Consider the following 57202-nt stretch of genomic DNA (forward strand, 5'->3'; position numbering starts at 1 on the left):
CAGCCGCCATGCAGGCAGCCTTGCGCGCCGCGCATGCGCAGGTCGATTGCGTCAGTGCGGACGGCTGGCCCGCCCTGCTGGCGCAGCGCCTCGGCGCGCACGGCGTGCGCCGCCTGCTGCTCGATAGCGGCAGCGCCGAAGGGCTGGCCTTGCGCGCCGCCTTGCCGGCGGGCGTCGAGGCGCTGTCTTTCGAGCGTCCGCTGGCGCAGTGGAAGGGCGAATTGTTCGACACCGTCGACGCGGGTTTCACGGTGGCCCGTTCCGGCATCGCCGCCACGGGCACCCTGGTCATCGCGCCCGACGCGGCCGCGCCGCGCACGGTGTCCTTGGCGCCGCCCCTGCATGTCTGCCTCGCATATGCGAGCACCCTGCACGTGGACTTGCACGCGGCGGCGCGCGCCGAACGCTGGGCGGACGGCATGCCGGCCAACCTGGTGCTGGTGTCGGGTCCCTCGAAAACCTCCGATATCCAGCAAACCCTCGCGTATGGCGCGCACGGCCCCCGCTGGCTGTGGGTGCTGCTCGTCGATGACTTGCCAGCCCAGGAAGGAGACCAGCCATGAAGGCCAAGCCCATGCAATTCGTCAAGCCGGCGGACTTCCACGCGCGCGCCCGCGCCGCGCTGGACGACCCGAAGCTGCGCCAGAGCTTTCGCGGCGCCATGGATTTTTTGCAGGACAAGCGCAGCGCCCAGTTCCCGGACGGCGATGAACTGGAACGCCTGCGCGACATCGGCGAAGCCGTGCGCCAGCATGCGCTGGCGCGCCTGCCCGATCTGCTGGTGCAGCTGGAAGACAAGCTGACGGCGGCCGGCGTGCAGGTGCACTGGGCCGAGGATGGCGAGCAGGCCAACGCCATCATCCACGCCATCGCGCAGCGCAATGGGGCCTCGCGCTTCATCAAGGGCAAGTCGATGGCCAGCGAGGAAATCGAGCTCAATCACTACCTGGAAGCACGGGGCATGAGCTGCCTGGAATCGGACATGGGCGAATACATCGTGCAGCTGGCCGGCGAAAAGCCGTCGCACATCGTCATGCCGGCCATACACAAGACCAAGGCCGACATCGCCGGCCTGTTTGCCGAGCATATTCCCGATGCGCCGTACACGGAAGACGTCGACAGTCTGATCCAGGCGGGCCGGCGCGCCCTGCGCCAGGCCTTCGTCGAGGCGGACATCGGCCTGTCGGGCGTGAACTTCGCGGCGGCCGACACGGGCACCCTGTGGCTGGTGGAAAACGAGGGCAATGGCCGGCTGACGACGTCCGTGCCGGACGTGCACATCGCCATCATGGGCATGGAAAAAGTGGTGGCCAAGCTCGAACATATCGTCCCGCTGGCCAGTTTGCTCACGCGGTCGGCGACGGGGCAGGCCATCACCACGTATTTCAACCTGATTTCCGGTCCGCGCCGCGCCGGTGAAAAGGACGGGCCGCGCGAAGTGCACCTGGTGCTGCTCGATAACGGCCGCAGCCAGGCCTATGCGGACGAACAGCTGCGCGCCACCCTGCAATGCATACGCTGCGGCGCCTGCATGAACCACTGCCCCGTCTACACGCGCGTCGGCGGCCACGCCTACGGCACCACGTATCCGGGGCCGATCGGCAAGATCATTTCGCCCCATCTTCTGGGCCTCGATGCGACGGCCGACCTGGCGACGGCGTCGAGCCTGTGCGGCGCCTGCGGCGAGGTGTGCCCCGTGCGCATCCCGATCCCGCAGCTGCTGGTGCGCCTGCGCACGGAAGCGAACCGCAATCCGGCGGAGCAGGTGGCCCATCCGCTGCGCGGCCAGGGGACCAAGTTCAGCCGCGGCGAAAGCCTGGTCTGGCGCTTCTGGAGCGGCGCCTTTGCGCGCCCAATCAGTTATCGCCTGTTCCGCTGGGCCGCCACGCGGCTGCGCGCGCTCACGCCGGGCAAGCAGCTGGGCTGGACGCAGCACCGCACGCCGTTGACGCCGGCGCCGCGCAGCCTGGCCGACCTGCTCGATGCACGGGGGCAGGCGGAATAGCCAGGCCCCGCCACTTCGCAAAAAACACGCTACACACAACTACATCAAAAGCCGTTTTTTCACTCAACCCGCATCCACCGGAGGAGACCCGACATGCACACCTGGACCCAACTTTACACACCGCTCGGCAGCTTGTGGCTGTCGTCGCTGGCGGCAGCCATACCCATCATTTTCTTCTTCATCGCCCTGGCGGCATTGCGCATCAAGGGCCACGTGGCGGCCGCCGTCACCCTGGCGCTGGCGCTGGCCGTGGCGATTTTCGCGTACGGCATGCCGGTGCCGCAGGCGCTGGCGGCGGCCGGCTATGGTTTTGCCTATGGTTTGTGGCCCATCGCATGGATCATCGTCACGGCCGTCTTCCTGTACAAGATCGTCGTCAAAACGGGGCAGATCGACATCATCCGCGCTTCCGTGCTGTCGGTCACGGACGACCAGCGCCTGCAGGTGCTGCTGATCGGCTTTGCCTTCGGCGCCTTCCTGGAAGGGGCGGCCGGCTTCGGCGCGCCCGTGGCCATCACCTCGGCCTTGCTGGTGGGCCTGGGCTTCAACCCGCTGTATGCGGCGGGCCTGTGCCTGATCGCCAATACGGCGCCCGTGGCGTTTGGCGCCATGGGCATCCCCATCATCGTGGCGGGGCAGGTGACGGGCATCGATCCGTTCCTGATCGGCGCCATGGCGGGCCGCCAGTTGCCGCTGCTGTCGCTGCTGGTGCCGTTCTGGCTGGTCTTCATGATGGATGGCGTGCGCGGCGTGCGCGAAGTGTGGCCGGCCGCGCTGGTGACGGGCTTCAGCTTTGCCGTCACCCAGTACTTCACTTCCAACCATATCGGTCCTGAACTGCCGGACATCACGTCGGCCCTCGTCAGCCTGGTGTCGCTGACCTTGTTCCTGAAAGTGTGGCAGCCGAAGAATGCGAAAGTGGCCCACGCCGTCGGCGGCGGCACGGCCGCATTGTCCGGCTTTGGCGGCGGCCATGCGGGCGTGCGCGGCGGCGGCAACCGCGCCGCTTCGCCGTACACGATGGCGCAGACCATGCGCGCCTGGGCGCCGTTCGGCCTGCTGACGGCCATCGTCACCGTGTGGAGCCTGCCCGGCTTCAAGGCCCTGTTTGCGGCCGGCGGCGCCTTGTCCGGCCTCGTCATCAAGATCCATGTGCCTTACCTGGACCAGCTGGTGATCAAGACAGTGCCCATCGTGGCGGCGCCGAAGGCGTACGAGGCCGTGTTCAAATTGGACCTGCTGTCGGCCGTGGGCACGGCGATTTTGCTGACCGCCGTGCTGGCCATGCTGATGCTGCGCATGCAGCCGCGCGATGGCTGGAAGGCGTTCGTGGAAACCCTGGTGGAATTGCGCCGTCCCGTGCTGTCGATCGGCCTGGTGCTGGCGTTTGCCTTCGTTGCCAATTACTCGGGCATGTCGTCCACCCTGGCCCTGCTGCTGGCCGGCAGCGGCGCCGCCTTCCCGTTCTTCTCGCCGTTCCTGGGCTGGCTGGGCGTCTTCCTGACGGGTTCCGACACGTCCTCGAACGCCTTGTTCTGCTCCTTGCAAAACACCACGGCGCACCAGATCGGCGTATCCGACACCCTGCTGGTGGCGGCCAACACGACGGGCGGCGTGACGGCGAAGATGATCTCGCCCCAGTCGATCGCCGTCGCCTGTGCGGCGACTGGCCTGGTGGGCAAGGAATCGGACCTGTTCCGCTTCACCCTGAAGCACAGCCTGTTGTTTGCCGTCATCATCGGCATCATCACGATGCTGCAGGCCTACGTGTTCACGGGCATGATCCCGCACTAAGCCCTTGCGTAGAAGTACGTAGTAAAACTAGATGAAATGATAGTGAAACGTGCAAAGGGTCATGAAAATGACCTGATGCACTGCAGCAAAATGATACTGCTCGGTGCAATGCCAGGGTGCGCCTGTTGCCGCATACCCATCCCGTGCTCAAGCGCGAGGCGAGCAGGATGGGGCTGGCGATGGTCTTGCTGGTGCTGCTACTGCTTGCTGGTACTGCTACCGCCTGCTCCCGCTTCAGGGCATTAACGGCTCAGGCCGCTCATCCAGCTTGGCTGCGGATTGGCGCGGGCCAGTTCGCGCATGCGGTATTCCAGGTCGTAGCGGTCGGTCGATTCGGCCAGATAGGCTTCTTCATAGGCGCGTTCGCGGCGGTCGCTGCTTTGGTTCAGCCAGGCGCCGACACGCTTGGCGGCGTGGACCAGGGTGGCGACGATGTTGTTGTTTTGCGTGGTGTGATAGCTAAATGCGGTAGACATGGAAGACTCCTTGTGTGGTGTGCCGCGTTGTGCTGCACTGCAATATAAGTATAGCGATTCCAAGTTATAAGGCTACTTTTGATTTCAAATGTCAGCTATTCAGTTTTGAAATAACAGGCTGGAAAGCTGCGCAATTCGGGGCTTTAAGGCATAATGCCGGCGCAGTATGGTAGTTTTACTACAATACTGTTTTGTCCTGGATGTTGTTTTCAGACGCAGTCCGCAGACGTGCCGCGCCCGCAAGACATCGTTCTGACGAGAAACGGTCGGCCGTGTGCCCGCCGCGCGCAAAATGTGCCATGCCTGCCCCGTATCGCTGATGGCAGTCATGGCCCACGCTGATATCTGCGTGCGTCCTGCGCGCCTGCTGCAGCCCGGGTGGAATCGCTTCCACGCCTGGCAAGATCAACTTGGAATTGAAAAATGGAGAAGGTATGGAATACGTAAAGCAAGGCCAGGGCGTACCGTCCGCACGGGCCGGCACGCAAAACAATACAGGCGCCCTGATCATTGTCACGGTACTGTTTTTCATGTGGGGGTTGCTGACCTCGCTCAATGATGTGCTGATTCCCCATCTGCGCTCGATCTATACCTTGACCTATGTCCAGGCGATGCTGGTGCAGTTCTGCTTCTTTGGCGCCTACGCCATCGTTTCGCTGCCGGCCGGCATGCTGATCAAGAAAATCGGCTACCAGCGCGGCGTCGTCGCGGGCCTGCTGATCGCCGCCGCCGGCTGCGCCATGTTCTACCCGGCGTCCACGGGCAGCTACGCGCTGTTCCTGCTGTCCTTTTTCATCCTGGCGGCCGGCATCACCGTGCTGCAAGTGGCGGCCAATCCGTATGTGACGGAACTGGGCGACCCGCAGACGGCGTCGAGCCGATTGACCCTGACGCAAGCGTTCAATGCGCTGGGCACCACCGTGGCGCCTGCGCTGGGCGGCATGCTGATCCTGTCGGGCACGGTCCTGACGGTGCAGCAGTTCGACCTGCTGCCGGCGGCCGAGCAACTGGCCTACCGCGCCAAGGAAGCGGCCGCCGTACAAGGGCCGTACCTGGTGCTGGCAGCGACCCTGGTGATTCTGGCCGTGCTGTTCGCGCTGGCAAAATTGCCGAAGATTTCGCATGCGGACGATGCGGCCGCCCTGGCGCAGGATGGCAACAAGGTCTCGATCTGGTCGCACCGCCACCTGGTGCTGGGCGCGCTGGCCATCTTCCTGTATGTGGGCGGTGAAGTGAGCATCGGCAGCTTCCTGATCAACTTCCTGGGCGAGAGCCATATCGCTGGCCTCAGCCATGCCGACGCCGCCTATTTCGTCAGCTATTACTGGGGCGGCGCCATGCTGGGCCGCTTTGTCGGCTTTGCCGTGATGCGCTACGTCAGCCCGGGCAAGACCCTGGCCTTCAACGCCGCCGTCGTCATCGCGCTGATCCTCGTCGCCGTGTTCTCCAGCGGCCACACGGCCATGTGGGCATTGATCGCCGTGGGCCTGTTCAACTCCATCATGTTCCCGACCATCTTCAGCATGGCGCTGAACAAGCTGGGTGCGCAAACGGGGCAAGGTTCCGGCATCCTGTGCATGGCCATCGTCGGCGGCGCCATCGTGCCGTTCATCCAGGGCTTCCTGGCCGACCACATCAACCTGCAACTTTCCTTCCTCGTGCCGGCCCTGTGCTACACCTTCATTCTGTACTTCGGCTGGAAGTACGCCAGCATGTACAAGGACGACGTCGCCAAATAAGCGCGGCGCCGTGCGGTAAATAAAAAGGGTGGCCGCGGCCACCCTTTTTTGGGTCAGTGGGTGAACTGCGTGCCCAGCACGTCCTGGCAGACCTCGAGCCAGGCGCGCGCCGCGTGCGACAGATAGCGCCCGCTCCAGATGTGCGCCACCTGCCACGCCACTTCCGGTTCGACGATGCGCACCGCGTCCAGCGGTTCGCCGGCCAGGCGCCGGATGAACGGCTCGGGCAGCAGGGCCACGCCCAGGCCCGCCGACGCCATCGCCACCAGCCAGTCCCACTGGCCGCTCTGCGCCGCGATCATCGGCGTGAAGCCCGCTTGCGCGAAACGCTGGCGCAGGCTGCGCGTCAGGGCGAAATCATCTTTCAGCAGCACCAGCGGCAAGTCGGCCAGCGCCTTGAACGGAAGTGTCGTGCGTTCTTTTTGGAACGTGCCCGGTTCGGCCAGGGCCCAGATCGGGTAGCTGGCCACTTGCACGGCCACGAGGTCGAGTTCCGGATCGGCCGGCAGCACCGTCATGCCGATTTCCAGCTCGCCGGCCGCCACCTTGCGCTCGATCTGCTGGCCCGTGTCTTCCTGCAGGGTCAGGCTGATGTTCGGGTGGCGCGCGCGGAAGGCCTTCAACACGGGTGTAAACAAGACATTGATCATGGGCGGGATGCCCACCGTCAGGCTGCCGCGCTGCAAGGCCTGGGTGTCGCGCACTTCCAGGGTCAGCTGGCGCATATTGGCCAGCATTTCCTGGCCGTGCTGGTAGACGATGCGGCCCGTGTCCGTCAGGGTCAGCTTGCGCCCGTCGCGCACCAGCAGCTGCGCGCCCACCTCGTCTTCCAGCTGGCGCACCATCTTGCTGATGGTGGACTGGGTCAGGTGCAGCGATTCGGCCGCCTGCGTAAAGCTCGACAGGCGCACGGTTTCCACGAAATAGCGCAGGGAACGGATATCCAAGAGGGTGCTCGGCGTTGGCGTGGCATGAAAATATCGACTGGGTTTGGCGAAATTAATTCATGCCATGCATGTAAGCAGGATTTTATACTGAAACCACTTATGGGGCTGGTGTATGACGGCCATCCAGTTTGAGAATATTAAGAAGATCAGGAGCATCACGATGTACGAGGACCGTATCCGCCACCCAGGCTTGCTCAGCAAAATCATGAGCGCCGATGAGGCAGCCAAATTATTCCACAACGGCATGCGTGTCGGCATGAGCGGCTTTACCCGTGCCGGCGACGCCAAGGCCCTGCCGCGCGCACTGGCCGAGCGCGCCCTGCAAGATCCCCTGAGTTTGACCCTGATCACGGGCGCCTCGCTGGGCAATGGCAGCGACGGCCTGATGGCCGAGGCGGGCGTGCTGGCGCGCCGCATGCCGTTCCAGGTCGACCCCGTCTTGCGCGGCAAGATCAACAATGGCGACGTCATGTTCATCGACCAGCATCTGTCGGAAACGGCCGAGCAGCTGCGTTCGGGCAACCTGGCCGCCGTCGACATCGCCGTCATCGAAGCGACGGCCATCACGGCCGCGGGCGCCATCATCCCGACCATGTCGGTGGGTAACTCCGCCGCGTTCGCCCAGCAGGCCACGCAAGTGATCATCGAAATCAATCTGTCCACGCCGCTGGCGCTGGAAGGCTTGCACGACATTTATATCCCGCAAACCCTGCCGGGACGCGAGCCGATCCCCCTCACGCGCGTCGACCAGCGCCTGGGCAGCACGGCCATTGCCATCGACCCGGCCCGCATCGCCGCCATCGTCATCACGGACAGCCCCGACAGCCCGTCGAACGCCTTGCCGCCCGACGCGGAAACGCAGGCGATTGCCGGCCATGTGATCGCCTTCCTGCAGGGCGAAGTGGCGGCCGGGCGCATGGGGCCGGAATTGCTGCCGCTGCAGGCTGGCATCGGCACCATCGCCAACGCCGTGCTGCATGGCCTGATCGGCTCGCCTTTCAGCAACATGAGCATGTATTCGGAAGTGCTGCAGGACAGCGCCATCGAGCTGCTCGATTCGGGCCAGCTGGCGTTCGCGTCGGCCTCGTCGATCACCCTGTCGGCCGCCGTGCACCAGAAGCTGATGGAGAATATCGACCATTACCGTTCGAAGATCGTGCTGCGCCCGCAAGAGATCAGCAACCATCCGGAAATCGTGCGCCGCCTGGGCATCATCGCGTTGAACACGGCGCTCGAGTTCGACATCTATGGCAACGTCAATTCCACGCACGTGTGCGGCACGCACATGATGAATGGCATCGGCGGCTCGGGCGACTTTGCGCGCAATGGGCAAGTGTCGATGTTCGTATCGAAATCGGCGGCCAAGGGCGGGCGCATTTCCAGCGTCGTGCCGATGGTCTCGCATGTGGACCATACGGAGCATGACGTCGACGTGCTGGTGACGGAGTGGGGCTATGCGGACTTGCGCGGCCTGGCGCCGCGCGAACGGGCGCCGCTGATCATCGAGCGCTGCACGCATCCCGACTACCGCGCGCAGCTGCGTGCCTATTACGACGCGGCATGCCAGCGCGGCGGCCACACGCCGCATATCCTGCAAGAGGCGCTGTCGTGGCACACGCGCTACCAGGAAACGCAGAGCATGCTGGCAGCACAGTAAGCGCGCGTTCGCGCAAAGAGAGGCAGGACGGGCAGGGCGGTGCATCTCCGCGCCTGCCTTTTTTATTGCTTAGTACATATGCAGCGCCTTGGCGCCCAGCCCCAGCAGGGCAAACGTGGTGGTGGCCTGTATACCCATGAACCACAGGAAATGGGTGTGCATGTGCTTGCGGATGTCGCCCAGTTCCGTGCGCAGGGCGTGGCAGTCGCCGCGCAGGTCGCCGCGAAACTGCGTCAGGTCGGCGCGCAGCAGCTGCGATTCGCCGCGCAGTTCCGTGCGTACATTGTCGAGGCCGTCGCCCAGGCGCTGTTCCAGGGTCTTGAACCATTGCCGGTCGTGTTCCCGGTCCGTTTCCAGTTTTGTCAGCCGCGCTTCCATACGGACAGCATTGTGCGCGCTTTGCTGTTTGTCAAGCCGGTCCGTGGCATAGGCTTCGTTCATCTCACGCTCCTTCGCGCCAGCCGTGCTGCACCAGCGCAGGCGGCCTCACTCCACTGTCCGCTTTTGGCGCCGGCGCGGTTTGCGCCGGATCAAACGTCAGGCAGCTGGGGCAAAGCGCAGGCGGATGCCTGCCGTGACGACAGCCAGCAGGTCGTCGATATGCGCATTCATTTCCGGGTGCGGCGTCCATGGGTCGTCCGCATCCATGACGATGCGCAGCGACACGAGGCCGTGCAGCGATTGCCAGAAGATCTGCGTCATCGTGTGCAGCGTCGGCTCGTCCTGGCGTACCTGGCCTGCCTGCGCCAGTTCCTTGAACAGGTGCAAGGCATACGCGTATGGATCTTGCTCGATATTGCCGTGCTCCACCAGGGCCGCGTCGATTTCCGCATGGGGACGCAGTTCCATGAAGATCAGCGAATATTCGTCGGGATGCTGGAAGCCGTACTCGATGTAGGCGCGGCCGACCAGGGCGATGCGTTCCCACGCATCGTCGCTGGTGGCGCAGGCAGTGCGCATGGCGCGCACCAGTTCCAGCAAGTCCTTGTCCATGGCCTGGGCGATCAGGGTGGCCTTGTCGCGGAACAGGGCGTACACGACCGTGGTGGAAAATCCGGCCGCTTCGGCCACCTTGCGGATGGAGACGGCGCGCGCGCCACCCTTCTTGATGAGATCCTTGACGACGTCGATGATGTGCTCGCGCCGCGCCTGAGCTTCGCGTAATTTTCTTTCCTGTATGTTAGTTAACTTCTTGTCCACGACTCTTTCCTGGCGACTCTATGAAAGCAAGAATTATAGGGCGGCGACGGGCCGCCAATGTGTCTGGCATTGTTACAATTCAGTTTTTTGTCCGGTCGATGCGACAGCTGGCCGATTTTTCGTGTTTTTGTCCGGGGCTTTTCCATCGATGCCCCGGATTGGTGCATAAATTGCCGGGCCAGGCTTTGCGAACGGGGCCAAAGGGCGGAAAATAGCGGGATAGCTTACACTGCGTTTTTTAGCGCAACGGCGGCGGCCCACGAGGCAGCGCCGGAACACTTACATTGGACGGGATCATTACATGACCATTAAAATCAGCCAGAACTTCGACTCGGGTGCCATCGACGTGGTGAGCGCCACCAGTGCCGGCGCCATCGACCTGAACTTGCGCAAGGACAGCCACGCCGACATCCACCAGTGGTTCCACTTCCGCCTGCAGGGCGCGCGCGGCCAGGCGTGCACGATGCGCTTCCTGAACGCGGGCCAGGCCACCTATCCGGCCGGCTATGAAGACTACCAGGCCGTGGCCAGCTACGACAGCGAAAACTGGTTCCGCGTGCCCACCTCGTTCGATGGCCAGGTCATGACGATTTCGCATACGCCGGAACTCGACAGCGTGTACTACGCCTATTTCGAGCCGTATTCGTGGGAACGCCACTTGCGCCTGCTCGGTGAAGTGGCCGAGCATCCGCTGGCGCGCGTGTCCGACCTGGGCAGCACGGTCGACGGCCGCGACATGAACATGGTCACCATCGGCAACCCGCAGGCGGAAAAGAAGATCTGGGTCATCGCGCGCCAGCATCCGGGCGAATCGATGGCCGAGTGGTTCGTCGAAGGCCTCATCGACTCGCTGCTGGACGACGCCAACCCGATCGCGCGCAAGTTGCTGCAGCGCGCCGTGTTCCACATCGTGCCGAACATGAATCCGGACGGCTCCATCCGCGGCAACCTGCGCACGAATGCGGCCGGCGCCAACCTGAACCGCGAATGGATGACGCCTACACTGGAAAACAGCCCGGAAGTGCTGTGCGTGAAAAACAAGATCCACGAAACGGGCGTCGACATGTTCTTCGACATCCACGGCGATGAAGCGCTGCCGTACAACTTTGTGGCCGGCAACGAAATGCTGGAAAACTTCACGCCAGAGCAAGCGGCGCACCAGAAGGCCTTCATCGAGCGCTACAAGCAGGCCAGCCCCGACTTTCAGGACAAGTTTGGCTACGCAGCCAGCAAGTACAAGTCCGACATGCTGACCCTGGCGTCGAAATACATCGGCCACCACTTCGGCTGCCTGGCGCTGACCCTGGAAATGCCGTTCAAGGAAAATGCGGACTTGCCGGATCCGGCCGTCGGCTGGAACGGCGCGCGCAGCGCGGCCCTGGGTGCGGCCATGCTGCAGCCTATCCTGCTGTCGCTGGACTGATCGGCGTTGTTCATGGGTATCGAGATCGAGCGTAAATTCCTGTTGCAAGGCGACGCCTGGCGCGGCCTGGGGCAGGCGGTGCTGCTGCGCCAGGGCTATCTGTCGTCGGCGCGCGAGCGCGTGGTGCGCGTGCGCATCGAAGGCGGGCAGGCGATGCTGACCATCAAGGGTGCGAACGTGGGCGCGACGCGGGGCGAGTGGGAGTATCCGATCCCGCTGGCCGACGCCACCGAACTGCTCGACGGCCTGTGCGAACAGCCGCTGATCGAAAAATACCGCCACCGCATCGAACACGCGGGCATGGTGTGGGAAGTCGACGAGTTCCTGGGCGCCAATGCCGGCCTGGTAGTGGCCGAGATCGAGCTGGCCTCGGAAGACCAGCCGTTCGGGAAGCCCGACTGGGTCGGCGCGGAAGTGTCGGGCGATGCGCGCTACTACAATGCGAATCTGATCCGCCACCCGTTTTCACAGTGGTGACGAGGCGTCAAAAAGCATGTTGAAATGAAAAAGGCGGAACTGGAGTTCCGCCTTTTTTGTCTTTGAACGTCTTGTCGTCAACGTATCGACACCTCTTCAAACCGTAGCGGGCAAGCCCGATATTGGGTTGAGTAACGCAGCGGTACTAGCAGCGTAGGTCGGATTAGCGCGCAGCGCGTAATCCGACGACAGCGTTACCGCGTCAATGGAAATGCTCGGTGCCTTGCGGCGTATCTTCCGGCATTTCCGCATGCGCCAGCTCGCCCACGGGGTCGGCAAACAGGGGGGCGCCGCAATCGTCGCAGTATTCACCGACAAAACGTTCCGCGTGGCGCTTGATCTGCGTCACGCCGGCGGCGTTCAGGTGCTCGATGATTTCACCGACGGGCGTCTTCTGCTTGTCCAGCGCGGCGATGCCCACCTGGATCAGGCCTTCGATCGGCGTGCCATCCTCGTCTTCCTGGCCGTACAAAGGCCAGACGATGCCGTAGATGACATCCGGCGCCTGGCGCAGGGTGAAGGCGATGCGGTACTCGTCCACCTGGCCGTCGGCCGCTTCCTCGCCGAAGCCGGCGATGACGGCGCGCAGTTCCGACGGCTCGATGGCCAGGGTGTGCGTCAGGTAGTGCACGGCGGCGCGCACGGAGACGGGGCGTATCAGCTTGTCCGCCTCGCGGCAGGCCACGTAGTACGCTTCCGGCAGCAGCAGTTCCAGGCCGCAGCCGGGCAGCAGGCGGGCAATCGTCGGCGTCGCCTGCGCGCGCCATTGTTCCAGGGCAGCGCTGCGCTCGGCGATGAAGTCGAGCTGGCTGGCCGGCGTCTGCCAGCGGAACAGGGGCGCGCCGGCGGGCGCCACCACGGCCACCAGCAGGTAGCGCGTGTCGGCCAGGAAGGGGGCCGTTTCCGCCTCCTTGCTTGAAGGCTTGACGGCCGTGCCCTTCAGTGCGGCCTGTGCCAGCTTCTGCGTCTTGGCGTAGGTTTCGACATGGCTGCGCGGCAACTGGTCGATCGAGTACAGGGTCGGCGCCATGGCCATCTTCGTGCCGTCGGCCAGCAGGTGGGCGGCAAAGTGCGCGGACAATACGCCGTGCGCGTCGCCGGCCATGGCGCCGGAGGCGATGGAAAAGCGCGTCCACGCGAGGATGGGGACGGCCACCAGCAGGGCGTCGTAGCGCACGTCGTCGTGCACCATGACGGTCGATTCGCTGACGGCTTCAACGCAGTCCATCAGCACGTCGTAGGCGTTCAAGTCTTCCTTGAACAGGCTGCCCAGGGTGTTGTCGATGGTGTCCTGGTGGCCGGTTTTGAGTAATTTCTGGAGCTGCGTATCCAGGCTGTGTTCCCAGGACCGCTCTTCGAGACGGCTGGCTGCCTGTACGATCGCCTGGGCAAAGGTGACCAGGCGCTGGCTGTCGGCAGTCAGTTTATGGGATGAATCTTTGGAAGGACGACGCATAGCGGGATAAGAGTCTCGGAAAGTGAAAAAAATGGATCAGTCAAACAATGATAAACCCTTATAACCGTATTGTAGAGGATTCGGCCGCACGCAATACGTAAGCTGTCCCTAGATCATGCCGATAGCCGAAATTTCAAGGAGAAGCAGGGTGCAGGGACGAAAAAAAGCGCCGGTCGGAACCGGCGCTTTTATCTTACCTCACGGCTGGGCTGATTACTCGGCCAGCAGTTGACGCAACACGAATGGCAGGATGCCGCCATGCTTGTAGTAATCGACTTCGATCGGCGTATCGATGCGCAGCAGCACTTTCACGTCGACGCTGGTGCCGTCGGCGCGGTGGATGACCAGGGTGGCCAGTTGCTGTGGCTTGATTTCGCCTTCGAGGCCTTTCAGGTCGAAGGTTTCATTGCCGGTGATGCCCAGCGTTTGCACGCTGTCGTCGCCGATGAATTGCAGCGGCAGCACGCCCATGCCCACCAGGTTCGAGCGGTGGATGCGTTCGAACGAACGGGTGATCACGGCTTTCACGCCCAGCAGCTGGGTGCCCTTGGCTGCCCAGTCGCGCGACGAGCCCGTACCGTACTCTTCGCCGCCGAAGACCATGGTTGGCGTGCCTTCAGCAACATATTTCATCGCTGCGTCGTAGATCGACATTTCTTCGCCGGAAGGCTGGTGAATCGTGATGCCGCCTTCGACTGCCGAACCGTCTGCCTTGGCAGGGATCATGCGGTTTTTGATACGCACGTTGGCGAACGTGCCGCGCATCATGATTTCATGGTTGCCGCGACGCGAGCCGTAGGAGTTGAAGTCCGCTTTCAGGACGCCGTTTTCTTTCAGCCATTTGCCTGCAGGACCGTTTTCCTGGATCGAGCCGGCTGGCGAGATGTGGTCGGTGGTGATGGAATCGCCGAACACGCCCAGGGCGCGCGCGCCTTCGATGCCGGTGGCGACCGCTGCTGGCGTCATCGAGAAGTTGTCGAAGAACGGAGGTTCCGCGATGTAGGTCGATTTCGGCCAGTTGTAGACTTGACCGGAGACGGTGGTGACTTTCTCCCACAGCTTGCCTGGCGCGCCCTTGACGTCCGCGTAGTTGTCCTTGAACACCTTGGCGTTCATGGCGAACTTCATCATGGCCGAGACTTCAGCCGAGGTCGGCCAGATGTCGCCCAGGTAGATGTCCTTGCCGCCCTTGCCCTTGCCGACTGGTTCCGTCATCAGGTCGCGCGTCATGTTGCCGGCGATGGCGTAAGCGACGACCAGCGGTGGCGAGGCCAGGAAGTTCGAGCGGATGTTCGGGTGAATGCGCGCTTCGAAGTTGCGGTTGCCCGACAGCACGGCCGATGCGACGATGTCGTTGGCGGCGATGGCGGCGTTCATTTCAGGCGTCAGGTCGCCCGCATTGCCGATACAGGTGGTGCAGCCGTAGGCGGTCACGCCGAAGCCCAGTTTTTCCAGGTACGGCAGCAGGCCGGCAGCCGTCAGGTACTCGGTGACGACGCGCGAGCCGGGAGCCAGCGAGGTCTTGATGTGCGGAGCGACTTTCAGGCCGGCTTCCACGGCTTTCTTGGCCAGCAGGCCGGCAGCCAGCATCACGCTCGGGTTCGAGGTGTTGGTGCACGAGGTGATCGCGGCGATCAGCACGTCGCCGTTCGACACTTTCACGCCGTTCGTCGTTTCGTACACGGCAGCCAGGTCGGCCGGGTTCTTGTTGAAGCCGTTTTCCGTCGTCGGCTTGGCGAACAGTTCGGCGAAGTTGGCTTTCACGTTGCCGATTTCGATACGGTCTTGCGGGCGTTTCGGGCCGGCCAGCGACGGAGCGACGGACGCCAGGTCCAGTTCCACCACGCGGGTGTAGTCGATGTCGCCGGCTTTTGGCACGCCGAACAGGTTTTGCGCCTTGAAGTAGCCTTCGAACGCGGCGATTTCAGCCTTGCTGCGGCCCGTGCCCTTGAAGTAGTCGATGGTGGCTTCGTCGACCGGGAAGAAGCCCATGGTCGCGCCGTATTCCGGTGCCATGTTGGCGATCGTCGCGCGGTCGGTCAGGGTCAGCGATTCCGTGCCTTCGCCGAAGAATTCGACGAACTTGCCGACGACTTTCTCTTTGCGCAGCAATTCGGTGATGGTCAGGACCAGATCGGTGGCGGTGCAGCCTTCGCGCAGCGCGCCCGACAGGTTCACGCCGATGACGTCAGGCGTCAGGAAGTAGACCGGCTGGCCCAGCATGCCCGCTTCCGCCTCGATGCCGCCCACGCCCCAGCCGACCACGCCGATGCCGTTGATCATGGTGGTGTGCGAGTCGGTGCCGACCAGGGTGTCAGGGTAGTACACGTCGCCGGCTTTCTTGCCTGCGTGGTGCACGCCGCGCGCCAGGTATTCCAGGTTGACCTGGTGGACGATGCCGAAGCCTGGCGGCACGACGCCGAAGGTGTCGAATGCCTGCATGCCCCATTTCATGAACTGGTAGCGCTCGTTGTTACGCGAGAATTCCAGTTTCATGTTCAGGTCCAGGGCTTTCTTTTCGCGGTAGTGATCGATGGTGACCGAGTGGTCGACCACCAGGTCGACCGGCACCAGCGGTTCGATTTTCTTCGCGTTGATGCCCATCTTGGCGGCCACGTTGCGCATCGCTGCCAGGTCGGCCAGCAGCGGTACGCCGGTGAAGTCCTGCAGCACGACGCGCGCCACCACGAACGGGATCTCGTCGGTGCGCTCGGCGGTCGGGCCCCAGCTCGCCAATTGCTTGACGTGTTCTTCGGTGACTTTTTTGCCGTCGCAGTTGCGCAATACCGATTCGAGCACGATGCGAATCGACACTGGCAGGCGGGAGACATTGATGCCCAGGCTTTTTTCCAGCGCAGGCAGGGAGTACAGCTTGCCCTTCTTGCTATCCGAAATATTAAAGTCCTTGAGCGTGTTCAGAGTGTTGCGGGACATGACCTCTCCTTGTTGGGTATCGTCTATTTATTGATTATTCAAATTACAAAACATGACTGAGCCCCCGAAGAGGCCCTTGCTGCTCACATCAGCCGCCGGTCGCCGGCAGCACGCCCAGCGATGGCGCGGCTTCCACCACTGCCGCAGGCTTGGCTTGCTCCGCATCCTTGCATTCGTTGGCCAGCTGGCGGCCTTGCTTGGAATCGAGCAGCATGCCTTTGGCCGGGATGCCGATCCAGACCAGGCCGTACAAGCGGTTCTCGAAGCGGTTGGCGCCGGTGGTGGTGCCCACGCGGCTCAGGCGGTGCAGGCGCTTCTTCCAGCGCAGGGCGATGTGTTTGTCGTCAGTCGCATTGGTGTAGATGGTAATTTTGTTACCAAGTTCACAATTGAAATCGGTGGAGGCGGAGCCTGCCGTATCCGGTTCATCGGACTCTTCCTTGTCGACCACCGACATGGCCAGCGGATGCGCTTCCTTGGCGGTCGCCTTGGCCTTGGTGGTCTTGGCTTTCGGCTTGGCCTTGGCCGTCTTGACCGCCTTGGCGTTTGCCGCTTCCTTGGTGTCCGTGGCGGCGAAGCTGGCTGGCGCCAGCGTGAGGGTCATGGCGCCCAGCGCGACGCTGCAGGCAATTGCTAATTTGGAGATGGACATCGTGTAATTCCTGTCAGTTTTCAGTGGTGCTGGTAGGCAGCGCGTTCAATAATGCAGCGGCCGCCTCGGGCAGGCCCAGGCCTGCCAGTTTGGCGCGTTGCAAAACGGTCCAATAATATCGGTAGCTGGCGCGGTCGTGCAAGCGGCCATTTTGCGCAATCGGTCCCCAGTTGGCGCGCAGCGCTTCATTGAGGATGTTGCTGGCCTCGTTGACTTCGGACAGGCGCGGCGTGAAGGCCTTGATGATGGGCTTGATCTGGTCCGGATGGATGCTCCACATGCGCGTGTAGCCGAACTCGGCCGTCGCGCGCTGGGCATCGTTTGCCACCACGGCCGAATCGCGCACGTCCGTCGTCACGTTATGCGACGGCACCTTGCCGTGCGCGTGGCAGGCGGCGGCCACTTCCAGCTTGGCGCGCACCACCAGCGGGTGCGTGAACTGGCCCGGCGTGCGCATGGCGGCGGCGGGAATGGCGCCGTAATGGGCCGAAACGAAATCCATGATGCCGAAGGACAGGCATTCGACCTGGGGCAGGGCGGCGATGGCGTAGGCGTCACGCAGCGCGCCATGCGTCTCGATCAGGATGTGCACGGGCAGGTTGTCGCGGCCGGCGCGGCGCGCGTGCAGGTTGATCAGGTCGATGGCCAGCATGGCGTCCTGCACGCCGCCCACCTTCGGCACGGCGATATAGGCCAGGCGGCTGGCGGCGCCGCAGATGATTTCCACGTCGCGCGCGAAAAACGCGCTGTCGACGTCGTGCACGCGCACGCCGATGCGGTTGAACTGGTTCTCCTCGCTGGCCAGCAGGCCGGCGATCATGTGGGCGTGGGTTTCTTCATTGCCGGCGCTGGCGCCGTCTTCGCAGTCGAACGTGATGTCGAACAGGGGGCCAAGCTCTTGTTGCAAAGCAATCGATTTACGCATCAGCTTTTCGGAGCCGGCGTAGTGGTCGCAAGCGGCGAGCAACAGCGGCTGGCGTTTGCCTTGGAATAAAACCTCGGAAGGGTGCATGCTTAAGGCATTTCTGCAGGTAAAAACTACTTGATAAACAGTCGGGCCGCACAGGCCGCGCCGCGCCATGCGCGGGACGGCCTGCGTAGCGGGCGGCACGTCCGTGCCGCGCCGCCGGGACTGGACTTAGGCCAGCAGGTGTTTCACGCCTTCGCGCTCTTCGGTCAGTTCCTTCAGGGTCAGGTTGATGCGCTCTTGCGAGAATGCATCGATTTCCAGACCTTGAACGATGGTGTACTCACCGTTGTCGGTGGTGACCGGGAAGCCGAACACGGTGCCTTCAGGAATGCCATACGAGCCATCCGAAGGAACGCCCATGGTGGTCCATTTGCCGGCGGTGCCCAGCATCCAGTCATGGATGTGGTCGATGGCGGCGTTCGCTGCCGACGCTGCCGACGACAGGCCGCGCGCTTCGATGATGGCCGCGCCGCGCTTGCCGACGGTCGGCAGGAAGGTGTTGGCGTTCCATTCCTGGTCGTTGATCAGGTCCTTGACAGCCTTGCCGTTCACGGTGGCGAAGCGGTAGTCGGCGTACATGGTTGGCGAGTGGTTGCCCCAGACGGTCAGCTTCTCGATGTCTTTCACGGCGGTGCCGGTCTTGGCAGCGACTTGCGACAGCGCGCGGTTGTGGTCCAGGCGCAGCATGGCGGTGAAGTTTTTCGCCGGCAGCGATGGTGCCGATTTCATGGCGATGTAGGCGTTGGTGTTGGCAGGGTTGCCGACCACCAGTACCTTGACATTGCGCGAAGCGACGGCGTCGAGCGCCTTGCCTTGTACCGTGAAGATCTGTGCGTTCGCTTCCAGCAGGTCCTTGCGTTCCATGCCTGGGCCGCGTGGACGCGCGCCCACCAGGACGGCCACGTCGACATCCTTGAATGCGGTCAGCGGATCGGAGTGGGCGGTCATTTCCGTCAGCAGCGGGAATGCGCAGTCGTCGATTTCCATCATCACGCCCTTGAGCGCCTTCTGGGCTTTTTCGTCCGGGATTTCAAGCAGTTGCAAGATGACAGGCTGGTCTTTGCCGAGCATGTCGCCATTGGCGATGCGGAACAACAGGGCGTAGCCGATCTGGCCGGCGGCGCCGGTCACTGCAACACGCATTGGGGTTTTAGCCATGATGAATCTCCAAAAATGGGAAAGAAAACGGGCTTGAAGCTGGGCTTACGCTTATCCGGAAAAACTATAATGATACCAAAACCGGCCCGCGCCACCGAATTGCTGGTGTACGCTGCCGTCACGCCTGTGCTGCACGAGACCAGAGTGGCTGGCCGACAACATAAAACGCTGGCTCACAAGTTTTATCGAGGGCAGTTTAGGCCTCCGATCTCTATCTGTCAATCATATCTTATGTCTTATATAAGACAGATAACTACGTGTGTTTTACTGGACGCGGGCAGTGATTTGTGTTGAAATGTCGGACTATGAATTCCGCCTCGTCCAATCTGACCAACAATGCCACTGCTGCAAGCGGGGCGGTCAGTCCGACCGCGGGCACCCCGGCCACGCCCGTCGCCGCAGCGGCCAATGCCCCTGCCGCCGTGGTGGCCGGCACCAATACCACTGCGGCGGCGCTGCCCGTCGCTAGCGCGTCGCCCACCTTCAGTCCCCTGTACCAGCAGATCAAGGCGCTCATTACGCAGAGCCTGCAATCGGGCGAATGGAAGCCGGGCGAGCTGATCCCCAGCGAAGTCGAGCTGGCCGGCCGTTTCAAGGTCAGCCAGGGCACGGTGCGCAAGGCCATCGATGAACTGGCCGCCGAGAATCTCGTCATGCGCCGCCAGGGCAAGGGCACCTTCGTTTCCACCCACCATGAGGCGCGCGCGCACTTCCGCTTCCTGCGCCTGGTGCCGGACGAAGGCGTGCCGCATTATCCGGAAAGCAAGTTTATCGAAGTCAAGCGCGTGCGCGCGCCGGCCGACGTGGCGCGCCTGATGGACCTGAAATCGGGCGACGCCGTCATCTTCATCAAGCGCGTGCAGTATTTCGACGGCGTGCCCACCATCGTCGAGGAGCTGTGGCTGCCCGGCCTGATCTTCAAGGGCCTCACGGCCGAGCGTCTGGTGGAATACAAGGGGCCCATGTATGGCCTGTTTGAAACGGAATTTGGCACGCGCATGATCCGCGCGTCCGAGCAGATCCGCGCCGTGTGCGCCGATGCGGGCGCCGCGCAGCTCCTGAATATCGACCTCGGCACGCCCTTGCTCAGTTCCGAGCGCGTGTCGTTTACCTACGGCGACAAGCCGGTCGAACTGCGCCGGGGCCTGTACCTGACCAGTCGTCATCATTATCAGAATGAACTCAGTTGAAGCGGCGGGGCGCCTGCGGGCGCCCGAACAAGCAGCAAAACTGAAGTGCATCGCTTGCAAGATGCCTGCCGCAAGGCGGGCAACGGAGACAACAGAAAGCGCAGCGACAGCATGGCCAGCCCCGGCGGGCCGTGCTTTGCCGGCGATTCTGTAATTAAATTACGTGAACTACGGAAAGTAGCGCGGTATTTTGTAGTAAAAAACCATTTTGGTTATATGTAACAATAGATATTGGTATGGGTTGCGAAAATCGGCGAAAATCGCGGCTTCAATATTTAGTTGAAATTCAAAGGGGAGGTTTTTGTTATGTCTGAAGCCGTAAGAGAAGTACCAAAAAAAGAACGGCCGCAATTCCGTAACATTCATGTTACCGAATTGTCGAACTACCGCATGGCTGTCGGCGCCATCGTCTCGATCCTGCATCGCATCAGCGGTTTCATCATTTTCGCCTTGCTGCCGTGCATCCTGTACATGCTGGAACTGAGCCTGCGTTCCGAGATGTCCTACGCCTACTTCCAGGGCATCGCCTCGCACTGGTTCGTCAAGCTGATCACCCTGGGTCTGGTCTGGGCCTTCCTGCACCACTTCTGCGCCGGTATCCGTCACCTGTTCATGGATGTGCACGTTGCCATCGAAAAAGATTCGGCACGCAAGACAGCGTCGTCCGTGCTGGTCGTGAGCCTGGTGTTGACGGCCCTGGTTGCTTTGAAACTGTTTGGAGTATTTTAAACATGGCAGACAATAATATCGGACCGAAACGCCTCGTCGTCGGTGCCCATTACGGCTTGCGCGACTGGCTGGCGCAACGCGTCACCGCCATCGTCATGGTGGCCTATGTGGCCATCCTGCTTATTTCTTTCTTGACTGGCAGCAACTTCAGCTATGAAGGCTGGGCCGGTCTGTTCGCACAGCAGTGGTTTAAATTGTTCAGCCTGGTGACCTTCGTCGCCCTGTTCTACCACGCATGGGTCGGCGTACGCGACATCTGGATGGACTACGTGAAAAGCGCTGGCCTCCGTCTGACCCTGCAAATTGCCACCATGCTGTGGTTGATCGCTTGTGCCGGCTGGACGGTACAGATACTCTGGAGTGTGTAATCGTGGCAGCATATAAATCTGCAATCCCTACCCGCCGCTTTGACGCGGTGATCGTTGGCGCCGGCGGTTCCGGCATGCGCGCGTCGTTGCAACTGGCTGAAGCCGGCTTGAACGTCGCCGTCCTCTCGAAAGTTTTCCCGACCCGCTCGCACACCGTTGCGGCGCAGGGCGGTATCGGCGCGTCGCTCGGCAACATGGCCGAAGACAACTGGTTCTGGCACATGTTCGACACCGTCAAGGGCGGCGACTATCTGGGCGACCAGGATGCCATCGAATTCATGTGCCGCGAAGCACCGAAAGTCGTGTACGAACTGGAACACTTCGGCATGCCATTCGACCGCAACCCTGACGGCACCATCTATCAGCGTCCATTCGGCGGCCACACGGCCCACTTCGGCGAAAAGCCGGTGCAGCGCGCCTGCGCGGCAGCCGACCGTACCGGTCACGCCCTGTTGCACACCCTGTACCAGCGCAACGTGCGCGCCCGTACGCACTTCTTCGTCGAATGGATGGCACTCGACCTGATCCGTGACGCCGACGGCGACGTGATCGGCGTTGTGGCGCTGGAAATGGAAACGGGCGAATGCATGATCCTGGAAGCAAAGACGACGGTCATGGCAACGGGCGGCGCAGGCCGTATCTTCGCCGCGTCGACGAATGCGTTCATCAATACCGGCGACGGCATGGGCATGGCGGCACGCGCCGGCCTGCCGCTGCAGGACATGGAATTCTGGCAGTTCCACCCGACCGGCGTGGCCGGCGCGGGCGTATTGATCACCGAAGGCGTGCGCGGCGAAGGCGGCATCCTGATCAATAGCGAAGGCGAACGCTTCATGGAGCGCTATGCGCCGACCCTGAAGGATCTGGCGCCGCGCGACTTCGTGTCGCGTTCGATGGACCAGGAAATCAAGGAAGGCCGCGGCTGCGGTCCGAACAAGGACCACGTGATGCTGGACCTGCGCCATATCGGCGCCGACACCATCGCCAAGCGCCTGCCGTCGATCCTGGAAATCGGCCACAAGTTCGCCAACGTCGACGCCACCAAGGAACCGATTCCTGTCGTGCCGACGATTCACTACCAGATGGGCGGTATCCCGACGAACATCCACGGCCAGGTCGTCACCCCGACCGGTCCGGACAATTCGGCGAAAGTCGTCAACGGCCTGTACGCGATCGGCGAATGCGCCTGCGTCTCGGTGCACGGCGCCAACCGCCTGGGCACGAACTCGCTGCTGGACCTGGTGGTCTTCGGCCGCGCGGCCGGCAACCACATCGTGGGCAGCGGCCTGAAAGCCAAGGAAAACAAGCCTTTGCCAGCCGATGCGGCCGATTTCGCCATGGCCCGCTTGCAGCGCCTGGAAAACTCGACCGGCACGGAAACCGTGCAGGGCGTGGCAAACGACATCCGCGCAACGATGCAGAAGTACTGTGGCGTGTTCCGTACCGACGAGATGCTGAACAAGGGCGTCGAAGAAATCATGAAGCTCGACGAGCGCCGCAAGCACGTCTCCTTCAAGGATAAATCGATGGTCTTCAACACGGCCCGCGTGGAAGCGCTGGAGCTGGACAACCTGATCGAAACGGCGAAAGCGACCATCGTTTCGGCAGCAGCCCGCAAGGAATCGCGCGGCGCCCACGCCCAGGACGACCATCCGCAACGTGACGACGACAACTGGATGAAGCACACTCTGTGGTATTCGGAAGGCAACCGACTGGAATACAAGCCAGTCGTGACCAAGCCGCTGACGGTTGATACCTTCAAACCGAAACCACGTACTTTCTAAGGCTATACCATGGCACGCACTCTCAAATTCAAAATCTACCGCTACGATCCTGACCAGGATGCCAAGCCGTACATGCAAGACCTGACGGTCGAACTGAAAGACACCGACAAGATGCTGCTCGACGCGCTGCAGCGCATCAAGGCGGACGTCGATGACTCGCTGGCCCTGCGCCGCTCGTGCCGCGAAGGCGTGTGCGGTTCGGACGCGATGAACATCAACGGCAAGAACGGCCTGGCATGCACGACCAACCTGAACGAGCTGTCGGAGCCTATCGTGCTGCGTCCGTTGCCAGGTTTGCCGGTCATCCGCGACCTGATCGTCGACATGACGCAATTCTTCAAGCAGTACGATTCGATCAAGCCTTTCCTGATCAACGATTCGATCCCGCCTGAAAAAGAGCGCCTGCAGTCGCCGGAACAGCGCGAAGAACTCGATGGCCTGTACGAGTGCATCCTGTGCGCATGCTGCTCCACGTCGTGCCCGTCGTTCTGGTGGAATCCGGACAAGTTCGTCGGCCCGGCCGGCCTGCTGCAAGCCTACCGCTTCATCGCCGATTCGCGCGACGAAGCCACGGGCGCGCGTCTGGACAACCTGGAAGACCCGTACCGCCTGTTCCGCTGCCATTCGATCATGAACTGCGTCGACGTCTGCCCGAAAGGCCTGAACCCGAACAAGGCGATTGGCAAGATCAAGGAATTGATGGTCCGCCGCGCGATCTGATTCTCCTGACCGCGTCCGCCGGGCGCCGTTTGCGGTAAGAGGGTATCCTCTCTTGCCTGCAGGCGGCGCCTGCAAAGCAGCACCGTGCCGCAAGGCACACGTAAAGTGGTAAACCAAATGACAGAATCAATTTTGTCCTCGCATCAGGCCGACCCGGCCAACCGCGCCCGCCTGCGCTGGCGTTCACGCCGTGGCCTGCTGGAAAACGACATTATCCTGACCCGTTTTCTCGATGCGTATGAAACCGAATTGACCGATGAAGAAGTCGACGCGCTGACGCGTTTGCTGGATTTATCGGACAATGCGTTAATGGATCTGGTACTGGCCCGTAAAGAGCCGGAAGGCGAAGTCGATCTGCCGCATGTGCGCGCACTGCTGCAACGACTGCGCATTGCCTAGACGCCTGGGCGATATATTGCAAACGGTGCGAGTGGCGCGCTGTAGCACTGCCGAATTGCGGTGCGAATTGCAGCCAGAATTTTTGATTTTAATTTCGACTCACTCCCGAGAAGGAAGAGCCCATGAATATCTCTGACACAAAAGCTACCCTGTCGTTCTCCGATGGCAGCCCATCGCTTGAATTTCCAATCTACAAAGGCACGGTTGGCCCGGACGTCATCGACATCCGCAAACTGTACGCCGGTAGCGGCAAGTTCACCTACGACCCAGGCTTTATGTCGACGGCCGCCTGCAACTCGTCGATCACCTACATCGACGGCGACAAGGGCGAGCTGCTGTACCGCGGTTACCCGATCGAACAGTTGGCCGTCAACGCCGACTTCATGGAATCGTGCTACCTGCTGCTGAACGGCGAATTGCCGAACGCAGCGCAAAAAGCCAAGTTCGTCGATACCGTCACCAAGCACACGATGGTGCACGAGCAGATGCAATTCTTCTTCCGTGGCTTCCGCCGCGACGCGCATCCGATGTCGGTCCTGGTGGGCACCGTCGGCGCGCTGGCATCGTTCTACCATGACTCGCTGGACATCAACGACCCGCGTCACCGCGAAGTGTCGGCCATCCGCCTGATCGCCAAGATGCCTACCCTGGTCGCCATGACCTACAAGTACTCGGTCGGCCAGCCGTTCGTGTACCCGCGCAACGACCTGTCGTACAGCGCCAACTTCATGCACATGATGTTTGCCAATCCGTGCGAAGAGTACAAGGTCAACGACGTGCTGGTGCGCGCCCTGGACCGCATCCTGATCCTGCACGCAGACCACGAGCAAAACGCTTCGACCTCGACCGTCCGTCTGGCCGGTTCGTCGGGCGCCAACCCGTTCGCCTGTATCGCTGCCGGTATCGCCTGCCTGTGGGGCCCTGCCCACGGCGGCGCCAACGAAGCGGCACTGAACATGCTGAAGGAAATCGGCACCGTCGAGAACATCCCTGCCTTCATCGAGCAAGTCAAGGACAAGAACTCCGGCGTCAAGCTGATGGGCTTTGGCCACCGCGTGTACAAGAACTTCGATCCGCGCGCCAAGCTGATGCGTGAAACCTGCTACGAAGTGCTGCAAGAACTGGGTCTGCAGGACGACCCGCTGTTCAAGCTGGCGATGGAACTGGAAAAGATTGCACTGAACGACGAATACTTCGTGTCGCGCAAACTGTACCCGAACGTCGACTTCTACTCGGGCATCGTGCAATCGGCGCTGGGCATCCCTGTGTCGCTGTTCACCGGTATCTTCGCCATGGCCCGCACCATCGGCTGGATCGCCCAGTGGAACGAAATGATCGCCGATCCGGAACAGAAAATCGGCCGTCCACGCCAGCTGTTCGTCGGTTCGACGACCCGCGAAGTACTGCCACTGGACAAGCGCGCTTAAGTCAAGCCGCCGCATCCTTGCCGGGCCTTGCGGCCCGGTGCGCAAAAGCGAGCCTTCGGGCTCGCTTTTTTTATGCCCGCCCTGTCGGGCGTTGCAACGGCAGGCTGCCAGGCTGTTATGCTCGGGCCCTGGATCAACAGGAAGCACAACGCAATGAACGAAGACATATGCGCCCCCAGCGGCGTGGCCCTGGGCGACACGGGCTTTGGCTACACCTTGTCGCTGATCGGCGGCAAATACAAGATGCTGATCCTGTACGCGCTGGCGGGAAACACCGTGCTGCGGCATAACGAACTCAAGCGCCATCTCGGCGGCATCGCCTTCAAGACCCTCAGCGTCGTCCTGAAGGAACTGGAAGCCGACGCGCTGATCGTCCGCAAGGAATATCCGCAAGTGCCGCCCAAGGTTGAATATTTCCTCTCAAGCAAGGGCGCATCGCTGATTCCCGTGCTCAATACCCTGTGCGAATGGGGCGAGCAGCACCAGCCAGGCTGATCCGCATGGGCAGGCGCATGCCACTGAAGGGCTTTCTGCGCTCGCGTAGCTTACTTTTCTTACTGTATGAGTGGTAAATGTGCATACTTGTGAAAAGTACCCGCCATGGCTATGCTGTTTCTGCCCCTGAAGGCGCGACCGCGCGCCTGGGGGCAGGGGGCCGGCTTGCCTGCGAATGCGGGCCCGGCGCACCCATTCCATACTCAGGAAAGCAGCCTCATGAAAACCCTCGTTATCGTCTTCCATCCCTCCATCGCCACCTCGGTGGCCAACAAGCGCTGGCTGCAGGAGCTGGCGCAGTATCCCGAGCGCTACACCATCCACCATGTGCACGAGGCTTATCCGGACGGACACATCGATGTGGCGCGCGAGCAGGCGCTGGTGGAAGCGCACGCCAATGTGGTCTTGCAATTCCCCGTGTACTGGTTCAACTGTCCGCCCCTGCTGAAGCGGTGGCTCGATGACGTGCTGGCGTATGGCTGGGCCTACGGCACGGGCGGCGACGCCTTCAAGGGCCGCAAGGTGGCGCTGGCCGTCACGGCAGGCATCCGCCAGGCAGACTTCACGCCGGAAGGCAAGTGGAACGTCAGCCTGGCGCAGCTGCTGGCGCCGTTCGATGTGACCCTGGCGTACATCGGCGCCGACAACCGCCGCTTCTTTGCCTTCTATGGCGCGGAAGACGGGCCGAAGGAGGCGGGCTATGCCGAACGGCTGGCGCGCAGCGCGCAGGAATACGAGCGTTTCCTGGCCGCCTTGTAAGGTGGGCTTCGGCTTAGTTGAGTGCGGCTACCAGGCAGTGCAGTTCGACGTACCGGCCCTCGAGTTGCAGGCTGCTGCCTTCGTAGGGCTGGGGCATGACGATGCAGCGCGGCGCATTGTGCTTGAGGATGCCGCCCCAGTGGGCGACCCTGGCGCCCGCCTGGCGGCGGATCGCCTCCACCGTGGCGCTGCTGGCGAGGATGCGGGCTTGCGGAAAGGCGTGCTGCAGCACGCCCAGGCCGAAATACGCTTGCGGTTCGGCCATGCTGATATAGATGGTGGTCAGGCGCTTGCCGCTGGCGGCGATGGTGTGCGCTAACTACGCCGCATCGTCGCGCAGGAACTGGGCATTGACGAGGATGGCATCGGCCACGCCGCTCAGCAGCAGCGAAGTCGACGGCGCGCGGCCCAGCACATCCAGATGAAAGGTGTCCGGCGTGCGGAGGGGGCGGGCGGCGCGTGCAAGCAAATTATTCTTTCGATATCAGATACTCTGCCGCATATTATCCTTTCGACCAGTCGGGGGAAATAGGGTAGATTGCAATACTTAGTTGCATGAATCGAACGAATCAAGGGAGGGCCGCAGATGGACCGCATCACCGCCGCACAAGTGTTTGTCGCCATCGCCGAGCGCGGCAGCATGGTGGCCGCCAGCGAAGCGCTCGACATGTCGCGCGCCATGGTGACGCGCTACCTGGCCGAGATGGAGCAGTGGGCGGGGGCGCGCTTGCTGCATCGCACCACGCGCCGCCTGAGCCTCACGGATGCGGGCGAGGCCACCCTGGCGCGCTGCCGGCAGATGCTGGAGGTGGCCGGCGCCATGGCCGTCACATCGCCCGAAGGCGCCGATACGCCGCACGGTCTGCTGCGCATCACCTGTTCGCAATCCCTGGCGCAGACGGCATTGGCCGGCGCAGTGACCGCTTACCTGCGGCGCTATCCGCGCGCCGCCGTCGACCTGCAGATGGAGAACCGCGCCGTCAACCTGGTGGAGCAGCGCATCGACCTGGCGATCCGCATCACGAACGCGCTCGAGCCGAACCTGATCGCGCGCCAGCTGGCCAGCTGCGCTTCGGTGGTGTGCGCCGCACCATCGTACCTGGCCGCGCACGGCACGCCGCGCCGGGCGGAAGACCTGGCCCTGCATAATTGCCTGACCTATACGTATTTCGGCAAGAGCCTGTGGCAGTTCACGCACGACGGGGAAGCGCTTACTGTCCCCGTCAGCGGCCGCCTGTCGGCGAATGAGTCGCTGGTGCTGCTGGTGGCCACGGTGGCGGGGGCGGGCATCGCCATGCAGCCGCGCTATTCGGCCGCGCCGCTGATCGCCAGCGGGCAACTGGTGGAGCTCCTGCCTGCGTATCAGCCGCAGGACATGGGCATCTACGGCATCTATACCTCGCGCCAGCACATGTCGCCCTTGCTGCGGACCATGCTTGATTTCCTGGTGGAATGGTTTGCCGGCGATCCCGATTGGCTGGCGGCCATCGCGGCGGCGCCGTTGCCAGGCAGACCAGTTGGGCGCAAGCGGCACGCCGGCGGGGGCGGGGAGGTGCCGTAAGCACAACAATAACAGGCTGGCAAGCCCGGGAAAATCAGCAACACAGCTTACATTTGCTTGCCAAATAAAATTCAACTAGCGGTTGTTGCGTTACAATACCGCGTGCTATTCTAAATGACGGTATGAAGAATGCTGGCGCAATAAAAAAGCCCTTCCCCCACAACTTGATGTGCAATCCGCTAACCGGTCAGGCCGTGTCGCGGAAGGTTAGATTAACCCGCTAATCTCGCGAAGCGCGAAGAAAGGTGAGCAATATGATGCAACAATTTACGTCCAACTCCTACCTGTTCGGTGGGAATGCTCCGTACGTGGAAGATCTGTACGAAGCGTATCTCAATAACCCAGGTTCGGTACCGGACAACTGGCGCGCCTATTTCGACGCGATGCAGCACGTGCCTGCAGTCGACGGCACCAACAAGCCTGACGTGGCGCATGCCTCCGTCGTCGCCTCGTTCGCCGAGCGCGCAAAAGCAGGCCCGATCCGCACAGTGACCGCTTCCTTCGATGCCGAAATGGGCCGCAAGCGTGTTGCTGCTACGCAACTGATCGCCGCTTACCGCTACCTCGGTTCGCACTGGGCCAACCTGGACCCGCTGCAACGCCAGGAACGTCCGATGATCCCCGAGCTGGAGCCGAGCTTCTACGGTTTCACCGATGCGGACATGGACACCGTGTTCAACATCAGCAATACCTATTTTGGCCCCGAGACCGCCACCCTGCGCGATCTGCTCAACTATCTGCGCGATACCTACACGCGTTCGATCGGTGCCGAATTCATGTACATCTCCGATCCGGCCGAAAAGCGCTGGCTGCAAGAGAAACTGGAAGCGATCCGCTCCACCCCGAATTTCACCCCGGAGAAAAAAATCCACATCCTCGACCGCCTGACTGCGGCGGAAGGCCTGGAACGCTATCTGCACACCCGCTACGTGGGCCAGAAGCGCTTCTCCCTGGAAGGCGGCGAAACGTTCATCGCCTCGATGGATGAAACCATCCAGCGCGCCGGCGAAAAAGGCGTGCAGGAAATCGTCATCGGCATGGCCCACCGCGGCCGCCTGAACGTGCTGGTCAACACCCTGGGCAAGGCACCGCAGGAACTGTTCGAAGAATTCGAAGGCAAGCACGGCGACGACCTGCCTGCCGGCGACGTGAAGTACCATCAAGGCTTCTCGTCGGACATCTCCACCGCAGGCGGCCCGGTCCACCTGTCGCTGGCGTTCAACCCGTCGCACCTGGAAATCGTCAACCCTGTGGTCGAAGGTTCCGTCAAGGCCCGCATGGACCGCCGCGGCGACGTGCACGGCGCGCAAGTGCTGCCTATCCTGGTGCACGGCGATGCCGCTTTCGCCGGCCAGGGCGTGGTCATGGAAACGCTGAATCTGGCGCAAACCCGCGGCTACGGCACGGGCGGCACGGTGCATATCGTGATCAACAACCAGATCGGTTTCACCACCTCGGACCCGCGCGACTCGCGCTCGACCCTGTACTGCTCGGACGTCGTCAAGATGATCGAAGCACCGGTCCTGCACATCAACGCCGATGATCCGGAAGCCGTGGTGCTGGCGACGCAGATCGCGCTCGACTACCGCATGGAATTCAAGAAGGACATTGTCCTCGACATCATCTGCTACCGCAAGCTGGGCCACAACGAGCAGGATACGCCAGCACTGACGCAGCCGCTGATGTACAAGCGCATCGGCCAGCATCCAGGCACCCGCAAGCTGTACGCGGACAAACTGGTCGCGCAAGGCGTGATCCCTGCCGATGGCGGCGACAAGATGGTGGCCGCTTTCCGCGACGCCATGGACGCCGGCAAGCACACCGTCGATCCGGTCATCTCGAACTTCAAGAACAAGTACGCGGTCGACTGGCTGCCGTTCCTGAACAAGAAATGGACCGATTCGGCCGACACGGCCGTGCCGATGACGGAACTGAAACGCCTGGCCGCGCGCATCACCACCGTGCCGGAGCAATTCAAGGTCCACTCGCTGGTGGAAAAAGTCCTGGGCGACCGCGCCACCATGGGCCGCGGCGAAATGAACCTGGACTGGGGCATGGGCGAACACCTGGCCTACGCATCGCTGGTATCGTCCGGCTACGCCATCCGCCTGACGGGCCAGGACGCCGGCCGCGGCACCTTCGTGCACCGCCACGCCGTGCTGCATGATCAGAACCGCGAGCGTTGGGACGCAGGTACCTATATTCCGCTGCAAAACGTGTCGGACAACCAGGCGCCGTTCACCGTCATCGACTCGGTGCTGTCCGAAGAGGCCGTACTGGCCTTCGAATACGGCTACTCGACCGCCGAACCGAACACCCTGACGATCTGGGAAGCCCAGTTCGGCGACTTCGCCAACGGCGCGCAAGTGGTGATCGACCAGTTCATCAGCTCCGGCGAAGTGAAGTGGGGCCGCGCTTCGGGCCTGGTCATGATGCTGCCGCACGGTTACGAAGGCCAGGGTCCCGAGCACTCGTCCGCGCGTCCGGAACGCTTCCTGCAGCTGTGCGCAGACAACAACATGCAAGTGGTGCAGCCGACGACGGCTTCGCAGATCTTCCATCTGCTGCGCCGCCAGATGGTGCGCCAGTTCCGCAAGCCGCTGGTCATCCTGACGCCGAAGTCGCTGTTGCGCAACAAGGATGCCGGTTCGCCGCTGACCGACCTGGCCAAGGGCGGTTTCCAGACCGTCATCGGCGAAGTCGACGACAAAATCGATGCCAAGAAGGTCAAGCGCGTCATCGCCTGCTCGGGCAAGGTCTACTACGACCTGGTCAACGCACGCAAGACACGCGGCCAGACCGACACGGCCATCGTGCGCCTGGAACAGCTGTATCCGTTCCCGCACAAGTCGTTTGCTGCTGAACTGAAGAAGTTCCCGAACCTGGTCGAAGTCGTATGGACCCAGGACGAGCCGCAAAACCAGGGCGCCTGGTTCCAGATCCAGCACAACATCTTCGAAGGCCTGGAATCGGGTCAGCGTCTGGCGTACGCCGGCCGTCCTGCTTCGGCGTCGCCTGCTGTCGGTTACTATGACAAGCACTACGCCCAGCAAAAAGACCTGCTGGAAACGGCATTTTCGAAGCTGAAGGGCTTTATCCTGACCAAGTAAGCGGCAGGATAAGGGGCGCTGCGCGGTTTGCGCGGCGCCCGACCAGTATATGATGACGGAGCGCCGCCCTTGCTACGCAGGGACGGCGCCGCAATAACAAAATAAACGGAGTTTTACATGGCACAAATCGAAGTCAAAGTTCCCCAGTTGTCGGAATCGGTTGCAGAAGCGACCCTGCTGGCATGGCACAAGAAAGTCGGCGAGCCAGTCGCGCGCGACGAAAACATGATCGATATCGAAACCGACAAAGTCGTGCTGGAACTGCCAGCGCCTGCCGCCGGCGTGATCGTGCAGATCATCAAGGATAACGGCGCCACCGTCGTGGCCGGCGAAGTCATCGCCATCATCGACACCGACGGCTCGGCCAAGGTCAGCCCGATGGAAGTGTCGGCCGTTGCCGCACCCGCCCTGGCTGCCGCTGCACAAGACGCTTCGACCGCTTCGGCTCCTGCCGCTGCAAGCAAAGGCGATGTCGCCATGCCTGCCGCCGCCAAGATCCTGTCCGAAAAAGGCCTGTCCGCTGGCGACGTCGCCGGTTCCGGCAAAGATGGCCGCGTGACCAAGGGCGACGCCCTGGCCGCTTCCGCCAAGCCTGCCGTTGCGCCGCTGGCGCCAGCCGCTGCCAAGCCAGCGCTGCAGCAAGTGGCCACGCCGGCCGCCGCCAACCTGGGCGACCGTCCGGAAGAGCGCGTGCCGATGAGCCGCCTGCGCGCACGTATCGCCGAGCGCCTGCTGCAATCGCAATCGACGAACGCCATCCTGACCACGTTCAATGAAGTGAACATGCAGCCGGTCATCGACCTGCGCAACAAGTACAAGGACAAGTTCGAGAAAGAGCACGGCGTCAAGCTGGGCTTCATGTCCTTCTTCGTCAAGGCCGCCGTCGCTGCCCTGAAAAAGTACCCGATCATCAATGCTTCCGTTGACGGCAACGACATCGTTTACCACGGCTACTTCGACATCGGCATCGCCGTCGGTTCGCCACGCGGCCTGGTCGTGCCTATCATTCGCAATGCGGACCAGCTGTCGATCGCCGACATCGAGAAAAAAATCGGTGAATTCGGCGCGAAAGCCAAGGAAGGCAAGCTGACCCTGGACGACCTGACGGGCGGCACGTTCTCGATCTCGAACGGCGGCACCTTCGGCTCCATGCTGTCGACCCCGATCATCAACCCGCCGCAATCGGCCATCCTGGGCGTGCATGCGACCAAGGACCGCGCCGTTGTCGAAAACGGCCAGATCGTGGTGCGTCCGATGAACTACCTGGCCATGTCCTACGACCACCGCATCATCGATGGCCGCGAAGCCGTCCTGGGCCTGGTGGCGATGAAAGAAGCGCTGGAAGATCCTGCACGCCTGCTGCTGGACCTGTAAGCACCGTAGTCCCCCGGCTTAGCCGCCGGGGCAATGTAGTTGATACCCCTTGCCAGAAGACGCAGCTGGCTGATCTCAATGAAAGAGGATTCCTATGAACGTCTCTGAAGAAATCAAGCGTCTGCACGAGTTGCACCTGGCGGGCGCCCTGAGCGACGCGGAATTCGCGCAAGCGAAAGCCAAGCTCCTGAGCAATATCAACCTGGACAAGCCGGACGGCACGTCCGGTGCCGCCGCCGGCCCCGCGAACGACCTGGTGCAGGAATTCAACCGCCTGCGCCGTTCGCGCAACGACCGCTGGCTCGGCGGCGTGTGCGGCGGCCTGGGCCGCGCTTCCGGCATGGAAGCGTGGATCTGGCGCCTCGTCTTCGTCCTGTTTACATTGACCTTCGGCTTCGGCGTGGTGATTTACCTTCTATTGTGGATTTTCGTACCAGACGAAGAGATTGGAATAACAAAACATGAGTACTAAACAATTTGACGTAGTTGTCATCGGTGCGGGCCCTGGCGGCTACATCGCCGCCATCCGCGCAGCGCAGCTGGGCTTTTCCGTCGCCTGCGTCGACGAGTGGTCGAACGCCAAGGGCGGCGCCGCTCCTGGCGGTACCTGCACCAACGTGGGCTGCATCCCGTCGAAAGCGCTGCTGCAATCGTCCGAGCATTTCGAACACGCGGGCCACAGCTTCGCCGAGCACGGCATCGATGTCGCCGGCCTGAAGCTGAACCTGGGCCAGATGCTCAAGCGTAAAGACACGGTCGTCAAGCAAAACAACGACGGCATCCTGTACCTGTTCAAGAAGAACAAGATCGCCTTCTTCCACGGCCGCGCCGCTTTCGCTGCCGCCGCCGCTGGCGCGTATGAAATCAGCGTGACGGGCGAAGCCAACGAAACCTTGTCGGCCAAGCACGTGGTCATCGCCACGGGTTCGAACGCGCGCGAACTGCCGGGCGCACCATTCGACGAGAAACTGATCCTGTCGAACACGGGCGCACTGGCCATCGATGCCGTACCAGCCAAGCTGGGCGTCATCGGCGCCGGCGTGATCGGCCTGGAAATGGGCAGCGTCTGGCGCCGCCTGGGTTCCGACGTCACCGTGCTGGAAGGCCTGCCGGTCTTCCTGGGCGCCGTGGACGAGCAGATCGCCAAGGAAGCGTCGAAGCTGTTCACCAAGCAAGGCTTGAAGATCAACCTCGGTTGCAAGATCGGTGCGATCACGCCAGGCAAGAAAGACGTCACCGTGGAATTCGTGGACGCCAAGGGCGAAGCGCAAAAAGCCGTGTTCGATAAACTGATCATCTCGATCGGCCGTACGCCGAACACGAATGGCCTGGGCGCCGACAAGGTCGGCCTGCAGCTGGACGAGCGCGGCTTCATCGCCGTCGACGGCGACTGCAAGACCAACCTGCCGAACGTGTGGGCAGTGGGCGACGTCGTGCGCGGCCCGATGCTGGCGCACAAGGCGGAAGAAGAAGGCGTTGCCGTGGCCGAGCGTATCGCCGGCCAGCACGGTCACACCAACTTCAACACGATTCCCTGGGTGATCTACACCTCGCCGGAAATCGCGTGGGTCGGCAAGACCGAGCAAACCCTGAAGGCGGAAGGCATCGCCTACAAGGCCGGCACCTTCCCGTTCATGGCCAACGGCCGTGCGCGCGCGCTGGGCGACACCTCGGGCATGGTGAAATTCCTGGCCGATGCGACCACCGATGAAATCCTCGGCGTGCACATCGTCGGCCCGATGGCGTCCGAACTGATTTCCGAAGCCGTCGTGGCGATGGAATTCAAGGCGTCGGCCGAAGACATCGCGCGCATCTGCCACGCCCACCCATCCTTGTCGGAAGCGACCAAGGAAGCGGCACTGGCCGTCGATAAGCGTACGCTGAACTTCTAAGCGCTACAGTACTTCGCAGCGGGCCGGCAAAGCAGTTTCTGCCTTGCCGGCCCGTTTGCGCTATGTCAAGAATCCCTGTTGAATCGAATCCCATGAACGTTGAAGAGTTTTACCAGCACGCGTTGCAGAAGCGCGATTTCAAGGCCGATGCCGCCCAGCGGCGCGCGGTCGACCGCCTGCAGCTGTGCTATGACGAGTGGGTGGCCTACAAGGGCCAGCGCTCGAGTACCTTCAAGCGCCTGCTCAACCGTCCCGCCGTGCCGAAGGGCGTGTACATGTGGGGTGGGGTGGGGCGCGGTAAATCGTTCCTGATGGATAGTTTTTACTCGGTCGTGCCCCTGGTGCGCAAGACGCGACTGCATTTCCACGAATTCATGCGCGGCGTGCACCAGCAGCTCGATGAATTGAAAGGCGTGGCCGACCCGCTCGACGAGGTGGCCAAGCGCATCGCCAAGAAATACCGTTTGATCTGCTTCGATGAATTCCACGTCTCGGACATCGCCGACGCGATGATCCTGTACAACCTGCTGTCGGCCCTGTTCGCCAATGGCGTGTCCTTCATCATGACCTCGAATTACGATCCGGACCTGCTGTATCCGGACGGCCTGCACCGCGACCGCATGCTGCCGACCATCGCGCTGCTGAAGGAAAAGCTCGACGTGCTGAACGTCGACGCGGGCGTCGATTACCGGGGCCGCGCGCTGGAACAGGTGGAAAGCTACTACACGCCGCTGGGCGCGGCCACCGACAAGGCTTTGCGCGACGCTTATACGCGCATCGCCGAGACGGCCGACGAAGACGCCCGCATCCGCATCGAAAGCCGCGAAATCCATTGCCTGCGCCGCGCCGGCGGCATCATCTGGTTCGATTTCGCCACCCTGTGCGGCGGCCCCCGCTCGCAAAATGACTACCTGGAAATCGCCAGCCGCTTCCACACGGTGATATTGTCCGGGATACCGGCCATGTCGGCGGCGCAGTCGTCCGAGGCGCGCCGCTTTACCTGGCTGATCGACGTGTTCTATGATCAGAAGGTCAAGCTGATCATGTCGGCCGAAGTGGCGCCGGACCAGCTGTACACGAACGGCATGCTGGCCAACGAGTTTCACCGTACCGTTTCGCGTATCATCGAGATGCAATCGCGCGAATACATGGAAAAAGAACAGCGCGGCGCGGCCGACGCGATCGTTTGAGGCAGGGATAATGAAGATGATGGCAAATACGATGTACAAGCTGGGAGCGGCGCTGGGCCTGGCCCTGGCATTGTCCGCCTGCGCGCACCAGGGTGTCGCGGCACTGGACGAGGTGGGCGTACCGCAGGTGCCCGCCACCTTGTCGGTGGAAGAAGCGGACGCCAAGCTGAAACAGTCGGCCAGCGAGCGCGAGGCGGCGGAAAACGAGTTTGCCGCGCGCGAGCTGGAATGCTACAGCAAGTTTTTCGTGAATAACTGCCTGGACACGGCCAAGGAAAAGCGCCGCCTGATCCTCGTGCGCCTGCGCGCCATCGATGCGGAAGCGAACTACTTCAAGCGGGCCGAGTCCGTGCGCCTGCGCGATATCGACCTGGCGCGCACGCAGGAAGATGCGCGCCTGGACGCCGAACAGCGGGCCGCGGCCGTGCCCAAGCCCGTGAAAGTGGTCGCGCCCGAGCCGGAACCGCCCAAGCCGCAAGGCAAGAGCGTGGCCGAGCGCGAGGCGGAGCACGCGGCGAAGGTGGCGAAACAGGCTGCCGACGATGCGGCCGAAGCGCCGCGCCGCGCGGCCCGCGAAGCAGCCTATGCGCGCAAGCAGGCCGACGCCGCGGCGCGCCAGAAGCGGGTGGCGCAACGCCTGGCCGAGCGCCAGGCCGAAGCGCAGGCCAAGGCTGCCAAGGCGGCAGCGGAGGCTGCCGGCACGCCGGCCGCTGCCGTACCTGTTCCAGTGCCCGTGCCGCCGGCCAAATAAGACGGCCGCGCAGGGGGCATGCCGGAAATGGCGTGCCCTAACGCGCGCGGCAGGTTAAACTATGCACTTGCCGGTGATGCCGGCCCCATGGCTGCCTGCGTACGCTGCGCGCGCCTGTTTCCCAACACTGTTACCAACACTGCCTGGAACGCAACACATGAGCGATGCACAGCATATAGAGCGGCGCCTGATTGAACTCAACGTGGAACACCGTGACCTCGATGCCGTCATCGAGTTGCTGATACTCGATGGTCACCATGACGAGCTGCAACTGCGCCGCCTGAAAAAGCGCAAATTGCAATTGAAGGATCACATCACCTTGCTGAAAATGCAGTTGGTGCCCGACGTTCCCGCCTGAGGGGCGCCAGCAGCGCCCAGTCCAGTCTTCACCTAAGTATATTTTGACCGATCACAATTTATTGCCCGCAAGCCCAGATGGCCAGCCTGCCGCTCTGCCAGCCGACGTGCCAGCCGAACCCCAGGCCGCCCCTGGCAAGCACGATGCCGACATCGAACGCCTGTTCGGCGCCGGCGGCCCGCTCGGTCCCGCCGTGGGCAGCTACAAGCCGCGCCGTTCGCAAACGGAGATGGCCAAGGCCATCGCCAGCGCCATCGACAGCCAGACGACCCTGATCGCCGAGGCGGGCACGGGCACGGGCAAGACCTTTGCCTACCTGGTGCCGGCCCTGATGTGGGGCGGCAAGACCATTGTTTCCACCGGTACCAAGAACTTGCAGGACCAGCTGTTCCTGCGCGATATCCCCACCGTGCGCGCGGCGCTGCAGGCGCCCGTTTCCGTCGCCTTGCTGAAGGGCCGCTCGAACTACGTCTGCCACTATCACCTGGAACGCACCCTGCAGAACGGCCGCATGACGTCGCGCGACGACGTGGGCCATTTGCGCGAAATCTCGCGCTTCATCAAGATGACGAGCTCGGGCGACAAGGCGGAACTGGCCAAGGTGCCGGAAAACGCCATGATCTGGAACCTGGTGACGTCCACGCGCGACACCTGCATGGGCGCCGAGTGCCAGTATTACCAGGATTGCTTCGTCATGAAGGCCCGCAAGGAGGCGCAGCAGGCCGACGTGGTGGTGGTCAACCACCACTTGTTCTTTGCCGACGTGGCCCTGAAGGATACGGGCGTGGCGGAATTGCTGCCGTCGGCCAATACCATCATCTTCGATGAGGCGCACCAGCTGCCCGATACGGCCACTTTATTCTTTGGCAACACGGTGTCCACGTCGCAAATCCTGGAACTGTGCCGCGACGTGCTGGCCGAGGGCCTCGCGCATGCGCGCGGCATCGACTGGGCCAAGACCGTCACGGTGGTGGAAAAGGCGGCGCGCGACCTGCGCCTGACCTTCCCGCAGGATATCGTGCGCCTGTCCTTGCCGCAAATCGCCCCGTCGAGCGACTTCTTTCCCGCGCTCGATACGCTCAAGGATGAGCTTGACGGCATGGTGGCCGTGCTGGAAACCCAGGCGGAACGGGCGGAAACGCTGGAACAGTGCCGCGTGCGCGGCGTCGAACTGGCGCAGCAGCTGAGCGGCTGGAAGTTCGACCCGAAGGCGAAAGTGGCGGCCGGCGAAGAAGCCGTGTTCTGGGTGGAAGCGTTTTCCAGCTCCCTGCAATTGCATAAAACGCCGCTGTCGATCGCACCCATCTTCAACAACCAGCGCGAAGGCACGCCGCGCAGCTGGATCTTCACGTCCGCCACCCTGGCCGTGAAGAACGATTTCAAGCACTTTTCCGAGCAGATGGGCTTGACGGGCGAACCGTCGCATACCTGGCCGAGTCCGTTCGACTATGGCCAGCAGGGCTTGCTGTTCGTGCCGCAAAACCTGCCGCAGCCGAACTCGCTGGGCTACACGGATGCCGTCATCGACTGCGCCTTGCCCATCATCGAGGCGGCGGGCGGGCGTACCTTCTTCCTGTGCACCACCTTGCGCGCCGTCAAGCGGGCGGCAGAACGCCTGGCCGACGAATTCAAGCAGCGGGGCCTGAACTTCCCCCTGTTCGTGCAGGGCGACCGGGGCCGCACGGAATTGCTGGACCAGTTCCGCGCCGCCGGCAATGGCGTGCTGATCGGCAGCCAGAGCTTCTGGGAAGGCGTCGACGTGCGCGGCGATGCGCTCTCGCTGGTGATCATCGACAAGCTGCCGTTCGCGCCGCCCGACGATCCCGTGCTGGCCGCGCGCATCGAAGTGATGGAAAAGCAGGGCAAGAACGGTTTCATGCACCATTCGCTGCCGGAAGCCATCATCAACCTGAAGCAGGGCGCGGGCCGCCTGATCCGCGACGAGGGCGACCGGGGCGTGCTGATGATCTGCGACCCCCGCCTCATTTCCAAGCCGTATGGCAAGCGCATCTGGCAAAGCCTGCCGCCCTTCAAGCGCACGCGCGATACCGCTGAAGTGGTGGAGTTCTTCCGCAACCTGCCCGCCAGGGGCGCTTAAGTCCTCGCTTGAGTCCAGCCTGCCGGCGCCATCCGCGTGCCGGCTTATTTCCCTTTGTTATCAATTGCATGGCGTTGTTCGCGCGGCGCCTGCCTGCGCGCCCGGCATGCCAGAAATGGGCGTGATCGCGCCAGTTTCCGGCATTTTTCCGCCTCTCCAGGACGCCAGACACATCTTTGCGCCAGCGCAAACAGGCTTGTTGCCGAGCGGTCTACAGTGAGCTCATGCCTTGCAGGGTCAAGGCGCGGCAATGGCAGCGCCGCACGGGGAACAGGGGGATGCCATGGAGATCCGCTACGGCTGTTTCTTGAGCTATGCACACGGCCAATATGCGTTCATGAACAAGTTCAAGAATGATCTTATCGAGGCGCTGGCCTGCTACCTAGAGCCGCACCTGGACCGCGAGGAAGTCCTGTTCATCGACAGCGAACAGCTGGGCGGCGGCGACGATATCGACCTGCGCGTGGCGCGCGCCATGTGCCAGAGCGTCTGCATGATCGTGCTGTACACGCCCAAATATGAAGCGCACGGCTACACGCGGCGCGAATTTGCCGCCATGCAGCTGATCGAGCAGGAACGGCGCGCCTGGTATGAGCTGCCCAGCCACCTGATCATCCCCATCATCATGACGCGCCACCCGGACGGCTTGCCGCCGCAGATCACGGAGTCGGGGCTGTACGTGGATTTCTCCGGCTATACCCTGGCCAGCGGCGACCTGAAGTCGAATCCCCAATACCTGCCCGATATCGAACGCATCGTGCAGCGTATCGCCACGCACTACCACTTGCTCAAGCGGTCGACGCCGCCCGGCCACGATTGCAGCCGCTTCGTGCTGCCCGATATTCCACCGGAATGGCGCGCCATTCCGCCTCCTCACTTTCCACGTTAATCACGTAAAAGGTCCTGTCATGGAATGCCAACGCCTCTCCCTGCCACCTTTGAGCGCCCCTGGCGAAGTCGTCACCTTCTATTCCTACAAGGGCGGTACCGGCCGCACCATGGCCCTGTCGAACATCGCCGTGCTGCTGGCGCGGCGCGAAAACGCCAGCGTGCCCGTGCTGATGCTGGACTGGGACATGGAAGCGCCGGGCCTGCACCATTATTTCGAACAGCACGAGGAACGGCCGGGCGTGCTCGAGTTCTTCGAAGCATGCCGCCAGCAGCTTGAACGCATCGGCCTGGAAACGGCGGGCGCGCGCGCCGGCGGACGCGAGGATGCGGCGCTGGCCCAGCGCGTGCTCGACGCCATCGACTGGCAGCAATACGTGGTGCGCGTCGACCAGGGCAGTCCGCTGTACCTGATGCGCGCGGGGCGTTTCGACGCCAGCTACAGCGAGCGCCTGGCGCAGATGCGCTGGGATCAATTGTTCGACACGTGCCCGGCCCTGTTCCGCTGCTTCGCCGATACCCTGGCCCAGCATTTCCGCTATGTGCTGGTCGATTCGCGCACGGGCCGCACGGACAGCGCGGGCATCTGCACCACCTTGCTGCCGAAAAAGCTGGTGGTGGTCTTCACGCCGAACCGGCAAAGCCTGGAGGGCGTCGATGCGCTCGTCACGCGGGCCATCGAGTATCGCCGCAGCCACGAGGACGAACAGCGTCCGCTGCTCGTCTACCCCTTGCCGTCGCGCATAGAAATGGGCGATGGCGCGCAGCGCGCCGAGTGGCGCCGCGGCGACGCGCACAAGGGCATCGCCGGCTTCCAGCCCATGTTCGAGCGCCTGCTGCGCACGTCCTATGGCTTGTCGCAGATCGCCCTCGACAGCTATTTCGACGAAGTCCAGTTGCAGCAGACGAAAACCTTTGCCTATGGCGAACAGCTGGCCGTGCGCATCGACCAGGGCGGCGACCGCTTTTCCCTCACGCGCACCTTCGAAGCCTTTCTGCACTGGCTGACGGGCGGCTATTTTCCATGGCAATCGAGCCGTGAAATCGCCTTGCTGGGCGCCATCGGCGAGGCGCGCCAGGCCCTGCTGCTGGAACCGGGCCGCGCCGTGGCCCTGCCGCTGGCGCGCGACCTGGCCCGCCTGGGCGAGCTGTACCGCAAGGACGGGCGCAGCGCGCAGGCGCTCGATGCCTTCCGCCAGAGCGTCGAGATCCGCGTGCGCCTGCTGGGCGAGGAGCATCCGGACAGCCTCGCATGCAAGAGCGGCATGGCGCGCCTGCTGCGCCAGCTGGGCAAGCTCGACGAAGCCCGTTTCCTGGAAGAGGACGTGGTCGACGTGCGCGAGCGCGTGCTGGGCGGCGAACATCCCGATACCCTGGCCGCGCGGGCTTGCCTGGCGCAAACCCTGCTGCTGCAGGGGGAACTGGCGGCAGCCCTGCTGCTGCAGGACACGGTGCTGGCCACCTACGCGCGCCAGCTGGGCGGCGAACATCCGCTGACCCTGGAAGCGATGGATGGCCGCGCCGCCACCCTGCTGCGCATGGGCCGGCTGGCGCAGGCGCAGCAAGTGCTGGCGACGGTGGTGGCGGCGCGCGAGCGCCTGTTCGGCGCCGAGCATGGCGACACCTTGCGCAGCAAGCTGGCCCTGGCGCAGGCGCTGGGACGCGAAGGCGACCTGGAAGGCGCGCGGCGCCTGCTTGCTGCCGTCCTGCAGGCGCAGGAGCGGCGCCTGGGCAGCGACCATGCGGCCACCCTGGCCACGCGCGATTTGCTGGCCGATATCGTGGCCGGGCAGGGCGACTGGGCCGGCGCGCGCCAGCTGCATGAAGACCAGGTGGCGGCGCGCGAGCGCACGCGGGGGCTGGACCATCCGGAAACCCTGATGAGCCAGCGCAAGCTGGCCGAGGCTCTGCTGCGGCGCGGCGAACTCGATGCGGCGCGCAGCGTGCAGGAGCAGGTGCTGGAAGTGCATGCGCGCCTGCTGGGCGAAGACCACCTCGACACCTTGCACAGCAAGACGCAATTGGCCGGCACCCTGCAGCAGCAGGGCGACAGCGAGGCGGCGCGCCTGCTGGAAGACGCCGTGCTGAGCGGCAGCGACCGGCTGTTGAACGCGCCCGTCACGGGACATGCGGACAGCGTGCTGGACGGCGCGCGGCATTTGCAGGAAACCATCCTGGCCGGCCGCGCCAGCGGACACGACGCAGCCGAGCCCGATACCCTGGCCAGCATGATTTCAATGTTGCAAGGCATGATAGAGCGCGAACAGTATCCGCAGGCGGGCGAACTGGCCGAGCATCTGAAGTCCTGTTTGCTGCGTCCGGGCGTGCCGGGCAAGCTGCGCCGGCGCGGCATGGCGCAGCTGAAAAGGATGTATAAACTGCAAGGCGACCTGAATGCCTTGCTGGCCTTGCAGGAGGATGAAGTGCAGGCGCTGGAAGGGGCCTTGTCCGAGGCGCGCACCGAGCAGCGCTGACCTTGCGCGCCATGCCTGTGCGATGGCACAAATAATGCCGTCAATCGGCGTGCGGCACGCGCAGTGTTGGCATTGCTTCAGGTAAAATCTCGTTATGAGAATTCTTATCAGTAACGACGACGGTTACCTGGCGCCAGGCTTGGCAGCACTGGCCGACGCGCTCGCGCCCATTGCCGACATCGTCGTGGTGGCGCCCGACAGCAACCGCTCGGGCGCGTCCAATTCGCTGTCCCTGGACCGGCCCTTGTCCGTGCACAAGGCAGCCAACGGCTTTTATTTCGTCAATGGCACACCCAGCGACTGCGTGCATGTGGCGTTGACGGGCATGCTCATCGAGCGCCCCGACCTGGTGGTTTCCGGCATCAACAACGGCCCCAACATGGGCGACGACACCCTGTATTCGGGCACGGTGGCCGCCGCCACGGAAGGCTATCTGTTCGGCATTCCCGCCATCGCCTTTTCCCAGTCGCAGTTCGGCTGGGCCAACCTGGACGCGGCTGCCCGCGTGGCCAGGGACATCGTCGAGCGCCAGTTTGACGCCTTGCAGAAACCGTATCTGCTGAACGTGAATATCCCGGCGATTCCTTATGAGCAGATGCAAGGCATGGCGGCCACGCGCCTGGGCAAGCGCCATTCGGCGGAGCCGGTGATACGCGCGCTCGATCCCCGCGGCCGTGAAATCTTCTGGATCGGCCCCGCCGGCGCTGCCAAGGAAGGGGGGCCGGGCACGGACTTCCATGCTGTTGAACATGGGAAAGTGTCGATCACGCCGCTGCAGATCGACCTGACCCATACCACCCAACTCGATGCGCTGGCACAAGGCCTGGCATGAGCGCTCACGATGACCGACAACCATGACCGATAAGCCGCGCACCTTCCCCCTGTCCCTCGATTCGCTGGCCGGCAAGCCCGCCAGGCAGGGCGGGGGGCAGTCGCTGGCGCAGTCGCGCATCGCCACGCCGCAGACGGCCACGCAGAATGCGGCGCAAAGCGCGGCCCGCGGCGGGGCGCCGCACCATGGCGCCGCGCCCATCGCGCCATCGCGCGCCCAGGCCATCGCCAATGAACGGGCGCAGCCGGCCACGGCATCGCCGCCGCGGCAAAACCCGCTCGTCTCGGACGCCGTGCGCCGGGCCATGGTGGCGCGCATCGCGAAACAGGGCGTCAAGGACCCGGTGGTGCTGGACGCCATGCAAGCCGTGCCGCGCCACATGTTCATGGACGAGGCGCTGGCTTCGCAGGCGTATATCGACGCTTCCTTGCCCATCGGCCACCACCAGACCATTTCGCAGCCGTATATCGTGGCGCGCATGATCGAAGTGATGCGCCAGGGCGGCAGCCTGCAGCGCGTGCTGGAAATCGGCACGGGCTGCGGTTACCAGGCGGCGGTGCTGTCGCTGGTGGCAAAAGAGGTGTATTCGATCGAGCGCATCCGGCCCCTGCACGAGCTGGCGAAGGCGAATCTGCGCCCGCTGCGCGTGTCGAATCTGCGCTTGCAGTACGGAGATGGTATGCTTGGCCTGCCGCAGGCGGCGCCCTTCGACGGGATCATCCTTGCCGCAGCCGGCCTGGAAGTCCCGCAAGCCCTGCTGGAACAGCTGGCGCCCGGCGGGCGTCTGGTTGCGCCGGTGGGGGCTAAATTGCAACACTTACAACTCATTACCCGGGTGGGGAAAATGGAATGGACCAGCCAGACCCTGGAAGATTGCCATTTCGTGCCTTTGCGCCCGGGCACCATATGATCCCCGGATCAGCTAGCAAGCAGGACCTAAATATACATGCGAATGATTAAGAAAAGTAACATACTCCTCTGCAGCCTCGCGCTGGCCGCCCTGTTGAGCGGTTGCGGCACCACAGGCGTCCAGGCGCCCGTCGTGGAGCGCCATCCCACGAGCAGCAGCAGCGCCGCCGCCAGCGATCCCCGCGACCGCGACCCGGCTTTTTATACGGTCAAGCGGGGCGACACCCTGCTGCGCATCGCGTTGGAACACGGCCAGAATTACCGCGACCTGGTGGCCTGGAATGACTTGAGCAACCCGAACGACATCAAGGTCGACCAGGTATTGCGCGTGCTGCCGCCGAATGGCGACACGGGCGGCGCGCAGACGTCGGCCATCGTCATGCCGCCCGCCACGGAAGTCAAACCGGCGGCGCCCGTCGTGCCGAAGAAAACGGGCCCGCGCGGCGAGAAGCGCGCGTACTCCGACGCCACCCTGGCCGAGCTGCGCGCCGATGGCGGCACCGGCGACGCCAAGCCGGCGCCGGCGCCGGCAGCCGCCGTTGCCGCCGCTCCGGCCGCCGCAGCGGCAGCAGCGCCTGCGGCATCGGCGCCTGGCGACGACAAGATCAGCTGGATGTGGCCTTCCGAAGGCAAGGTCATCGGCACTTTTGACGAAGGCAAGAACAAGGGCGTCGACATCGCCGGCAAGGCGGGCCAGCAGGTGGTGGCCGCCGGCGCGGGAAAAGTCATGTATGCCGGGAGCGGAATCCGTGGTTATGGTAATCTTGTCATCGTGAAGCACAGTAATAGCCTGTTGTCGGCATATGCGCATAACCGCAGCATTCTGGTGAAGGAAGGGCAGAACGTCAACAAAGGCCAGGCCATCGCTGAAATGGGCGATTCCGATGCCGACCGCGTGAAGCTGCACTTTGAAATCCGCCAGCAGGGCAAGCCTGTCGATCCTTCGAAATTCCTGCCTAACCGTTAGGTAAAGCAATGACACACGCGCCGCACGATCAGCTGGACGATGACCCGGAACCGCCGGAAGACGGGGCGGACGAAGTCGTGACGGACGATGCCGGCGAACTCGACGGCATTGACGCCGTCGACGCAGGCGAGGGCGGCGAAGTGGCCAGCGTCAGCGTGCTGGTCGAAAGTGTCGATGAACTGAAGAAAGTGCTGGCGGCCGAGCTGTCGACCGATACCACGCAGCACTACCTGAACCAGATCGGCACGCGGCCCCTGCTGACGGCGGCGCAGGAGGTGCATTACGCCACCCTCGCCAAGCAGGGCAATTTCGAAGCGCGGCAAACCATGATCGAACACAACCTGCGCCTGGTGGTGTCGATCGCCAAGCATTACATCAACCGCGGCGTGGTCTTGCTCGACATGATAGAGGAAGGCAACATCGGCCTGATGCGGGCCATCGACAAGTTCGAACCCGAACGCGGTTTCCGCTTTTCCACGTACGCCACCTGGTGGATACGCCAGAGCATCGAGCGGGCCATCATGAACCAGGCGCGCACGGTGCGCCTGCCCGTGCACATGGTGCGCGAACTGAATCAGATACTGCGCGGCAAATATCACCTGGAAGCCCAGCACCACGACGGCAAGGATGCCACCGCGGAAGATATCGCCCACCTGGTGGGCCGTCCCGTGGAAGAGGTGCAGGATATCCTGGCCCTGTCCGAGCATGCCACCTCGCTCGACGCGCCGCTCGACAACGATCCGCAGTCGTCCCTGATGGACATGTTGCCCGGCGCCAGCGAAGACAGCCCCGACGCGCGCGCGGAACACCATGAGATGACGGTGCTGGTGCGCGACTGGCTGACCAAGCTGCCCGACAAGCAGCGCGTGGTCATCATGCGCCGCTTCGGCCTCGACAACGACGACCCCGCCACCCTGGAAACCCTGGCCGAGGAAATGGGCGTGACGCGGGAAAGAGTGCGCCAGATCCAGCAGGAAGCCTTGATCAAGCTCAAACGGGCTATGGCCGCACGCGGTGTCGTGCGCGACTCCCTGCTGTAGCAAGTCTGATAAAACGCGCATGGCGGCGTTGCATGGCCTCGCCGTACTGGCGTACTGTCTTCGGCCACGCGCCTTGCCCTGCGCATTTTCTCAGGCTTGCTGCCCGGTGCGGGCTTGAGCGGCTTTTGCCGGTCGCGATCTGCTATCATATGCCCCGCTCGCGGCGCCTGACCTTTCCCCCATTGTTAGCAAGTTCCAGCGCGGCCCTGCGTCCTGGCCCACTCTTACCTATTGATCGCTATGCAAGAAAATATCATCGAAATCAAATCGCTCGACATGGACGCCCGTGGCGTTGGCCATATTGAGAACGAAGACGGCTCGCCGGGCAAGGTCGTGTTTGTCGAGGGCGCGCTGCCGGGCGAGCGCGTCAGCTTTGTGACGTTCAAGAAAAAGAAGAACTGGGAAATGGCCCGCATGACGGCGCTGCACCGCGAATCGTCGATGCGCGTGACGCCCAAGTGCAAGCATTTCGACAATTGCGGCGGCTGCTCGATGCAGCACCTGGAGCCGTCGGCGCAGGTGGCGATCAAGCAGCGCGTGCTGGAGGATAACCTGTGGCATATCGGCAAGGTGCGTCCGCAAAGCATCATGCGCCCCATGTATGGCCCGACCTGGGGCTACCGCTACCGCGCGCGCCTGTCCGTGCGCCACGTCAAGAAGAAGGACGCCGTGCTGGTGGGCTTCCATGAAAAGAAATCGGCGTTCGTGGCCGACATGGATAGCTGCGAAATCTTGCCGCCGCACATCTCCGCCATGCTGCTGCCGCTGCGCGGCTTGATTGCTTCGCTGTCCATCTTCGACCAGATGCCGCAGATCGAACTGGCCGTGGGCGAAGACGTCACGGCCATGGTCTTGCGCATCATGGCGCCTTTGACGGCGGACGATGAAACGAAATTGAAGGCCTTTGCCGACGAATACGGCGTGCAATGGTGGCTGCAGGTGAAAGGCCCGGAAACGGCCGTGCCGTTCTATCCGCTGGACAAGCAATTGCACTACCTGCTGCCGGAGTTCGGCGTCAAGATGCCGTTCAAGCCCGTCGATTTCACGCAGGTGAACCACCACATCAACCGCGTGCTGGTGTCGAAAGCCCTGCGCCTGCTGGAAGTGCAGCCCAGCGACCGCGTGGCAGACCTGTTCTGCGGCCTGGGCAATTTCACCTTGCCGCTGGCCACGCAAGGCAGCGAAGTGGTGGGCATCGAAGGCAGCACCACCCTGACGGAGCGGGCGCTGGAAAACGCGCTGGCCAATGGCCTGGCGGAAAAAACCTCGTTCTCCACGCGCAACCTGTTCGAAGTGACGACGGACGACCTGATCGCGCTGGGCAAGTTCGACCGCATCCTGATCGACCCGCCCCGCGATGGCGCCATGGCCCTGTGCCAGGCATTGGTCGGCCTGTCGCAAGTGCGTCCCGACATGCTGCCGAAGCGCATCGTCTACGTGTCGTGCAGCCCGTCCACCCTGGCGCGCGACGCCGGCATCCTGGCGCTGGAAGCGGGCTATGTGCTGAGCAAGGCGGGCGTGGTGAACATGTTCCCGCATACTTCCCACGTCGAGTCGATGGCGGTATTTGACCTGGTCTGAAGGCACACCTGAGAAAACGTCCATAGCTGCATTGCCTTGCCTAGCCGTACTAGCGTACTGTCTTCGGCAAGGCGCCTTGCTCTGAACGTTTTTCAGGCGCGCTGAGGCTATCTATACTTTGGTGCAGATTCTGCCTTTCCGCCTGATTTCACCCTAATACCACTTACGCTGTTTTATAAAATTGGTCTGTTTTTTCTCGATCAATCCCTCCCGTTCGTCCTCCCTCTGCCGTTTTTTTCATTGTCCAGTAGGACAACACGCCGTCCGCATAAGCCGCTGTGTTTTTCGCGCGAAGTGGTATTGCACGGTTTGATGCCACTTCAAAACCACTTGACCGCCTATTTTTTCAGCAGCATGCTGTTCTTGCAACTGCAGAAAAACAAGATCACAGGGTAGCTCTTATCGAAGCAGAGTGGTATTTCCGCAACCTGAACAGGAGACAACGTGGAAAATTTAATACTCAGAAAGACGATCAGAAACATGATGGTATGCCTGGCCAGCGGTGGCGTGCTGGCCGCTTGCGGTGGCGGCGGCGACGCCGGCGCACCGGGCGGCGCGCAATTGCTGGCGGCCAGTGCGGCGGTGGCCTGCGTGCCATGGCAGGAGGGCGGCACGTATGACGCGGGCACGGTGGTCACTTACCTGGGCGCCAACTATACGGCCCTGGTGACGCAGACCGATCACGTGGGCTCGGGCTGGAATCCCGTCGCCACGCCTAGCCTGTGGAGCGCGGGCGGCACCTGCGATGGCGGCACCACGCCGACACCGACTCCGACCCCGACGCCCACTCCAACGCCGACACCGGCGCCTACGCCGAATCCAACGCCCACTCCGACGCCAACGCCCACCGGCGGCACCTGCGCGCTGGCATGGGTGGCCAGCACGGCCTACAGCGCGGGCGCCACCGTCAGCTATGCGGGCACGAATTACCGCGCCAATTACTGGACGCAGGGCGACAACCCGTCGACCAGCAGCGGCGCCGCCGGCACGGGCAAGCCATGGACCAGCCAGGAAATCTGCAGCATCACGCCGACTCCTACGCCGACTCCGACGCCGACGCCAACCCCGACGCCAACCCCGACGCCAACGCCAACGCCAACGCCGACGCCAACGCCGACGCCGACGCCGACGCCAACGCCAACGCCGACCCCAACGGGCCGCGAAGTGGGTTCCTATTTCGCCCAATGGGGCGTGTATGGCCGCGACTATGAAGTGGCGAACGTGCATTCCAGCGGCGTGGCCGACAAGCTGACCTTCATCAACTACGCTTTCGGCAACATCTATCCGAAGAATGGCGGCTACGAGTGCGGCATGATCACCAAGACGGAGCCGGGCGCGTCGAATCCGAATTCGCCGGACGCGGGCACGGGCGGCGATGCCGAGGCCGACTACATCCGCACGCCGAAGCGCACTGTCGATGGCCAGGCCATCCCGTGGGACGCTCCCTTGTCGGGCAACTTCCTGCAGCTGAAAAAGCTGAAGGCGGCGCACCCGAACCTCAAGCTGTTCATTTCGCTGGGCGGCTGGAGCTGGTCGAAGAACTTCTCCGTCGGTTCCGCCACCGATGCGCTGCGCAAGCAGATGGTGCGTTCGTGCATCGACATCTACATCAAGGGCAACCTGCCGGTGCAGGGCGGACGGGGCGGCGTGGGGGCGGCAGCCAACATCTTTGACGGCATCGACATCGACTGGGAATATCCGGTCGGCGGCGGCCAGCCGTATAACACGGTCAGCCCCAACGACAAGCGCAACTTCACCTTGCTGATGGCGGAATTCCGCAGCCAGCTCGATGCGCTCGGTGCAGCCAACGGCAAGCGCTATCTGCTGACGGCCGCTGTCGGTGCGGGCAAGGACAAGATCGACAACACGGAACCGGCCCTGTACTCGCAGTACATGGATTGGATCAACCTGATGACCTACGACTTCCACGGCGGATGGGAAAACAGCACCAACTTCAACGCCCAGCTGTTTGCCGACCCTGCCGACCCGTCGACGGGCATGGCGCGCGAATACGTGGGCGACAAGGCGGTGCAGTACATGATTGCCGCCGGCGTGCCGCGCGACAAGCTGCTGCTGGGCATACCGTTCTATGGCCGCGGCTGGACGGGCGTGCCGCCGGGGCCGAACGGCGATGGCCTGTACCAGACGGCCACGGGTACGGCGCCTGGCACCTACGAGTCGGGCATCGAGGACTATAGAGTCCTCGTGGCCAAGTCCGGCACGCGCTACTACCATCCCGTCACCAAGCAGCTGTACCTGTACACGGGGGCGGGCGGCCAGTGGTGGAGCTATGATGATCCGACCGTCATCGGCACCAAGGTGAAATACGTCAAGGACCAGGGCTTGCGCGGCGCGTTCTCGTGGGAGCTCGATGGCGACGCGAATGGCGTGCTGGCGACGGAGGTGTGGAAGGTGCGCTGATACTGCGCTAGAGTAGGACTGCGCTAGAGTAGGATGCAGCCGGGCGGCATTGCTGCCCGGCTGCCTTATCACATAAAAAACAGGAGACGGCGATGGCGGCGGTATCGACATTGGGAGTCAAGCAGCAGACGCAGGAGCAGGAGCTGAGCCGCGAATGGCGCAGCTGGATCGCGGAAAACCTCATGCTGGGCAGCCACCCATCGGCGCTGATGCCGGTGCTGCAGAAGGCCGGCATCGCCGAGCCGCTGGCGCGCCGCGAGGTGGAGCTGGCGCTGCACAGCCCCTACCTGGCCGGTGCCGTGCGCCTGTCGAACCGGCTGGCCAAGCGCGACTGGGTGATCGACATCCAGCGCAAGCTGAACCACCTGCGCCCCCCCGAGATTCCGCGCCGCGACAAGCTGTCCGCGCAGGCGTTCCTGGACGAATACTACTCCACCAACCAGCCCGTGATCATCACGGGCATGATGGAAGACTGGCCCGCCATGGCGACATGGAGCCCCGCGTATTTCCGCGAGCATTACGCGCAGCGCGAAGTGGAAGTGCAGTTCGGCCGCGAGGCGGACGCGCAGTACGAGATGAACAGTGTGGCGCACAAGCGCAAGATGGCGTTTGGCGAGTACGCCAGCCTGGTCGAGGGCAGCGGCGCCACCAACGATTTCTACATGACGGCGAATAACAATTCGCAGAACCGGCAAGCCTTGCGCGAGCTGTGGGACGATATCGGCCAGCTGCCCGAATACCTGCGGCAGGATGGCGGTCCGACGGGATTTCTATGGTTCGGCCCGGCCGGCACGGTGACGCCGTTCCACCACGACCTGACGAACAACTTCATGGCCCAGGTCAAGGGGCGCAAGCGGCTGCGCATCATGGCCGCCTGCGAGGTGGCGCGCGTGTACAACCAGCGCCACTGCTTTACGCCCGTCGACGGGCGCGACATCGACTTGCAGCGCTATCCGCTGATGGCCGACGTGCAGGTGCGCGAATGCGTGCTGGCGCCCGGTGAAATCCTGTTCTTGCCCGTCGGCTGCTGGCATTTCGTCGAGGCGCTCGACATCTCCATGACGGTGGCGTTTACCAATTTCAAATGGGATAACGATTTTTACAGCAAGTATCCGCCAAATCACGACTTTTGATCGCTTCCACGAATGCGGCGATCATGCCGGAAACAGCCGCCGAACAGGCGGCTTTTTTCATGCTACGGCGCGCTTCCTGTTGCGCATATTTCCATAAAATAATTGACTCAAATCATTTCGAAGCAATTATTTTGATATGAACGGCCATGATGTTTCATTATCCAGATGGCGATGGCGGGCGGATAATTTTATGGCTGGTGCGCCGCCGGGCACCTGAATGAGTTGCCGGCGCGCACCAGCACCGACAACCATCTGGAGGCGGCAGGGCATGAACACGCAGCACACGACACAAGCACGAATGCAGTTGCAACAGACACCAGCAGCCAGCGCTGGACTTCAGCACGCCACGCGGCTGACACGCGAAGCGGCCGAACTGCTGGCCAGGGCCGACATCCACCTGAATGGCCGCGCAGCCTGGGACATGCAACTGCGCAAGCCGGGCGTGCCCGAACGGGCTTTCGCCAGCGGCAACCTGGGCCTGGGCGAAGCGTACATGGATGGCGACTGGGATGCACAGCAGCTCGACGAATTCTTTTGCCATTTGCTGCGCGCCCGCGTGGCCGACGACGTGCGCCCCATGCGCCTGGCCTTCCACGCGCTGTATGCGCGCCTGTTCAACCTGCAGACGGAGCGCCGCGCCTGGATGGTGGGCAAGGAGCACTACGACCTGGGCAACGCCTTCTACGCGGCCATGCTCGATCCGCGCATGACCTATACCTGCGGCTACTGGAAGGATGCGGCCAGCCTGGCCGAGGCGCAGGAGGCCAAGCTGGACCTCGTCTGCCGCAAGCTGCGGCTGGAGCCTGGCATGCGCGTGCTCGACATCGGCTGCGGCTGGGGCAGTTTCATGCGCTATGCGGCGGAAAAATACCAGGTGCAGTGCGTGGGCGTGACGATCTCGAAAGAGCAGGCCGCGTATGCGCGCAGCCTGCCGGGCGGCGAGCATCTGGACTTCCGTCTGCAGGATTACCGCGACACGGACGAGAAATTCGACCGCATCGTCAGCATCGGCATGTTCGAGCACGTGGGGCATAAAAACCACCGCACCTTCATGGAGGTGGCGCACCGCTGCCTGGAAGACGACGGCCTGTTCCTGCTGCACACGATAGGCAAGAACAAGCGCCATTCCACGTGCGACCCGTGGATCGACAAATACATCTTCCCGAATGGCGACCTGCCGTCGATCGGGCAGATCGGCGACGCCATGGACGACCTGTTCGTGGCCGAGGACCTGCACAACTTCGGCGCCGACTACGACAAGACCCTGATGGCCTGGCACGCCAATTTCGAGCAGGCGTGGCCGCAGTTTTCCGCCCAGCTGGGCGAGCGCTTCCACCGCATGTGGTCGTACTACCTGCTGTCCTGCGCGGGCGCCTTCCGCGCGCGCGACCTGCAGCTGTGGCAATGGGTCTTGTCGAAGCAGGGCGTGCTGGGCGGTTACGAGCGGGTCAGTTAAGAGGCGCGGCAACTGATATGATGGCTTGATGGACATCAATCAAGCGCGTACCTTCCTGGAAGTGGCTTCCTGCGGCAGCTTCATCATGGCGGCCGAACGCATGCACGTGACGCAAACGGCCGTCAGCGCCCGCATCCGCACCCTGGAGCAGCAGCTGGGGCGGCAGCTGTTTGTGCGCAACAAGGCGGGCGCGCGGCTGACGTCGGCCGGCGAGCGTTTCATGCGCCACGCCGCCACCATGGTGCAGGTGTGGGAAAGGGCGCGCCACCAGGTGGCCCTGCCGCCGGGGCGCGACGATGCCGTCAGCATCGGCTGCGAGCTGAGCTTGTGGCAGCCGCTGCTGGGCGACTGGCTGATACGCATGAGCCGTGAATGCCCCGAGATCGCCCTGCGCGCGGAAGTCGATAGTCCCGCGCGCCTGCTCGACGCCGTGCACGACGGCTCGCTCGACCTGGCCGTGCTGTACAACCCGCCGCAGCGCCCGGGCCTGGCCAGCGAACTGCTGGCCGAGGAAAAGCTGGTGATGGTGACCACGCGCGCTGACGGGCAGATGCATGCCGATGCCTACGTGTATGTGGACTGGGGGCCCAGTTTCGCGGCCAATCACCAGGCGACGTACCCGGAGCTGAGCAGCCCGCCCGTCTCGATTTCGCTGGGGCCGCTGGCCCTCGTGTACCTGCTGGAAGCGGGTGGCGCCAGTTATTTCCGTATCGGCTCGGCCCAGCCCTATCTCGATGCGGGCCTCCTGCACCGCGTGCGCGACGCGCCCGAGTTCTCGCATTCCGCCTATGCCGTGTACGCGGCCCAGCGCGACAACCCGACCCTGGACCGCGCCCGCGCCTGCCTGCTGGAGGTGGCCGAGAAATCCGGGTAGACCCGACAGACGTAAAAAAGCCGACCCGCAGGTCGGCTTTTTGATTCTTAATCGCAGTACATAAAACGTTCAGGGCACTGCAACGCCGCCCTGGGCGTTTTTGCGCTGGCGATTAGTCGCGGCTGCCGCCGGCGAAACCTAAAAGCGACAACAGGCTGGTGAAGATGTTGTACACGTCCAGGTAGATGCGCAGGGTGGCTGAGATGTAGTTGGTCTCGCCGCCGTTGATGATTTGCTGCACGTCATACAGGATGTAGGCCGAGAAGATGGCGATGGCGACCATGGAGATCACGATCGACAGTGCCGACAGGCCCAGGAAGATGTTCGCCACCGATGCCAGGATCAGCACGATCACGCCGGCGAACAGCCATTTGCCCATGGCCGAGAAGTCGCGCTTCGAGACCGTGGCGATGGTGGCCATCACGGCCAGGATGGTGGCCGTGCCGCCGAACGCCGTCATGATCAGCATGCCGCCGTTCGAGTAGCCGAGCGTGCGCGTCAGGATAGGCGTGAGCATCAGGCCCATGAAGAAGGTAAAGCCCAGCAGGACGGCGACGCCCAGGCCCGAGTTCTTGGTTTTTTCAATCGCGTACATGAAGCCGAATGCGACGGCCATGAAGATGATGAAACCCATGCCGCCGGTCAGCATCGGCAAATGCATTTGCACGCCGATGAAGGCGCCCAGCACGGTCGGTATCATGGACAGTGCCAGCAGCCAGTAGGTGTTGCGCAAGACCTGGTGGCGGACTTGCTGCATGCCTCCCGACAGGTCAAAGGTGCGTTGCATGTTCTGATTCATAGTGCCTCCGTGTTGTCAATTCAAATTACTGCTTTGCCCAAGGATAGCATGGACCCCGGTTTTTACAAAAAAACCAGCTTAAGATTTAATTAAACTCAGGCAAGGGCGGAAGATGCTCACCTGCCTGTCTGGGTGATATGGGGTGGAGTATGGTAAAATCAAAGGTTGATTGAGTTATCAATTTACCGTTTTAAACCTTTCTTTTTATTGGAGTTTTCACACATGGCAATCGAACGCACCCTGTCGATCATCAAACCAGACGCAGTTGCAAAAAACGTAATCGGCCAAATCTACACCCGTTTTGAAAACGCTGGCCTGAAAATCGTTGCAGCACGCATGACCCAACTGTCGCGCGAACAAGCTGAAGGCTTCTACGCAGCGCACAAAGAACGCGGCTTCTTCAAGGATCTGGTCGACTTCATGGTTTCCGGTCCAGTCATGATCCAAGCCCTGGAAGGCGAAAACGCCGTTCTGGCCCACCGTGACCTGATGGGCGCGACCGATCCGAAGAAAGCAGAAAAAGGCACGATCCGCGCCGATTTCGCCGATTCGATCGACGCCAATGCCGTACACGGCTCCGACGCTGTCGAAGCTGCTAAAGTGGAAATCGCTTACTTCTTCCCAGAACTGAAGGCTTAATTGCCTTAGATAACGTTATTTCCTGGCGTTATCTGTGAAATAACTTATCACCCCCTGTTCCCGCTGCGCTGTGGTGCTTTGCCCCTGATGCGCGCGGGGACGGATTTTTAGAATAGACATGATCATGAATACGACGACCCTCACCAACTTGCTGGACCTCGATCCCGCGCAACTCATCGCCTACTGCGCCGAGTTGGGAGAGAAACCGTTTCGTGCGAAACAATTGCAACGTTGGATACACCAGTTCGGCGCTTCCGATTTCGACGCCATGACGGACCTGGCCAAGTCGCTGCGCGACAAGCTGGCCACGCGCGCCGAAGTGCGCGCCCCGGCCATCATCAGCGACCATACGTCGACGGATGGCACGCGCAAGTGGCTGGTCGACGTGGGCAATGGCAATGCCGTGGAAACCGTGTTCATTCCGGAAGACAACCGCGGCACCTTGTGCATCTCGACCCAGGCCGGCTGCGCCGTGAATTGCCGTTTCTGCTCGACGGGCAAGCAAGGCTTCAACCGCAACCTCAGCGTCGGCGAAATCATCGGCCAGCTGTGGATGGCGGAATTCGAATTGCGCCGCACCAAGGGCATCGAGCCTGGCCCGAAAGGCGAGCGCCAGATCACCAACGTGGTGATGATGGGCATGGGCGAGCCCCTGCTGAACTTTGAGCCGACCGTCACGGCCCTGAAATTGATGCTCGACGACAACGCTTACGGCCTGTCGCGCCGCCGCGTGACCTTGTCGACCTCGGGCGTGGTGCCGATGATGGACAAGCTGTCGCAGGAAGTGCCGGTGGCCCTGGCCGTTTCGCTGCACGCCTCGAACGATGCCTTGCGCGATGGCTTGATTCCACTGAACAAGAAATACCCGCTGAAGGAATTGATGGCGGCCTGCAAGCGCTACCTGGAATTCGCCCCGCGCGATTTCATCACCTTCGAATACTGCATGCTCGACGGCGTCAACGACAGCGACGAGCACGCGCGCGAACTGCTGGCGCTGGTACAGGACCGCGAGTTCGGCGTGAACTGCAAGTTCAACCTGATCCCGTTCAATCCCTTCCCCGAGTCGGGCCTGTTCCGCTCGAAAAACCCGCGCATCAAGGCGTTTGCCCAGGTGCTCATGGATGGCGGCATCATCACCACCGTGCGCAAGACGCGCGGCGACGATATCGATGCGGCCTGCGGCCAGCTGGCGGGCGAAGTCAAGGATCGCACGCGGGTGCAGGAGCGCATGGAAAAGATGACTGAGTATCAACAGAAATTTGGCGCCAATTTCGGCAAGATCGTGGAAATCCGCTCCTGATGAGGGAAGGCATGGCTTACCAACGCTCGCTCGCTGTGGCCGCTGTCTGCCTGGCTGTGCTGCTGGTCGGCTGTGCTTCCGCTCCTGCCGCGAGCCGCGCCGCGGCCGCTGGCCAGGAGAGGCAGGCCAGCGCCGATGAGCGCGCCGCGCTGCGCCTGCAGCTGGCCAGCGCGTATTATGCGCAAGGCCAGCTCGACGTGGCCCTGGCGGAAGCGGAACAAGCCGTGCAGCTGGCGCCGAACGATGCGCAAGCCTACGGCGTGCGTGCCCTGATCCTTGCGGCCCAGCGGCAAACTGGGCCTGCCGAGAAAGATTTCCTTTACGCTTTGCGCCTTGCGCCCCACAATCCTGAGTTGAGCAATAATTACGGCCTGTTTTTGTGCCAGACGGGACGCGCCGCGCAAGCGCTGGCGTATTTCGATGCGGCGCTGGCCGATGCGGCGTATGTGTCGCCGGAAAAAGCGCTCAACAATGGGGGCGCTTGCAGCCTGGCCCTGAATGATTACCCGCGTGCCGGCGCGTATTTGATGCGCGCGGTACGGATCGCACCGGATGTGGCAGCAACGAATGCCGGCCTGGTGCGCGTGTATTACCAACAGCAAGACTACCGGCAGGCGGCTTATTATTTGCAGCGGCTGGGCAGGATAGCAACAATGGAGAGCCAGACGGCCGATGTGCTGTGGCTCGGGATCAAGGTGCAGCATAAGCTCGGGGATGCGGGTGCGGAAGCTGGCCTGGGGGCGCATTTGCGCAACCACCATTCCGGCTCCCCCGAATATGCTGCTTATCAAAATGG

Annotated in this window: 51 protein-coding genes (1 of these 51 cut by a window edge); 39 read left to right on the top strand and 12 right to left on the bottom strand. The window is 62.8% G+C overall.

The genetic code is table 11. The features are described 5' to 3' along the window. From GCN74_RS21265 to GCN74_RS21275, 3 genes are all read left to right on the top strand, one after another. The coding region (locus tag GCN74_RS21265; protein ID WP_152258521.1) for a LutC/YkgG family protein at positions 1–563 on the top strand (563 nt) is incomplete at its 5' end. After that, positions 560–2005, top strand: coding sequence for a LutB/LldF family L-lactate oxidation iron-sulfur protein (locus GCN74_RS21270; RefSeq protein WP_152258522.1), 1446 nt, complete (start codon positions 560–562; stop codon positions 2003–2005). The genes GCN74_RS21265 and GCN74_RS21270, both read left to right, overlap by 4 nt. A gap of 93 nt (positions 2006–2098) precedes the next feature. Beyond that, positions 2099–3799, top strand: a complete 1701-nt coding sequence (locus GCN74_RS21275; protein WP_152258523.1) for a lactate permease LctP family transporter — start codon at positions 2099–2101, stop codon at positions 3797–3799. Between the two features lie 242 nt (positions 3800–4041). Here the strand turns inward: GCN74_RS21275 and GCN74_RS21280 are convergent, their stop codons facing one another. Beyond that, positions 4042–4275, bottom strand: a complete 234-nt coding sequence (locus tag GCN74_RS21280) for a DUF3563 family protein (protein WP_152258524.1) — start codon at positions 4273–4275, stop codon at positions 4042–4044. Positions 4276–4709: 434 nt separating this feature from the next. Here GCN74_RS21280 and fucP point away from each other — a divergent pair, with 434 nt between their 5' ends. Next, complete coding sequence (gene fucP / locus GCN74_RS21285) at positions 4710–6014, top strand: L-fucose:H+ symporter permease (protein WP_152258525.1); 1305 nt, start codon at positions 4710–4712, stop codon at positions 6012–6014. Between the two features lie 53 nt (positions 6015–6067). Here the strand turns inward: fucP and GCN74_RS21290 are convergent, their stop codons facing one another. Then, positions 6068–6961, bottom strand: coding sequence for a LysR substrate-binding domain-containing protein (locus tag GCN74_RS21290; protein WP_152258526.1), 894 nt, complete (start codon positions 6959–6961; stop codon positions 6068–6070). A gap of 160 nt (positions 6962–7121) precedes the next feature. On the opposite strand from GCN74_RS21290, the gene GCN74_RS21295 reads away from it, so the two are divergent. Further along, positions 7122–8618 carry a succinate CoA transferase gene (locus tag GCN74_RS21295; protein ID WP_152258527.1) on the top strand — a complete coding sequence of 499 codons (1497 nt, stop codon included), beginning with the start codon at positions 7122–7124 and terminating at the stop codon, positions 8616–8618. A gap of 69 nt (positions 8619–8687) precedes the next feature. Here the strand turns inward: GCN74_RS21295 and GCN74_RS21300 are convergent, their stop codons facing one another. After that, complete coding sequence (locus GCN74_RS21300; protein WP_152258528.1) at positions 8688–9059, bottom strand: hypothetical protein; 372 nt, start codon at positions 9057–9059, stop codon at positions 8688–8690. 96 nt (positions 9060–9155) lie between these two features. Continuing rightward, positions 9156–9818 (bottom strand): TetR/AcrR family transcriptional regulator, encoded by a 663-nt coding sequence (locus GCN74_RS21305; RefSeq protein WP_152258529.1) that lies wholly within the window; start codon positions 9816–9818, stop codon positions 9156–9158. A gap of 301 nt (positions 9819–10119) precedes the next feature. Between GCN74_RS21305 and GCN74_RS21310 the strand changes: the two genes are divergently transcribed. Then, entirely contained in the window at positions 10120–11241 is a 1122-nt protein-coding gene (locus tag GCN74_RS21310; protein WP_152258530.1) for a M14-type cytosolic carboxypeptidase, read from the top strand. Positions 11242–11253: 12 nt separating this feature from the next. Continuing rightward, positions 11254–11718: a CYTH domain-containing protein gene (locus tag GCN74_RS21315; RefSeq protein ID WP_152258531.1), complete on the top strand. Its 465-nt coding sequence runs from the start codon at positions 11254–11256 to the stop codon at positions 11716–11718. Positions 11719–11920: 202 nt separating this feature from the next. Here GCN74_RS21315 and GCN74_RS21320 read toward each other — a convergent pair whose 3' ends face one another. The 5 genes from GCN74_RS21320 to GCN74_RS21340 all read right to left on the bottom strand — a co-directional run bounded on the left by GCN74_RS21320 (position 11921) and on the right by GCN74_RS21340 (position 18888). Then, complete coding sequence (locus GCN74_RS21320) at positions 11921–13174, bottom strand: DUF2863 family protein (protein WP_152258532.1); 1254 nt, start codon at positions 13172–13174, stop codon at positions 11921–11923. 213 nt (positions 13175–13387) lie between these two features. After that, entirely contained in the window at positions 13388–16108 is a 2721-nt protein-coding gene (acnA, locus tag GCN74_RS21325) for an aconitate hydratase AcnA (RefSeq protein ID WP_152258533.1), read from the bottom strand. A gap of 88 nt (positions 16109–16196) precedes the next feature. After that, on the bottom strand, positions 16197–16760 hold the full coding sequence (locus GCN74_RS21330; RefSeq protein WP_152258534.1) for a hypothetical protein: 564 nt from the start codon (positions 16758–16760) through the stop codon (positions 16197–16199). Between the two features lie 13 nt (positions 16761–16773). Continuing rightward, a complete protein-coding gene (locus tag GCN74_RS21335; protein WP_152258535.1) occupies positions 16774–17772 on the bottom strand; it encodes an HpcH/HpaI aldolase/citrate lyase family protein in 999 nt (332 codons plus the stop codon). Between the two features lie 126 nt (positions 17773–17898). Beyond that, a complete protein-coding gene (locus GCN74_RS21340) occupies positions 17899–18888 on the bottom strand; it encodes a malate dehydrogenase (RefSeq protein ID WP_034789110.1) in 990 nt (329 codons plus the stop codon). Positions 18889–19193: 305 nt separating this feature from the next. On the opposite strand from GCN74_RS21340, the gene GCN74_RS21345 reads away from it, so the two are divergent. From GCN74_RS21345 to GCN74_RS21385, 9 genes are all read left to right on the top strand, one after another. Continuing rightward, the gene (locus GCN74_RS21345) at positions 19194–20078 is read left to right on the top strand and encodes a GntR family transcriptional regulator (protein ID WP_152258536.1); all 885 of its coding nucleotides are present in this window, start codon (positions 19194–19196) and stop codon (positions 20076–20078) included. A gap of 306 nt (positions 20079–20384) precedes the next feature. Beyond that, complete coding sequence (sdhC, locus tag GCN74_RS21350) at positions 20385–20807, top strand: succinate dehydrogenase, cytochrome b556 subunit (protein WP_034752080.1); 423 nt, start codon at positions 20385–20387, stop codon at positions 20805–20807. Positions 20808–20809: 2 nt separating this feature from the next. Further along, positions 20810–21175: a succinate dehydrogenase, hydrophobic membrane anchor protein gene (gene sdhD / locus GCN74_RS21355; RefSeq protein WP_034752078.1), complete on the top strand. Its 366-nt coding sequence runs from the start codon at positions 20810–20812 to the stop codon at positions 21173–21175. A gap of 2 nt (positions 21176–21177) precedes the next feature. Beyond that, positions 21178–22959: a succinate dehydrogenase flavoprotein subunit gene (gene sdhA / locus GCN74_RS21360; protein ID WP_152258537.1), complete on the top strand. Its 1782-nt coding sequence runs from the start codon at positions 21178–21180 to the stop codon at positions 22957–22959. Positions 22960–22968: 9 nt separating this feature from the next. Then, positions 22969–23679: a succinate dehydrogenase iron-sulfur subunit gene (locus GCN74_RS21365; protein ID WP_034752075.1), complete on the top strand. Its 711-nt coding sequence runs from the start codon at positions 22969–22971 to the stop codon at positions 23677–23679. Positions 23680–23796: 117 nt separating this feature from the next. Then, entirely contained in the window at positions 23797–24078 is a 282-nt protein-coding gene (locus tag GCN74_RS21370; protein ID WP_034752073.1) for a succinate dehydrogenase assembly factor 2, read from the top strand. A 122-nt stretch (positions 24079–24200) separates the two neighbouring features. Further along, on the top strand, positions 24201–25505 hold the full coding sequence (gltA, locus tag GCN74_RS21375) for a citrate synthase (RefSeq protein ID WP_152258538.1): 1305 nt from the start codon (positions 24201–24203) through the stop codon (positions 25503–25505). Positions 25506–25658: 153 nt separating this feature from the next. Beyond that, positions 25659–26000, top strand: coding sequence for a winged helix-turn-helix transcriptional regulator (locus tag GCN74_RS21380; RefSeq protein WP_152258539.1), 342 nt, complete (start codon positions 25659–25661; stop codon positions 25998–26000). A gap of 219 nt (positions 26001–26219) precedes the next feature. Then, positions 26220–26759, top strand: coding sequence for an NAD(P)H-dependent oxidoreductase (locus tag GCN74_RS21385; RefSeq protein WP_152258540.1), 540 nt, complete (start codon positions 26220–26222; stop codon positions 26757–26759). Between the two features lie 13 nt (positions 26760–26772). Here GCN74_RS21385 and GCN74_RS21390 read toward each other — a convergent pair whose 3' ends face one another. Together GCN74_RS21390 and GCN74_RS28880 are read right to left on the bottom strand one after the other, a co-directional pair. Next, complete coding sequence (locus GCN74_RS21390) at positions 26773–27024, bottom strand: hypothetical protein (RefSeq protein WP_152258541.1); 252 nt, start codon at positions 27022–27024, stop codon at positions 26773–26775. A gap of 54 nt (positions 27025–27078) precedes the next feature. Beyond that, positions 27079–27228, bottom strand: a complete 150-nt coding sequence (locus GCN74_RS28880; protein ID WP_193317192.1) for a hypothetical protein — start codon at positions 27226–27228, stop codon at positions 27079–27081. 117 nt (positions 27229–27345) lie between these two features. Between GCN74_RS28880 and GCN74_RS21395 the strand changes: the two genes are divergently transcribed. The 20 genes from GCN74_RS21395 (at position 27346) to GCN74_RS21490 (ending at position 53668) form a co-directional block, all read left to right on the top strand. Further along, on the top strand, positions 27346–28320 hold the full coding sequence (locus tag GCN74_RS21395; RefSeq protein ID WP_152258542.1) for a LysR family transcriptional regulator: 975 nt from the start codon (positions 27346–27348) through the stop codon (positions 28318–28320). Positions 28321–28574: 254 nt separating this feature from the next. After that, positions 28575–31430 carry a 2-oxoglutarate dehydrogenase E1 component gene (locus GCN74_RS21400; RefSeq protein WP_152258543.1) on the top strand — a complete coding sequence of 952 codons (2856 nt, stop codon included), beginning with the start codon at positions 28575–28577 and terminating at the stop codon, positions 31428–31430. 117 nt (positions 31431–31547) lie between these two features. After that, a complete protein-coding gene (gene odhB, locus GCN74_RS21405) occupies positions 31548–32804 on the top strand; it encodes a 2-oxoglutarate dehydrogenase complex dihydrolipoyllysine-residue succinyltransferase (protein ID WP_152258544.1) in 1257 nt (418 codons plus the stop codon). A gap of 94 nt (positions 32805–32898) precedes the next feature. Then, positions 32899–33276 (top strand): PspC domain-containing protein, encoded by a 378-nt coding sequence (locus GCN74_RS21410; protein WP_152258545.1) that lies wholly within the window; start codon positions 32899–32901, stop codon positions 33274–33276. Next, positions 33266–34696, top strand: a complete 1431-nt coding sequence (gene lpdA, locus GCN74_RS21415) for a dihydrolipoyl dehydrogenase (RefSeq protein ID WP_035820749.1) — start codon at positions 33266–33268, stop codon at positions 34694–34696. Before GCN74_RS21410 ends, lpdA begins: the two co-directional genes overlap by 11 nt. Positions 34697–34788: 92 nt before the next feature. Then, positions 34789–35886, top strand: coding sequence for a cell division protein ZapE (gene zapE / locus GCN74_RS21420; RefSeq protein WP_152258546.1), 1098 nt, complete (start codon positions 34789–34791; stop codon positions 35884–35886). Between the two features lie 16 nt (positions 35887–35902). Beyond that, a complete protein-coding gene (locus tag GCN74_RS21425; protein WP_226939152.1) occupies positions 35903–36637 on the top strand; it encodes a hypothetical protein in 735 nt (244 codons plus the stop codon). 157 nt (positions 36638–36794) lie between these two features. Beyond that, on the top strand, positions 36795–36995 hold the full coding sequence (locus GCN74_RS21430) for a YdcH family protein (protein ID WP_010399897.1): 201 nt from the start codon (positions 36795–36797) through the stop codon (positions 36993–36995). Positions 36996–37038: 43 nt separating this feature from the next. Beyond that, the gene (locus GCN74_RS21435; protein WP_413541557.1) at positions 37039–39093 is read left to right on the top strand and encodes an ATP-dependent DNA helicase; all 2055 of its coding nucleotides are present in this window, start codon (positions 37039–37041) and stop codon (positions 39091–39093) included. A 283-nt stretch (positions 39094–39376) separates the two neighbouring features. Next, positions 39377–39982: a toll/interleukin-1 receptor domain-containing protein gene (locus GCN74_RS21440; protein ID WP_034752049.1), complete on the top strand. Its 606-nt coding sequence runs from the start codon at positions 39377–39379 to the stop codon at positions 39980–39982. Positions 39983–40001: 19 nt separating this feature from the next. Continuing rightward, on the top strand, positions 40002–42455 hold the full coding sequence (locus GCN74_RS21445; RefSeq protein ID WP_193317193.1) for a tetratricopeptide repeat protein: 2454 nt from the start codon (positions 40002–40004) through the stop codon (positions 42453–42455). 94 nt (positions 42456–42549) lie between these two features. Beyond that, a complete protein-coding gene (gene surE, locus GCN74_RS21450) occupies positions 42550–43287 on the top strand; it encodes a 5'/3'-nucleotidase SurE (protein ID WP_152258548.1) in 738 nt (245 codons plus the stop codon). A gap of 22 nt (positions 43288–43309) precedes the next feature. Then, positions 43310–44197 (top strand): protein-L-isoaspartate(D-aspartate) O-methyltransferase, encoded by an 888-nt coding sequence (locus GCN74_RS21455; RefSeq protein WP_152258549.1) that lies wholly within the window; start codon positions 43310–43312, stop codon positions 44195–44197. 42 nt (positions 44198–44239) lie between these two features. Next, a complete protein-coding gene (locus GCN74_RS21460; protein ID WP_152258550.1) occupies positions 44240–45163 on the top strand; it encodes a peptidoglycan DD-metalloendopeptidase family protein in 924 nt (307 codons plus the stop codon). Between the two features lie 8 nt (positions 45164–45171). Continuing rightward, a complete protein-coding gene (gene rpoS, locus GCN74_RS21465; protein WP_099374978.1) occupies positions 45172–46203 on the top strand; it encodes an RNA polymerase sigma factor RpoS in 1032 nt (343 codons plus the stop codon). A 240-nt stretch (positions 46204–46443) separates the two neighbouring features. After that, positions 46444–47784: a 23S rRNA (uracil(1939)-C(5))-methyltransferase RlmD gene (gene rlmD, locus GCN74_RS21470; RefSeq protein WP_152258551.1), complete on the top strand. Its 1341-nt coding sequence runs from the start codon at positions 46444–46446 to the stop codon at positions 47782–47784. A gap of 480 nt (positions 47785–48264) precedes the next feature. Continuing rightward, the gene (locus GCN74_RS21475; protein WP_264372905.1) at positions 48265–50205 is read left to right on the top strand and encodes a glycosyl hydrolase family 18 protein; all 1941 of its coding nucleotides are present in this window, start codon (positions 48265–48267) and stop codon (positions 50203–50205) included. A gap of 92 nt (positions 50206–50297) precedes the next feature. Beyond that, on the top strand, positions 50298–51338 hold the full coding sequence (locus tag GCN74_RS21480) for a cupin-like domain-containing protein (protein ID WP_193317194.1): 1041 nt from the start codon (positions 50298–50300) through the stop codon (positions 51336–51338). Between the two features lie 298 nt (positions 51339–51636). Then, positions 51637–52794, top strand: coding sequence for a cyclopropane fatty acyl phospholipid synthase (gene cfa, locus GCN74_RS21485; RefSeq protein WP_152258558.1), 1158 nt, complete (start codon positions 51637–51639; stop codon positions 52792–52794). 28 nt (positions 52795–52822) lie between these two features. After that, entirely contained in the window at positions 52823–53668 is an 846-nt protein-coding gene (locus tag GCN74_RS21490; RefSeq protein WP_152258552.1) for a LysR family transcriptional regulator, read from the top strand. A gap of 112 nt (positions 53669–53780) precedes the next feature. On the opposite strand, the gene GCN74_RS21495 is transcribed toward GCN74_RS21490, so the two are convergent. Continuing rightward, complete coding sequence (locus GCN74_RS21495; protein WP_034752039.1) at positions 53781–54467, bottom strand: Bax inhibitor-1/YccA family protein; 687 nt, start codon at positions 54465–54467, stop codon at positions 53781–53783. A 222-nt stretch (positions 54468–54689) separates the two neighbouring features. Here GCN74_RS21495 and ndk point away from each other — a divergent pair, with 222 nt between their 5' ends. The 3 genes from ndk to pilW form a co-directional block, all read left to right on the top strand. Further along, entirely contained in the window at positions 54690–55106 is a 417-nt protein-coding gene (ndk, locus tag GCN74_RS21500) for a nucleoside-diphosphate kinase (protein WP_070223377.1), read from the top strand. A 124-nt stretch (positions 55107–55230) separates the two neighbouring features. Next, complete coding sequence (rlmN, locus tag GCN74_RS21505) at positions 55231–56406, top strand: 23S rRNA (adenine(2503)-C(2))-methyltransferase RlmN (RefSeq protein WP_092710317.1); 1176 nt, start codon at positions 55231–55233, stop codon at positions 56404–56406. An 11-nt stretch (positions 56407–56417) separates the two neighbouring features. Beyond that, on the top strand, positions 56418–57202 hold the 5' portion of the coding sequence (pilW, locus tag GCN74_RS21510; RefSeq protein ID WP_226939154.1) for a type IV pilus biogenesis/stability protein PilW. The gene runs 16 nt beyond the window's last position; only the first 785 of its 801 coding nucleotides appear in the window; the start codon lies at positions 56418–56420; its stop codon lies off the right edge, out of view.

It is taken from the genome of Janthinobacterium sp. FT14W, assembly GCF_009208755.1.
Taxonomy (GTDB): Bacteria; Pseudomonadota; Gammaproteobacteria; order Burkholderiales; family Burkholderiaceae_D; genus Janthinobacterium; species Janthinobacterium violaceinigrum.

What these genes read in the sequence shown, in the direction of transcription:
- GCN74_RS21270 (WP_152258522.1), top strand. Translation starts at nt 560, where the DNA reads ATGAAGGCCAAGCCCATGCAATTCGTCAAGCCGGCGGACTTCCACGCG.
- GCN74_RS21275 (WP_152258523.1), top strand. Translation starts at nt 2,099, where the DNA reads ATGCACACCTGGACCCAACTTTACACACCGCTCGGCAGCTTGTGGCTG.
- GCN74_RS21280 (WP_152258524.1), bottom strand. Translation starts at nt 4,275, where the DNA reads ATGTCTACCGCATTTAGCTATCACACCACGCAAAACAACAACATCGTC.
- fucP (WP_152258525.1), top strand. Translation starts at nt 4,710, where the DNA reads ATGGAATACGTAAAGCAAGGCCAGGGCGTACCGTCCGCACGGGCCGGC.
- GCN74_RS21295 (WP_152258527.1), top strand. Translation starts at nt 7,122, where the DNA reads ATGTACGAGGACCGTATCCGCCACCCAGGCTTGCTCAGCAAAATCATG.
- GCN74_RS21300 (WP_152258528.1), bottom strand. Translation starts at nt 9,059, where the DNA reads ATGAACGAAGCCTATGCCACGGACCGGCTTGACAAACAGCAAAGCGCG.
- GCN74_RS21310 (WP_152258530.1), top strand. Translation starts at nt 10,120, where the DNA reads ATGACCATTAAAATCAGCCAGAACTTCGACTCGGGTGCCATCGACGTG.
- GCN74_RS21315 (WP_152258531.1), top strand. Translation starts at nt 11,254, where the DNA reads ATGGGTATCGAGATCGAGCGTAAATTCCTGTTGCAAGGCGACGCCTGG.
- GCN74_RS21320 (WP_152258532.1), bottom strand. Translation starts at nt 13,174, where the DNA reads ATGCGTCGTCCTTCCAAAGATTCATCCCATAAACTGACTGCCGACAGC.
- acnA (WP_152258533.1), bottom strand. Translation starts at nt 16,108, where the DNA reads ATGTCCCGCAACACTCTGAACACGCTCAAGGACTTTAATATTTCGGAT.
- GCN74_RS21330 (WP_152258534.1), bottom strand. Translation starts at nt 16,760, where the DNA reads ATGTCCATCTCCAAATTAGCAATTGCCTGCAGCGTCGCGCTGGGCGCC.
- GCN74_RS21335 (WP_152258535.1), bottom strand. Translation starts at nt 17,772, where the DNA reads ATGCACCCTTCCGAGGTTTTATTCCAAGGCAAACGCCAGCCGCTGTTG.
- GCN74_RS21340 (WP_034789110.1), bottom strand. Translation starts at nt 18,888, where the DNA reads ATGGCTAAAACCCCAATGCGTGTTGCAGTGACCGGCGCCGCCGGCCAG.
- GCN74_RS21345 (WP_152258536.1), top strand. Translation starts at nt 19,194, where the DNA reads ATGAATTCCGCCTCGTCCAATCTGACCAACAATGCCACTGCTGCAAGC.
- sdhC (WP_034752080.1), top strand. Translation starts at nt 20,385, where the DNA reads ATGTCTGAAGCCGTAAGAGAAGTACCAAAAAAAGAACGGCCGCAATTC.
- sdhD (WP_034752078.1), top strand. Translation starts at nt 20,810, where the DNA reads ATGGCAGACAATAATATCGGACCGAAACGCCTCGTCGTCGGTGCCCAT.
- GCN74_RS21365 (WP_034752075.1), top strand. Translation starts at nt 22,969, where the DNA reads ATGGCACGCACTCTCAAATTCAAAATCTACCGCTACGATCCTGACCAG.
- GCN74_RS21370 (WP_034752073.1), top strand. Translation starts at nt 23,797, where the DNA reads ATGACAGAATCAATTTTGTCCTCGCATCAGGCCGACCCGGCCAACCGC.
- gltA (WP_152258538.1), top strand. Translation starts at nt 24,201, where the DNA reads ATGAATATCTCTGACACAAAAGCTACCCTGTCGTTCTCCGATGGCAGC.
- GCN74_RS21380 (WP_152258539.1), top strand. Translation starts at nt 25,659, where the DNA reads ATGAACGAAGACATATGCGCCCCCAGCGGCGTGGCCCTGGGCGACACG.
- GCN74_RS21385 (WP_152258540.1), top strand. Translation starts at nt 26,220, where the DNA reads ATGAAAACCCTCGTTATCGTCTTCCATCCCTCCATCGCCACCTCGGTG.
- GCN74_RS21390 (WP_152258541.1), bottom strand. Translation starts at nt 27,024, where the DNA reads ATGGCCGAACCGCAAGCGTATTTCGGCCTGGGCGTGCTGCAGCACGCC.
- GCN74_RS21395 (WP_152258542.1), top strand. Translation starts at nt 27,346, where the DNA reads ATGGACCGCATCACCGCCGCACAAGTGTTTGTCGCCATCGCCGAGCGC.
- GCN74_RS21400 (WP_152258543.1), top strand. Translation starts at nt 28,575, where the DNA reads ATGATGCAACAATTTACGTCCAACTCCTACCTGTTCGGTGGGAATGCT.
- odhB (WP_152258544.1), top strand. Translation starts at nt 31,548, where the DNA reads ATGGCACAAATCGAAGTCAAAGTTCCCCAGTTGTCGGAATCGGTTGCA.
- GCN74_RS21410 (WP_152258545.1), top strand. Translation starts at nt 32,899, where the DNA reads ATGAACGTCTCTGAAGAAATCAAGCGTCTGCACGAGTTGCACCTGGCG.
- lpdA (WP_035820749.1), top strand. Translation starts at nt 33,266, where the DNA reads ATGAGTACTAAACAATTTGACGTAGTTGTCATCGGTGCGGGCCCTGGC.
- zapE (WP_152258546.1), top strand. Translation starts at nt 34,789, where the DNA reads ATGAACGTTGAAGAGTTTTACCAGCACGCGTTGCAGAAGCGCGATTTC.
- GCN74_RS21425 (WP_226939152.1), top strand. Translation starts at nt 35,903, where the DNA reads ATGATGGCAAATACGATGTACAAGCTGGGAGCGGCGCTGGGCCTGGCC.
- GCN74_RS21430 (WP_010399897.1), top strand. Translation starts at nt 36,795, where the DNA reads ATGAGCGATGCACAGCATATAGAGCGGCGCCTGATTGAACTCAACGTG.
- GCN74_RS21440 (WP_034752049.1), top strand. Translation starts at nt 39,377, where the DNA reads ATGGAGATCCGCTACGGCTGTTTCTTGAGCTATGCACACGGCCAATAT.
- GCN74_RS21445 (WP_193317193.1), top strand. Translation starts at nt 40,002, where the DNA reads ATGGAATGCCAACGCCTCTCCCTGCCACCTTTGAGCGCCCCTGGCGAA.
- surE (WP_152258548.1), top strand. Translation starts at nt 42,550, where the DNA reads ATGAGAATTCTTATCAGTAACGACGACGGTTACCTGGCGCCAGGCTTG.
- GCN74_RS21455 (WP_152258549.1), top strand. Translation starts at nt 43,310, where the DNA reads ATGACCGATAAGCCGCGCACCTTCCCCCTGTCCCTCGATTCGCTGGCC.
- GCN74_RS21460 (WP_152258550.1), top strand. Translation starts at nt 44,240, where the DNA reads ATGATTAAGAAAAGTAACATACTCCTCTGCAGCCTCGCGCTGGCCGCC.
- rpoS (WP_099374978.1), top strand. Translation starts at nt 45,172, where the DNA reads ATGACACACGCGCCGCACGATCAGCTGGACGATGACCCGGAACCGCCG.
- rlmD (WP_152258551.1), top strand. Translation starts at nt 46,444, where the DNA reads ATGCAAGAAAATATCATCGAAATCAAATCGCTCGACATGGACGCCCGT.
- GCN74_RS21475 (WP_264372905.1), top strand. Translation starts at nt 48,265, where the DNA reads ATGATGGTATGCCTGGCCAGCGGTGGCGTGCTGGCCGCTTGCGGTGGC.
- GCN74_RS21480 (WP_193317194.1), top strand. Translation starts at nt 50,298, where the DNA reads ATGGCGGCGGTATCGACATTGGGAGTCAAGCAGCAGACGCAGGAGCAG.
- cfa (WP_152258558.1), top strand. Translation starts at nt 51,637, where the DNA reads ATGCAGTTGCAACAGACACCAGCAGCCAGCGCTGGACTTCAGCACGCC.
- GCN74_RS21490 (WP_152258552.1), top strand. Translation starts at nt 52,823, where the DNA reads ATGGACATCAATCAAGCGCGTACCTTCCTGGAAGTGGCTTCCTGCGGC.
- GCN74_RS21495 (WP_034752039.1), bottom strand. Translation starts at nt 54,467, where the DNA reads ATGAATCAGAACATGCAACGCACCTTTGACCTGTCGGGAGGCATGCAG.
- ndk (WP_070223377.1), top strand. Translation starts at nt 54,690, where the DNA reads ATGGCAATCGAACGCACCCTGTCGATCATCAAACCAGACGCAGTTGCA.
- rlmN (WP_092710317.1), top strand. Translation starts at nt 55,231, where the DNA reads ATGAATACGACGACCCTCACCAACTTGCTGGACCTCGATCCCGCGCAA.